The 57,671-nt window shown below is 64.9% G+C and carries 45 protein-coding genes and 1 pseudogene (2 of these 46 cut by a window edge); 40 read left to right on the top strand and 6 right to left on the bottom strand.

Annotated features, from left to right (window positions below):
- The 8 genes from rlmH to lipB all read left to right on the top strand — a co-directional run.
- A protein-coding gene (rlmH, locus tag ACZIYR_RS11540) for a 23S rRNA (pseudouridine(1915)-N(3))-methyltransferase RlmH (protein WP_483526799.1) crosses the window boundary here: on the top strand, nucleotides 1-156 show its final stretch. The gene continues 312 nt to the left of window position 1, outside the view; only the last 156 of its 468 coding nucleotides appear in the window; the start codon falls outside the window, past its left edge; its stop codon occupies nucleotides 154-156.
- Between the two features lie 41 nt (nucleotides 157-197).
- Nucleotides 198-2,105 (top strand): penicillin-binding protein 2, encoded by a 1,908-nt coding sequence (gene mrdA / locus ACZIYR_RS11535; protein ID WP_473033934.1) that lies wholly within the window; start codon nucleotides 198-200, stop codon nucleotides 2,103-2,105.
- A gap of 4 nt (nucleotides 2,106-2,109) precedes the next feature.
- Nucleotides 2,110-3,270 carry a rod shape-determining protein RodA gene (gene rodA, locus ACZIYR_RS11530; protein WP_483526798.1) on the top strand — a complete coding sequence of 387 codons (1,161 nt, stop codon included), beginning with the start codon at nucleotides 2,110-2,112 and terminating at the stop codon, nucleotides 3,268-3,270.
- Between the two features lie 262 nt (nucleotides 3,271-3,532).
- Nucleotides 3,533-4,597 carry a lytic murein transglycosylase B gene (mltB, locus tag ACZIYR_RS11525; RefSeq protein WP_483526797.1) on the top strand — a complete coding sequence of 355 codons (1,065 nt, stop codon included), beginning with the start codon at nucleotides 3,533-3,535 and terminating at the stop codon, nucleotides 4,595-4,597.
- Entirely contained in the window at nucleotides 4,594-5,589 is a 996-nt protein-coding gene (locus tag ACZIYR_RS11520) for a septal ring lytic transglycosylase RlpA family protein (RefSeq protein WP_483526796.1), read from the top strand. Before mltB ends, ACZIYR_RS11520 begins: the two co-directional genes overlap by 4 nt.
- Before the next feature lie 51 nt (nucleotides 5,590-5,640).
- Complete coding sequence (locus tag ACZIYR_RS11515) at nucleotides 5,641-6,843, top strand: D-alanyl-D-alanine carboxypeptidase family protein (RefSeq protein ID WP_473033931.1); 1,203 nt, start codon at nucleotides 5,641-5,643, stop codon at nucleotides 6,841-6,843.
- A 244-nt stretch (nucleotides 6,844-7,087) separates the two neighbouring features.
- Nucleotides 7,088-7,390, top strand: coding sequence for an HP0495 family protein (locus tag ACZIYR_RS11510; RefSeq protein WP_483526795.1), 303 nt, complete (start codon nucleotides 7,088-7,090; stop codon nucleotides 7,388-7,390).
- Nucleotides 7,390-8,034 carry a lipoyl(octanoyl) transferase LipB gene (lipB, locus tag ACZIYR_RS11505; RefSeq protein ID WP_483526794.1) on the top strand — a complete coding sequence of 215 codons (645 nt, stop codon included), beginning with the start codon at nucleotides 7,390-7,392 and terminating at the stop codon, nucleotides 8,032-8,034. Before ACZIYR_RS11510 ends, lipB begins: the two co-directional genes overlap by 1 nt.
- 38 nt (nucleotides 8,035-8,072) lie before the next feature.
- On the opposite strand, the gene lipA is transcribed toward lipB, so the two are convergent.
- A complete protein-coding gene (lipA, locus tag ACZIYR_RS11500; RefSeq protein WP_483526793.1) occupies nucleotides 8,073-9,125 on the bottom strand; it encodes a lipoyl synthase in 1,053 nt (350 codons plus the stop codon).
- Nucleotides 9,126-9,359: 234 nt separating this feature from the next.
- Nucleotides 9,360-10,349: a LysR family transcriptional regulator gene (locus ACZIYR_RS11495; protein WP_483526792.1), complete on the bottom strand. Its 990-nt coding sequence runs from the start codon at nucleotides 10,347-10,349 to the stop codon at nucleotides 9,360-9,362.
- A gap of 176 nt (nucleotides 10,350-10,525) precedes the next feature.
- On the opposite strand from ACZIYR_RS11495, the gene ACZIYR_RS11490 reads away from it, so the two are divergent.
- From ACZIYR_RS11490 to ACZIYR_RS11440, 11 genes are all read left to right on the top strand, one after another.
- A complete protein-coding gene (locus ACZIYR_RS11490) occupies nucleotides 10,526-11,407 on the top strand; it encodes an ATP-binding protein (RefSeq protein WP_483526791.1) in 882 nt (293 codons plus the stop codon).
- 142 nt (nucleotides 11,408-11,549) lie between these two features.
- On the top strand, nucleotides 11,550-14,129 hold the full coding sequence (locus tag ACZIYR_RS11485; RefSeq protein ID WP_483526790.1) for a DUF3141 domain-containing protein: 2,580 nt from the start codon (nucleotides 11,550-11,552) through the stop codon (nucleotides 14,127-14,129).
- Nucleotides 14,130-14,390: 261 nt separating this feature from the next.
- On the top strand, nucleotides 14,391-17,036 hold the full coding sequence (gene topA, locus ACZIYR_RS11480) for a type I DNA topoisomerase (protein WP_483526789.1): 2,646 nt from the start codon (nucleotides 14,391-14,393) through the stop codon (nucleotides 17,034-17,036).
- A complete protein-coding gene (locus ACZIYR_RS11475) occupies nucleotides 17,033-17,497 on the top strand; it encodes a DUF6586 family protein (protein WP_473033924.1) in 465 nt (154 codons plus the stop codon). Before topA ends, ACZIYR_RS11475 begins: the two co-directional genes overlap by 4 nt.
- Before the next feature lie 204 nt (nucleotides 17,498-17,701).
- Entirely contained in the window at nucleotides 17,702-19,921 is a 2,220-nt protein-coding gene (locus ACZIYR_RS11470; protein ID WP_483526788.1) for a TolC family protein, read from the top strand.
- Nucleotides 19,918-21,066 carry an efflux RND transporter periplasmic adaptor subunit gene (locus tag ACZIYR_RS11465; protein WP_483526787.1) on the top strand — a complete coding sequence of 383 codons (1,149 nt, stop codon included), beginning with the start codon at nucleotides 19,918-19,920 and terminating at the stop codon, nucleotides 21,064-21,066. Before ACZIYR_RS11470 ends, ACZIYR_RS11465 begins: the two co-directional genes overlap by 4 nt.
- Nucleotides 21,063-24,269 carry an efflux RND transporter permease subunit gene (locus tag ACZIYR_RS11460; protein ID WP_483526786.1) on the top strand — a complete coding sequence of 1,069 codons (3,207 nt, stop codon included), beginning with the start codon at nucleotides 21,063-21,065 and terminating at the stop codon, nucleotides 24,267-24,269. Before ACZIYR_RS11465 ends, ACZIYR_RS11460 begins: the two co-directional genes overlap by 4 nt.
- A 29-nt stretch (nucleotides 24,270-24,298) precedes the next feature.
- On the top strand, nucleotides 24,299-24,772 hold the full coding sequence (locus ACZIYR_RS11455; RefSeq protein WP_473033917.1) for a LabA-like NYN domain-containing protein: 474 nt from the start codon (nucleotides 24,299-24,301) through the stop codon (nucleotides 24,770-24,772).
- 149 nt (nucleotides 24,773-24,921) lie between these two features.
- Complete coding sequence (locus tag ACZIYR_RS11450; RefSeq protein WP_473033916.1) at nucleotides 24,922-25,386, top strand: 2-hydroxyacyl-CoA dehydratase; 465 nt, start codon at nucleotides 24,922-24,924, stop codon at nucleotides 25,384-25,386.
- 60 nt (nucleotides 25,387-25,446) lie between these two features.
- Entirely contained in the window at nucleotides 25,447-25,878 is a 432-nt protein-coding gene (locus ACZIYR_RS11445) for a hypothetical protein (protein ID WP_473033915.1), read from the top strand.
- 198 nt (nucleotides 25,879-26,076) lie between these two features.
- Nucleotides 26,077-27,333 carry a GspE/PulE family protein gene (locus ACZIYR_RS11440; RefSeq protein ID WP_483526785.1) on the top strand — a complete coding sequence of 419 codons (1,257 nt, stop codon included), beginning with the start codon at nucleotides 26,077-26,079 and terminating at the stop codon, nucleotides 27,331-27,333.
- 96 nt (nucleotides 27,334-27,429) lie between these two features.
- Here the strand turns inward: ACZIYR_RS11440 and ACZIYR_RS11435 are convergent, their stop codons facing one another.
- A complete protein-coding gene (locus tag ACZIYR_RS11435; RefSeq protein ID WP_483526784.1) occupies nucleotides 27,430-29,841 on the bottom strand; it encodes a phosphoketolase family protein in 2,412 nt (803 codons plus the stop codon).
- Nucleotides 29,842-30,092: 251 nt separating this feature from the next.
- Here ACZIYR_RS11435 and ACZIYR_RS11430 point away from each other — a divergent pair, with 251 nt between their 5' ends.
- Together ACZIYR_RS11430 and ACZIYR_RS11425 are read left to right on the top strand one after the other, a co-directional pair.
- Nucleotides 30,093-30,710: a L,D-transpeptidase family protein gene (locus ACZIYR_RS11430; protein WP_473033911.1), complete on the top strand. Its 618-nt coding sequence runs from the start codon at nucleotides 30,093-30,095 to the stop codon at nucleotides 30,708-30,710.
- 209 nt (nucleotides 30,711-30,919) lie between these two features.
- The gene (locus ACZIYR_RS11425; protein WP_238975064.1) at nucleotides 30,920-31,183 is read left to right on the top strand and encodes an Lpp/OprI family alanine-zipper lipoprotein; all 264 of its coding nucleotides are present in this window, start codon (nucleotides 30,920-30,922) and stop codon (nucleotides 31,181-31,183) included.
- Nucleotides 31,184-31,312: 129 nt separating this feature from the next.
- Here ACZIYR_RS11425 and ACZIYR_RS11420 read toward each other — a convergent pair whose 3' ends face one another.
- The gene (locus ACZIYR_RS11420) at nucleotides 31,313-32,386 is read right to left on the bottom strand and encodes a L,D-transpeptidase family protein (RefSeq protein ID WP_483526783.1); all 1,074 of its coding nucleotides are present in this window, start codon (nucleotides 32,384-32,386) and stop codon (nucleotides 31,313-31,315) included.
- 301 nt (nucleotides 32,387-32,687) lie between these two features.
- Nucleotides 32,688-36,137 (bottom strand): transcription-repair coupling factor, encoded by a 3,450-nt coding sequence (gene mfd, locus ACZIYR_RS11415; protein WP_483526782.1) that lies wholly within the window; start codon nucleotides 36,135-36,137, stop codon nucleotides 32,688-32,690.
- Between the two features lie 389 nt (nucleotides 36,138-36,526).
- On the opposite strand from mfd, the gene ACZIYR_RS11410 reads away from it, so the two are divergent.
- The 18 genes and pseudogenes from ACZIYR_RS11410 to ACZIYR_RS11325 form a co-directional block, all read left to right on the top strand.
- Nucleotides 36,527-37,990 (top strand): glyceraldehyde-3-phosphate dehydrogenase, encoded by a 1,464-nt coding sequence (locus tag ACZIYR_RS11410; RefSeq protein ID WP_483526781.1) that lies wholly within the window; start codon nucleotides 36,527-36,529, stop codon nucleotides 37,988-37,990.
- Nucleotides 37,991-38,359: 369 nt separating this feature from the next.
- The gene (locus tag ACZIYR_RS11405; protein WP_473033910.1) at nucleotides 38,360-39,709 is read left to right on the top strand and encodes a Na(+)-translocating NADH-quinone reductase subunit A; all 1,350 of its coding nucleotides are present in this window, start codon (nucleotides 38,360-38,362) and stop codon (nucleotides 39,707-39,709) included.
- 4 nt (nucleotides 39,710-39,713) lie between these two features.
- Nucleotides 39,714-40,937, top strand: coding sequence for an NADH:ubiquinone reductase (Na(+)-transporting) subunit B (locus tag ACZIYR_RS11400; protein ID WP_483526780.1), 1,224 nt, complete (start codon nucleotides 39,714-39,716; stop codon nucleotides 40,935-40,937).
- Nucleotides 40,937-41,752: a Na(+)-translocating NADH-quinone reductase subunit C gene (locus ACZIYR_RS11395; RefSeq protein WP_473033909.1), complete on the top strand. Its 816-nt coding sequence runs from the start codon at nucleotides 40,937-40,939 to the stop codon at nucleotides 41,750-41,752. Before ACZIYR_RS11400 ends, ACZIYR_RS11395 begins: the two co-directional genes overlap by 1 nt.
- Before the next feature lie 2 nt (nucleotides 41,753-41,754).
- On the top strand, nucleotides 41,755-42,423 hold the full coding sequence (locus ACZIYR_RS11390; RefSeq protein WP_473033908.1) for an NADH:ubiquinone reductase (Na(+)-transporting) subunit D: 669 nt from the start codon (nucleotides 41,755-41,757) through the stop codon (nucleotides 42,421-42,423).
- Nucleotide 42,424: 1 nt separating this feature from the next.
- Nucleotides 42,425-43,042 carry an NADH:ubiquinone reductase (Na(+)-transporting) subunit E gene (gene nqrE / locus ACZIYR_RS11385; protein WP_473033907.1) on the top strand — a complete coding sequence of 206 codons (618 nt, stop codon included), beginning with the start codon at nucleotides 42,425-42,427 and terminating at the stop codon, nucleotides 43,040-43,042.
- Nucleotides 43,043-43,113: 71 nt separating this feature from the next.
- The gene (gene nqrF, locus ACZIYR_RS11380; RefSeq protein ID WP_483526779.1) at nucleotides 43,114-44,346 is read left to right on the top strand and encodes an NADH:ubiquinone reductase (Na(+)-transporting) subunit F; all 1,233 of its coding nucleotides are present in this window, start codon (nucleotides 43,114-43,116) and stop codon (nucleotides 44,344-44,346) included.
- Nucleotides 44,343-45,143 (top strand): FAD:protein FMN transferase, encoded by an 801-nt coding sequence (locus ACZIYR_RS11375; protein WP_483526778.1) that lies wholly within the window; start codon nucleotides 44,343-44,345, stop codon nucleotides 45,141-45,143. The genes nqrF and ACZIYR_RS11375 overlap by 4 nt, the downstream gene beginning before the upstream one ends.
- A 16-nt stretch (nucleotides 45,144-45,159) precedes the next feature.
- Nucleotides 45,160-45,417: a (Na+)-NQR maturation NqrM gene (nqrM, locus tag ACZIYR_RS11370; protein WP_473033905.1), complete on the top strand. Its 258-nt coding sequence runs from the start codon at nucleotides 45,160-45,162 to the stop codon at nucleotides 45,415-45,417.
- 170 nt (nucleotides 45,418-45,587) lie between these two features.
- Nucleotides 45,588-46,979 carry a Si-specific NAD(P)(+) transhydrogenase gene (sthA, locus tag ACZIYR_RS11365; protein ID WP_483526777.1) on the top strand — a complete coding sequence of 464 codons (1,392 nt, stop codon included), beginning with the start codon at nucleotides 45,588-45,590 and terminating at the stop codon, nucleotides 46,977-46,979.
- A gap of 464 nt (nucleotides 46,980-47,443) precedes the next feature.
- Entirely contained in the window at nucleotides 47,444-48,562 is a 1,119-nt protein-coding gene (locus ACZIYR_RS11360; protein WP_483526776.1) for a polysaccharide export protein, read from the top strand.
- 37 nt (nucleotides 48,563-48,599) lie between these two features.
- Entirely contained in the window at nucleotides 48,600-50,867 is a 2,268-nt protein-coding gene (locus ACZIYR_RS11355; RefSeq protein ID WP_483526775.1) for a polysaccharide biosynthesis tyrosine autokinase, read from the top strand.
- A 112-nt stretch (nucleotides 50,868-50,979) separates the two neighbouring features.
- The gene (locus tag ACZIYR_RS11350) at nucleotides 50,980-52,122 is read left to right on the top strand and encodes a dTDP-glucose 4,6-dehydratase (RefSeq protein ID WP_483526774.1); all 1,143 of its coding nucleotides are present in this window, start codon (nucleotides 50,980-50,982) and stop codon (nucleotides 52,120-52,122) included.
- 8 nt (nucleotides 52,123-52,130) lie between these two features.
- A complete protein-coding gene (locus ACZIYR_RS11345; RefSeq protein ID WP_483526773.1) occupies nucleotides 52,131-52,949 on the top strand; it encodes a hypothetical protein in 819 nt (272 codons plus the stop codon).
- A gap of 7 nt (nucleotides 52,950-52,956) precedes the next feature.
- Nucleotides 52,957-53,826: a glucose-1-phosphate thymidylyltransferase RfbA gene (rfbA, locus tag ACZIYR_RS11340; RefSeq protein WP_483526772.1), complete on the top strand. Its 870-nt coding sequence runs from the start codon at nucleotides 52,957-52,959 to the stop codon at nucleotides 53,824-53,826.
- A gap of 37 nt (nucleotides 53,827-53,863) precedes the next feature.
- A complete protein-coding gene (locus ACZIYR_RS11335) occupies nucleotides 53,864-54,976 on the top strand; it encodes a DegT/DnrJ/EryC1/StrS family aminotransferase (RefSeq protein WP_483526771.1) in 1,113 nt (370 codons plus the stop codon).
- 174 nt (nucleotides 54,977-55,150) lie between these two features.
- Nucleotides 55,151-56,221, top strand: a complete 1,071-nt coding sequence (locus ACZIYR_RS11330) for a hypothetical protein (protein ID WP_483526770.1) — start codon at nucleotides 55,151-55,153, stop codon at nucleotides 56,219-56,221.
- A 49-nt stretch (nucleotides 56,222-56,270) separates the two neighbouring features.
- Nucleotides 56,271-56,803: pseudogene (locus ACZIYR_RS11325) on the top strand (ISAs1 family transposase); the annotation flags it as partial.
- Between the two features lie 48 nt (nucleotides 56,804-56,851).
- On the opposite strand, the gene ACZIYR_RS11320 reads toward ACZIYR_RS11325, so the two are convergent.
- On the bottom strand, nucleotides 56,852-57,178 hold the full coding sequence (locus ACZIYR_RS11320; protein WP_483526769.1) for a hypothetical protein: 327 nt from the start codon (nucleotides 57,176-57,178) through the stop codon (nucleotides 56,852-56,854).
- 253 nt (nucleotides 57,179-57,431) lie between these two features.
- Between ACZIYR_RS11320 and ACZIYR_RS11315 the strand changes: the two genes are divergently transcribed.
- Nucleotides 57,432-57,671: the 5' portion of a hypothetical protein gene (locus ACZIYR_RS11315; RefSeq protein ID WP_483526768.1), read on the top strand. 558 nt of this gene lie beyond the right edge of the window; the window shows 240 of its 798 coding nt (coding positions 1-240); its start codon is at nucleotides 57,432-57,434; its stop codon lies beyond the right edge, outside the window.

Raw genomic sequence — 57,671 nt, 5'->3', positions numbered from 1 at the left:
GGCCCGGATGGGCTGCTGCCGGCGCTGTCCGCCAGCGCCGATCAGCGCTGGTCGCTGTCGCCGCTGACGCTGCCGCATCCGCTGGTCAGGGTGATGCTGGCCGAGCAGCTCTATCGTGCCTGGACCCTGCTGGTGGGGCATCCCTATCACCGCTGACCGACGCCTGAACGCGTCCCTTTTGCGAGGTCCTTGCCGGCATGCGCGAGCGCCGTGACCCCCTCAAGAACCCCCAGCAGGAGCTGCGCATCTTTCGCATTCGCTCGCTGGTGGCGGTGCTGCTGATCGTGACCCTGACCGGGCTGCTGATGGGGCGGCTGGTCTATCTGCAGGTCGTCCAGCACGAGGTCTACAGCACCCGGTCGGAAAAGAACCGGGTGCGCGTCGAGCCGCTGCCGCCGACCCGGGGGCTGATCCACGACCGCAACGGCGTCCTGCTGGCCGAGAATCGGCCCACCTACAATCTCACCCTGATTCGCGAGCGGGTGGTCGACCTGGATTCCACCCTGGCGCTGCTGGTGGAGCTGCTCGAGCTCAACGAGGAGGCGGCGGCAGCCTTTCGCGTTCGCGCGCGGCAGCGTCAGCGCCCCTTCCAGCCGGCGCTGCTGATGAGCGACCTCGACGAGGCGCAGATCGCTCGGCTGGCGGTCAACCGCCACCGCCTGCCCGGCGTCGAGGTCGAGGCCCAGCTGCTACGCTACTACCCCGACGCCGAGATCATGGCCCATGCCCTGGGTTACGTGGGACGGATCAATGCCGAGGAGCTGCAGCGCCTGGACAGCGGTCGCTATGCGGGCACCCACTTCATCGGCAAGACCGGGGTAGAACGCTTCTACGAGGATGTGCTGCACGGCCAGGCCGGGCTGCGCAAGGTCGAGACCAACGCCCGCGGCCGGGTGCTGCGTGAGCTCGGGCGCACCGATCCGGTGCCGGGACAGGACCTGACCCTGACCCTGGACAAGGAGCTGCAGACCCTGGCCTACGAGCTGCTCGACGGTCGTCGCGGCTCCATCGTGGCGATCGCCCCCAAGACCGGTGAGATACTGGCCATGGTTTCGGCCCCGGGATTCGACAGCAACCAGTTCGTCACCGGCATCGACGTCGCCTCCTACCGGGCGCTGCAGAACGACATCGACCTGCCGCTGTTCAACCGGGCGATTCGGGGGCAGTATCCGCCGGGGTCCACGATCAAGCCGTTCTTGGCCATGGCGGGACTGGTCGAAGGGGCCATTACGCCAGATCGTACCATCAACGACCCCGGCTACTATCAGCTTCCCAACGATTCACGGCGCTACCGCAACTGGCTGCGCTGGGGGCATGGACGGGTGGATATGGAGCGCTCCATCGCCGTCTCCAACAACACCTACTACTATGCCCTGGCCCACGACCTGGGGATTGATCGGGTGCATGCCCGCATGAGCGCCTACGGCTTCGGTCAGCGGGTGGCCCACGATGTCTTCGGCGAGAGCGCGGCCCTGATGCCCTCGCGGGAGTGGAAGCGAGGGCGTTTCGGTCAGCCCTGGTATCCCGGCGAGACCCTCTCGGTAGGCATCGGCCAGGGCTACTGGCAGGTCACCCCGCTGCAGCTGGCCACCGCCACCGCGGTGCTGGCCAACCGGGGCGAGTGGGTCAAGCCGCGCCTGGCCAGCCGGATCGGCGATGCGCCGGTGCAGGGGGCGCTGCCGGACACTCCGCCCAATATCGAGGTGACGAATGACGGCTGGTGGGACCGCGTCTTCTCCGGCATGGAGAAGGTGCTCAGCGGCCATGAGGGGACGGCGCGGCGCACCGGCGCGGGGCTCGAGTATCGCATGGCCGGCAAGTCTGGCACGGCGCAGGTCTTCTCGCTGGGCCAGGATCAGCGCTATGACGCCGACGAGCTGGCCGAGCGCCTGCGCGATCATGCCCTGTTCATGGCGTTCGCTCCCCTCGAGGACCCGCAGATCGCCGTGGCGGTGATCGTCGAGAATGCCGGGGGGGGGAGCACCCATGCCGCCCATCTGGCCCGCGCCATGACCGATCGCTGGCTCCTGGAAGACGAGGCGGCGGACGTCGAGGAGCTGCGCGAGGCGATGGAAAACGACACTGGCAGCGTGGCGGGAAACTGACGGCATGGCACTGATGGATCTGACAAGAAGCCTGCGCGGCTATCCGGTACGCCCCCCCGAGAGCGGGATGTCCCGGCGCAAGAGCCTGTGGGAGCGTACCCACCTCGATCCCTGGCTGCTGGCCATGCTGCTGGTGCTGATGGTGGCCGGACTGGCGGTGCTCTACAGCGCCAGCGGCCAGCGCATCGAGGCGGTCATCGCCCAGGGTTCGCGCTTTCTGGTGGCGCTGGTGGTCATGCTGGCCCTCGCCCAGGTCACCCCCGCAGGCCTGCTGCGCTGGGCCCCGCTGGTCTACGGCGGGGGGCTGCTGATGCTGGTGGCCGTGGAACTGATTGGGGATGTGGGCATGGGCGCCAAGCGCTGGCTGACCATTCCCGGGGTGGTGCGTTTTCAGCCCTCGGAGATGATGAAGCTGGCCATGCCGCTGATGGTGGCGGCCTACCTGAGTCGACGCGAGCTCCCGCCGCGCTGGCGAGACCTGGCGGTATGCGCGCTGCTCATCGGCGTCCCGGTGCTGCTGATCGCCCGCCAGCCGGACCTCGGTACCTCGCTGCTGGTGGCCTGCGCGGCGATCTTCGTGGTGCTCCTGGCGGGGCTCTCCTGGCGCTTCATCGCCTTTTTCGCTGCGCTGGCGGCGGCGGCGCTACCGCTGGTGTGGATGAACCTGCACGGCTACCAGCGCCAGCGGGTGCTGACCTTCCTCAATCCCGAGAGCGACCCGCTGGGGGCGGGCTGGAACATCATCCAGTCGACCACCGCCATCGGCAGCGGCGGGCTGTGGGGCAAGGGCTGGCTGCAGGGCACCCAGTCGCAGCTGGAGTTCCTGCCCGAGCGCCATACCGACTTCATCGTCGCGGTGCTGGGGGAGGAGTTCGGCCTGGTAGGGATGCTGGCGGTGCTGACGCTGTTCTTGCTGATCGTGATTCGCGGCCTGTGGCTGGCGGCGGCCGCCCACGACTCCTTTGGTCGGCTGCTGGGCGGCAGCATCATCCTGACGTTTTTCATCTATGTGTTCGTCAATGTGGGCATGGTCAGCGGTATCCTGCCGGTGGTCGGAGTGCCCCTGCCGCTGGTGAGCTACGGGGGCACCTCCAGCGTGACCTTGCTGGCCGGTTTCGGTATTCTCATGTCGATTCACGGCCATCGCCGGCTGCTGCCGCGCTAGCCGCCTGTCGGATTTGACCGATCATCGCGAGAAAGCCCGGTTTTCATAGCAGATCAACGTTAACTCCGACAGGCTGCTAGGCTTTGTCCGAAAAGTCGGCGAGCGAAGGCCAGACAAGGCAAAAATCGGCGAAATGACGGAGTTTACTGGGTGTAAATGAGTACTTTGAGCCGATTTTTAACGCCGTATGGTCGAGCGTAGCCAGTTTTCAGACGGTGCCTAGGCGAGTTCGATGACGGAAATATCAGGGAGTGGCACGCGGATGATGCCAGCAAGCAAGTGGAAGAAGCGGGCGCTGACGGCCCTGGCCGCGGCTGCACTAGGCGGGGGGGCGACAGCGCTCAGCGCCGCCGATTTCGACCCCGCCGCCCATGAGGAGACGCTGCAGCTGATCGAGGAGCTGGTTGAGCGCGGCATCGAGCGCGACTGGCTGGAAAGCGCCATGGGCGACGCGGTCTTCCAGCAGGAGGTGCTGGATGCCATGGCGGGCGCTGCCGAGCGCCACCTGCGCTGGGACGAGTATCGCGCGATCTTCCTGCAGCCCGAGCGGGTCGAGCGTGGCGCGGCCTTCATCGAGGCGCACGCCGAGGCCTTCGCTCGCGCCGAGGCGGAATACGGCGTGCCGCCGGCGGTCATCGCCGCCATCATCGGGGTCGAGACCAGCTACGGCCGCTTCACCGGTCGTCACCGGGTCCTGGACTCGCTGTCGACCCTGGCCTTTCACCACCCGGTGCGCGGCGGTTTCTTCCGCGGCGAGCTGGCGGCCTTCCTGGAGATCACCCGCGAGCAGGGCGTCGACCCCGGCACCCTCAAGGGCTCCTATGCCGGCGCCATGGGTTACCCGCAGTTCATTCCCACCAGCTATCGGGCCTATGCGGTGGACTTCGACGGCGATGGCCGGCGCGATCTCTGGACCAACCCGGTGGATGCCATCGGCAGCGTTGGCAACTACTTCGCCGAGCACGGCTGGCGTAAAGCCGAGCCGATCTACCATGAGGCCACGGGACCCGAGACACCGCCCGAGGGGATCGATTTCAACCGTGCGGCCCAGCCGCCGGCAGTGCCGCTCGAGGCTGTGTCGCAAGCCGGTATCAGCGTGCCGGAGGGCCTTGCCGACGACTACCCCCTGCTGCCGGTCTCCCTGGAGGACGGTGAGGGCAACTGGCGCTACGTGTTGGGCGACCACAACTTCTATGTCGTCACCCGCTACAATCACAGCCACCTCTACGCCATGGCGGTGACCGAGCTGGCCGAGGCCATCGAGGCGACCCTGGCCCTGGCCCACACGCCGCTCGAGGCGGACGACGCTGCAGGAGGCGACGCATGAGGCGCTTTGGAGCGGTCCTGGTCGTGGCGGCGCTGCTGGTGGGCTGTGCCGGCGGCGGTGGCACACCCAGGGAGACCCCGCGGGAGAGCGCCACGACGCCGACCCCGCCCGCCAGCGGCCAGCGCTACGCCATGGCCGGGGACGCCTATCCGGAAGATCCTCCCGACGTCAGCCGGGTGCCCGACGCGGTCCCCCGAGTGGAGCCGCTCTCGCGTGGCGGCAACCGCCCCACCTATGAGGTGTGGGGCAAGACCTATCGGGTGCTGCCGGATGCGCAGGGCTATGCCCGTGAGGGCACCGCCTCCTGGTACGGGGAGAAGTTCCACGGCTACGCTACCTCCAACGGCGAGATCTACGACATGTACAAGATGACCGCCGCCCATCGGTCGCTGCCGCTGCCCACCTATGCGCGGGTGACCAGCCTCGATAACGGTCGGTCGGTGATCGTGCGGGTCAACGACCGCGGGCCCTTCCATAACGACCGCGAGATCGATCTCTCCTATGCCGCCGCGGCGCGCCTGGACATCCTCGACCACGGGACCGGGCGGGTGAAGGTGGAGGCGATCGATGCCGAGCGCTGGCTGGCCGAACGCGGCCAGGACTCGGGAGGCGGGGCCCAGCGCCCTGCGCCCGCCACAAGCGTCGCCGATGTCGCCGAGGCCTCGGCCCGCGAGCTGGCCGCGGCCCCGGCGAGTGGCCAGCCCGCCGCCAACGGGGCCTCCCCCGACGTCATCCGTCCCGCGGAGAGCCGCCCCGCGGAAGGCCGCCCCATTTACCTACAGATCGCCGCGCTTGGCTCGGCCGACAGCGCCCAGGCGCTCAAGGCGCGGCTCAAGAGCGAGCTGTCGCATCCGGTGCGGGTGGCCAGCGCCACCGGTATGCACCGGGTGCAGGTCGGCCCTCTGGCCGATGCCGGCCAGGTCGGTCCGCTGCGCGACGAGCTGCGCCGCGCCGGCTTCGGCCAGGCCTTTGTCGTCAACGGTGCCGAATGACCGGCGCCATTTCCCCCTGACTATCTGATGTTTCCGGTGAAATCCATGCCCATGAGAGTGCTGTTCCGTTTCCTTCGCCCACGCCTGCTGCCGGTGATGCTGCTGAGCCTGGTGCTGGCGGTTCCCCAGGCGCTGGCCCAGGGCGTGCCCGCGCCGCAGACCATGATTCCGGCACCGCCGCAGATCGCCGCCAACTCCTGGATCCTCATGGATGCCGACAGCGGTCGCGTGCTGGTCGAGCACAGCGCCGATGAGCGCCTGCCCCCGGCCAGCTTGACCAAGCTGATGACCGCCTACCTGGTGGAGCGTGAGCTCGACCGCGGCAATATCGGCATGGACGACATGGTGCGGGTCAGCGAGAACGCCTGGCGGACCGGCGGCTCCAAGATGTTCATCGAGGTCGATACCGAGGTGTCGATCCGCGACCTGCTCTACGGCATTATCATTTCCTCGGGCAACGACGCCAGCGTGGCGGTGGCCGAGCACCTGGCCGGCGGCGAGGTGCCCTTCGCCGACATGATGAACCAGCACGCCACCCGGCTGGGGCTGCACAACACCAACTTCACCAACGCCACCGGCCTGCCGCATCCCGAGCAGTACTCTTCGGCCCGGGACATGGCGCTGCTGTCGCGCTACATCATCAACGACTATCCCGAGCACTACGCCGTCTATGCCGAGAGGTACTTCACCTACAGCGATATCCGCCAGCCCAACCGCAACCGCCTGCTGTGGCGCGACCCTACCGTCGACGGCCTGAAGACCGGCTGGACCACCGAGGCGGGCTACGGTCTGGTGGCCTCGGCCAAGCGCGACGACATGCGCCTGATCTCGGTGGTGATGGGGACCAGCTCCGAAGAGGCGAGGGCCCAGGAGACCCAGAAGCTGCTGAGCTATGGCTTTCGCTACTACGAGACGCTCAAGCTCTACGACCAGGGATCGGTGTTGAGCACCCCCCGGGTATGGGGCGGCGAGAAGAACGAGCTGCGCCTCGGCGTCGATGAGGACGTCCACATGACAGTGCCGCGGGCCCGTAATCAGGAGCTCAGTGCCCGGCTCGACATCCGTGCCGATCTGGCGGCGCCGATCGCCTCGGGTGACCGGCTGGGCACCCTGGAGGTGCTGCTTGGCGACGAGGTGGTAGGCGAGCAGCCGCTGATCGCGCTGGAAGCGATCGAGGAGGGCGGCATGTTCAAGCGCCTGTTCGACGAGGTGCGGCGCTTCTTCAGCAACCTGGTCGGTGGCTGGTTCGGCTAGGCTTTCGGCCAGGTTCGAGGTTCGAGGTTCGAGGTTCGAGGTTCGAGGTTCGAGGTTCGAGGTTCAAGGTTCAAGGTTCAAGGTTCGAGGTTCAAGGTTCGAGGTTCAAGGTTCGAGGTTCAAGGAACAAGCGACAAGGAAACCCCTTGTCGCTTGTGGCTGAAGGCGAATGCTCCCTCGCCCCTCGCCCCTCGCCCTCGGCTTGCGTAAAATGGCGTCACATCCGCGACTCATGAGTTCCGCAATGAGCGACAAGTCCCTGCGCGACCTGCGCCGTCCGACCGGCGGCAAGCCGCCGAAGATCAGCTTTCCCTGCGACTACCCGATCAAGGTGGTGGGTGATGCGGCTGAGGATTTCACCGCCGTCGTCTGCCAGGTGGTCAGCCGCCACGATCCCGACTTCGATGCGACGCGCCTGCAGGTGGTGGAGAGCCGTAACGCCCGCTTTCTGTCGGTGCGCCTGACCCTGAGAGCCACCGGCGAGGCGCAGCTCAAGGCGTTGTTCGAGGAGCTCAAGGCCACCGGCCGCGTGCATATGGTGGTGTGATGCCGCCCACCGAGACGCTCCCCCCTATCGCCCTGCATCGGCTGGGGCGCCGCCCCTATCGGCCGGTCTGGCAGGCGATGCGCGACCTCACCGACTCCCGCGATGCCGAAACCCCCGACCAGATCTGGCTGGTGGAGCACGACCCGGTGTTCACCCAAGGCCAGGCCGGCAAGCCCGAGCACCTGCTAATGCCGGGCGATATTCCGGTGGTGCAGACCGATCGCGGCGGCCAGGTGACCTATCACGGCCCCGGGCAGTTGGTGCTCTATCCGCTGCTGGACGTGCGACGTAGCCGCCTCGGCGTGCGTGACCTGGTGAGCGCCATCGAGAACGCCGTGATCGCGCTGCTGGCACAACACGGCGTCGCTGCTCGGGCGCGTCCCGAGGCGCCAGGTGTCTATGTGGGGGAGAACAAGATCGCCTCGCTGGGATTGCGGATTCGTCGGGGGGCGAGCTTTCACGGCGTGGCGCTCAACGTCGACGGGGATCTCGCGCCGTTCGACCGCATCAATCCCTGCGGCTATGCCGGCATGGCGATGACCCGGCTGGCGGATCACGTCGCCGACTGTCCCTCCGTCGAGGCGGTGGGCGAGCGCCTGGCGGCCTGCCTGGCGGGTGAGCTGGGGCGCAAGGTAGGGGGCTAGGCGCCCCTCGGACCTCGCCCCTCGAACCTCGCCCCTGTTTAGCCCACGTTGATGGCGTCGATGCGGTTGGGGTCGCTGGGCTGGCCCGGCACCTCGGCGGGGGCGGCCAGGCCCAGGTTGTTCTTCTCGAAGACCCGATCGGCGCGATAGCTGGAGCGGACCAGCGGCCCCGACGCCACCTCCATGAAGCCCTTCTCCAGGCCGATCTGGCGATAGTGCTCGAACTCTGCGGGCGTCACCCAGCGCTCCACCGGCAGGTGGTTGCGGGTGGGGCGCAGGTACTGGCCGAGGGTGACGATGTCCACGCCGATCTCGCGCAGGTCGTCGAAGGTGGCCAGGATCTCCTCCTCGGTTTCGCCCAGCCCCAGCATCAGGCTGGTCTTGGTCAGTACCTGGGGCCGGTGGCGCTTGGCGTGCGCCAGCACGTCCAGGGTCTTGCGGTAGCCGGCGCGGGGGTCGCGCACTCGCTGGGTCAGCCGCTCCACGGTTTCGACGTTCTGGGCGAAGACCTCGAGGCCGGCGTCGACCACGCGTTCCACGGCGGCCGGCTCGGCGTCGAAGTCCGGGGTCAGGGCCTCGACCACCACCTCGGGGGTGTTGGCCTTGATGGCGCCAATGCACGCGGCATAGTGGCCGGCGCCGCCGTCGGGCAGGTCGTCGCGGTCAACAGAGGTCAACACCACGTAGCGCAGCCCCATCAGCTCCACCGACTTGGCGGTGTTGGCCGGCTCTTCGGTATCGAGCCAGCCCTTGGGATTACCGGTATCCACCGCGCAGAAGCGACAGGCGCGGGTGCACACCGAGCCCATCAGCATGATGGTGGCGGTGCCGTTGCTCCAGCACTCGCCCATGTTGGGGCAGTGGGACTCGGCGCAAACCGTGCTCAGGCGATGGGTGCTGACGTTCTTCTTGACCGCCTCGAAGCGCTCACCCCCGGGAATCTGGGCCCGCAGCCACTGGGGCTTTCGCCCCGGCTCGGGGCGTTCCTCAGCCTGATGGCGCTGCTTCATGCCATCCTTGATCACGGCCATGCCGTGCTCGTTGCGGAATTTCTCACCGCTGGGGATGCGTTTTGAGGTGCTGTCGCTCATAGGGTGTGAGCCCCTCCACTCGGCGGCTGCCCGGGCCCTGCGCGATAGGCGTCGGGAGCGGTGAGCACGCTCCGGGGGCGCAGGGCAGGCAAATTGATACGTTGGTCGCAGGCCCGTAATCTACCACAGTCGCATCGTCAGGTGACAGGCGGGGCGTGGTTCGCGGGGCTATCGCAGATAGTTTCCTTTGTAAAACTGCGATAGCCCTCGCCAGAGCCGCCAGCCGTCGACGGGTCAGGGTGGTGAGATTGGCAGGCACACCACGCCGTGGTCGGGCATGGGACGCGCCGGGGCCTGGAAGTGGGCGCTGAACTCCCCGAGTCGCTCGCGCACGAAGCGCAGGAAGAGCTCGGTCACCGGGGTCGGGAAGCGGTCGCGAGGGTAGACGGTGCACCAGGAGCGGCGCAGCGGGAAGCCTGGCAGCGGCAGCTCGTCCAGCAGGCCGGAGGCCAGCTCCAGCTTCACCGCCAGCCGCGGTAGAATGGCCACGCCAAGATGGGCCATCACGCCCTGCTTGATCGCTTCGTTGGTGCCAAGCTCCATGGTGTGGTCCAGGCTCACGTCCTGTTCGGCGGCCAGCTGCTCGAAGGCCGTGCGCACCCCCGAGCCCGGTTCGCGCATCAACAGGTAGTGCTGAGCCAGGTCCTCCAGGGTCGGCGCCCGCTGGGCCAGCAGCGGATGGCCCGGCCAGACCACCGGGATCAGCTCGTTCTCCAGGATCGGCATGAACACCAGGTTGTCGTCGTCTTCCGGTACCATGGCCATGATCACCAGGTCGTCGCGCCGTGCCGCCAGCCGCTCCAGCGCCTGGCTGCGGTTACATACCTGCAGGCGTACCTGGATGTTGGGGTAGTGGGCGCGGAAGCGGGCGATGAGGTGGGGCACCACGTACTGGGCGGTGGAGACCGCCGCCAGGTTGAGCTCCCCCGAGATGGTGCCGGCCATGTCGGAAAGCGCCATCTGCAGCCGCGACACCTGACCGAAGATCGCCTGGGTGGATGCCGCCAGCGCGTCGGCCGCCGGCAGCACGTGTAGCGTCTTGCCGGCGTACTTGAACAGCGGCTGCCCCAGGACCTGCTCCAGCTGGCGTATCTGGGCGCTCACCGCCGGCTGGGTCAGGCCCAGCTGTTCGGCCGCCCGCGAGTAGGACTGCTGGCCGTGCACGGCCTGAAAGACCTGCAGCTGGCGAAAGGTCAGACGATTGAGCAGCCTTGGCGTGGTCATCGGTGAATCCGCTGGGTAGAGTCGCAGGCGGGCGGCACGCGCGGCCGCCGCTCCCTTTTCATGCTAACACCGGCCGCTGGCGGCGGCCATGTCCGCCACCCTGGCCATCGAGGAGCGCGCTCATGCAAGATCCCCTTTCTTTCCCGCTCCGGGGGGCGCCGTGGCGGGGAGTCTTGATGGCATCCACGGGGCTGGCGTCGCTGCGTGGGGTGCAGGCCTGCCGCGAGCTGGAGCTCGCCTGGCACCCCGGCGGCGGCGAATCCGAACAGTCCCTGACCGCCAGGGCCCTGCGACTCGGCTGCCAGGCGCTGCACCCGGGGGAGGCGGATTCCCCCACCCAGCTCGCCCTGGCACGCGCCTGTCGCGAGGCCGGGCTCACCTTCATCGGCCCCCGCGAGCCGCTGGTCGCGGCGATGTGCGATGCCCAGGCGATTCGCCAGCTGATGCGCGAGGCACAGCTGCCGCTCGCCGATGCCGCCGATGCTTCGCCCCGGCTTCACCTGCCGGTGCTGGTCGACCGGGAGCAGCGTGCCCTGGCGCTGGTCGAGCATGAGATCGTGGCCAATGGCCAGGGGATTGCGCCCAGCGAGCGCCTGACGCCCGAGCAGCGTGCCTATCTCGGCCAGCTGGCGGTGCAGGGCGCCCGGGCGGTGGGGCTGGTGGGGCTGGCGACCCTCAGCTTTACCCTCGACGGTAACCGGCTGGGCTTTGCTGGCATGCGCCCCGGGCTGAGCGGCCGGGAAGGCCTCGCCGAGGTGCTGACCGGCCTCGACCTGGCCGTCGAGCAGCTGCGTCTGGTGGCCGGCGAGCGGCTGCGGCGCCCCCGGATCGGTCCCATGGGACACGGGCCGGGGCGGCCCGGTCAGGCGCGGCTGGTGGTGCTGCTGGGCGCCGGCCGCATCAGCGGCGGCCCTGGGGTGCGGCTGGACCAGCCTTCCCAGAGCGACGAGGCGCGGCTGCTGGTATGGGGGCGCGACCCGGCGGAGGCGCGGCGCCGTGAGCGCCGGGCCCTGGCGGAGTGGAATGACGCCGGTATCGGTCATGCCAAAGTGCGATGAGCTTAAGAAAAATGAACTAAAAAAATCGCCGGCAGCGGCTGCGCATTGGTGGCATTAGGCGTATCCTTGCTATATTGCAATGCAGCATAGTTTCTCCCTCCTGGCGCCGGCAGCTCCGGCCCAGCGAACCTAGGAGCCATACATGAACCCCCTGATGCCGACACCGCCCGCAGAGGCGATGAGCTTTCTGGACCCCTTCGGTTTCGGCCGCGCCGCCTTCGGCTACTGGCGAGACGCCGTCGAGCGCAGCGTGCTCTACATGGATGTGATGCGCCAGCGCGGCAACCAGTACCTCGAGCATATCGAGAAGACCAAGCCCAATGTGCTCGGCTTCGACGCCGAGGTCGTCATGGACGGTCGCGAGCTGCCGCGACCGGTGAACTACGAGCTGATGCGTATCCTGCCTCCGGAGGGTACCGAGATCGACCTCCAGGCTCGCCCCTTCGTGGTAGTGGACCCGCGGGCCGGTCACGGGCCGGGAATCGGCGGCTTCAAGCCCGACAGCGAGGTCGGTGTGGCGCTGCGCGCCGGGCACCCCTGCTACTTCATCGGCTTTCTGCCCTATCCCCAGCCGGGGCAGACGGTGGAGGATGTGGTCGAGGCCGAGATCGCCTTCCTGCGCTGCGTCGTGGAGCGCCATCCGGACTCCTCGGAGAAGCCCATGGTGGTGGGCAACTGTCAGGCCGGCTGGCAGATCATGATGGCGGCCTCGCTGGAACCCGACCTGTTCGGGCCGATCCTGATCGCCGGCGCACCGCTCTCCTACTGGGCCGGTGAGCGGGGTGGCGCGCCGATGCGCTATTCCGGCGGCATGAGCGGCGGCAGCTGGATGACCTCGCTGCTCAGCGACATCGGCGACGGCGAGTTCGACGGCGCCTGGCTGGTGCAGAACTTCGAGCGCCTGAATCCGGCCAACACCTACTGGACCAAGCAGTATCGGCTGTTCGCCAATGTGGACAGCGAAGCCGAGCGCTACCTGGAGTTCGAGCGCTGGTGGGGCGGTCACGTGGTGCTGGGCGGCGAGGAGATCCAGTACATCGTTGACAACCTCTTCGTCGGCAATCGTCTCTCCACCGCGCAGCTGGTCACCTCCGACGGGCGGCGCATCGACCTGCGCAACGTGCGTTCGCCGGTGGTGGTGTTCTGCTCCCAGGGTGACGACATCACGCCGCCGCCTCAGGCGCTGGGCTGGGTGCGCGACCTCTACGAAGGGGTCGATGACATCATCGCCAGCGACCAGACCATCGTCTATTGCGTCCATGACAGTACTGGCCACCTGGGCATCTTCGTGTCGGGGAGCGTGTCGCGCAAGGAGCACGCCGAGTTCACCGCCAACATCGACTATATCGACGTGCTGCCACCCGGCCTCTACGAGACCACCGTGACCTCGGCGGCGGAGCGCAGCGACGCCGAGCTGCTCGAGCGCGACTACCTGCTGGAGTTCAAGCCGCGCACCATCGAGGGGCTCAATCGAGACGTCATCGCCCACCGGCCCGAGGACGATACCCGCTTCGCCGCCGTGGCGCGGATCTCCGAGATCAACCTGGGGCTTTATCGACTCTTCGTGCAGCCTTGGGTGCGCGCCGCCATCACCCCCGAGGCGGCGAAGTGGATTCGTCGCACCCATCCGATTCGCCTGGGCTACAAGCTGCTCTCCGATCGCAACCCGCTGTCGGTGCCGCTGCCGGTGCTGGCCGACTGGGTGCGCAGCGACCGTCACCCCGTCGACGATGACAACGTCTTTCGGCTGATGGAGGGCATCGTTTCCGAGCAGATCACGCGCGGGCTGAACGCCTGGCGGGATCTGCGCGATCAGGCCACCGAGCGGCTGTTTCTCGATCTCTACGGCCAGCCGCTGCTGCAGGCCATGGTGGGGCTAGGCGGCGACGCCCATGCGCATCGCCGTCGCCCCGGAAGCGAGCCGGAGCATCGCCGCTTCATCGAGCAGCGCCAGGCCCAGCTGCGCGAAGAGGTCGCTGAGGGCGGCAGCCACGAAGCGGTGATGCGGGCGGTCATCCATGTGCTGGGCGGCTCGCCGACCACCGACGAGCGCAACTTCAAGCGGCTGCGCGCCTCGCGGGCGGAGCTGGAGCCCGGCAGCACCCTCGCCGACTTCAAGCATCTGGTGCGCGAGCAGTTCTTCATCCTCAAGCTGGACCGCGAGGCGGCGCTGGCGGCGATTCCCGAGCTGCTCAAGGGCGAAAGCGCCGACGCCATCCGCGGTCACCTGGAGCACATCGACCACGTCCTGGCGGCCAGCGGCGACCTGCCCTCGCACGCTCAGGAGCGCTACCGGCACATTCGCGAGCTGTTCGGCGTGGCGCTAGAGCGCGTCGAGCCTGCCGACCAGCGCCAGGCCCTGGCCGAACTGCAGGCCGAGGTGGAGAGTGGCGCCAAGGCCCAGTCGACGGCCCAGAGCGAGTTCGAGAAGCACTTCGCCGACAACCCCGCCCCGGCCAGAGGCAAGACCGCCGCGCCTGAGCCCAAATCGGAGCCCGAGCCCGATAAGGCGGAAGTCGAGGCGCCGGCCGCCGCGCCTAGCCCCGAGCCCGAGACTGAGCCCGAGCCCGGTAAGGGGGAGGCCAAGGCGCCGCCCGCTGCAGCCAGCGCCAAGTCCGGTGACGCGGCCGCCAGCGCTCCGGACGCCGAGCCCGCCGTCAACAAGCCGAAGCGTCGCGGTACCGGCAAGAGCGGGCAGCCCCGTAAGCCGCGCAAACGCTAAGCCGCTGACCGCTTACGCCTCCGTCGATTCGTCGTCGGAGGCGTCTGCTTTGCGGGCTCGGGGTTTGCCGGATACGGGGTCGGCCGTCTAGGTTCTAGAGGACCGGCGACGTGTCGGCCGTCCCGGCGCGACTGGCGCGACAGCAACGGCTGGGGTAGGGTAAGCGGATTTTTCACCCGGCAAATCGCCCCGCGGCGAGCGCCGGGACAGAACCGTCAGGCGCCGGCCACCGGGCCGGTACCGTGCAGAAAGTGGAGCACTATGGGCAAGTCACTGGTCATCGTCGAGTCGCCGGCCAAGGCCAAGACGATCAACAAATACCTCGGCAACGAATTCATCGTGAAGTCGAGCGTGGGTCATATCCGTGACCTGCCGACCAGCGGCTCGGGCAAGGCAGCCTCCGACCCCAAGGAGCGCGCGCGCCAGGCCGCGGCGACACGCAAGATGTCCCCCGAAGCGAAGGCCGAGTACCGCAAGCGCAAGTCCCGCGAGCAGCTGATTCGGCGCATGGGCATCGACCCCGAGCACGGCTGGGAGGCCCACTACGAGATACTGCCCGGCAAGGAGAAGGTGGTCGCCGAGCTCAAGAAGCTCGCCGAGAAGGCCGATGCCGTCTATCTCGCGACCGACCTCGACCGCGAGGGGGAGGCGATCGCTTGGCACCTCAAGGAGACCATCGGCGGCGACGCCGAGCGCTACAAGCGGGTGGTGTTCAACGAGATCACCAAGAACGCTATCCAGGAGGCCTTCCAGGAGCCCGGCAGCCTCAATGTCCCGCGGGTCGAGGCGCAGCAGGCGCGGCGCTTCCTCGACCGGGTGGTGGGCTTCATGCTCTCGCCGCTGCTGTGGGCCAAGATCGCCCGGGGGCTGTCCGCCGGGCGCGTCCAGTCGGTGGCGGTGCGGCTGATCGTCGAGCGCGAGCGGGAGATCCGCGCCTTCGTGCCGGAGGAGTTCTGGGACGTGCACGCCGACCTGCTGCCGGTGCCGGCCGCGGGTGGCGACGCGGCGGAGCCGATCCGCTTCGAGCTGGTCCGCCAGGACGGCAAGCCCTTCCGGCCCACCTCCGAGGCACAGACCCTGGAGCGCATCGCCGCGCTGCGCGAGGCCAGCCTGGCGATCACCTCTCGGGAGGACAAGCCGACCCGCTCGAAGCCCGGTGCCCCCTTCATCACCTCGACGCTGCAGCAGGCCGCCAGCGGCCGGCTGGGGTTCTCGGTGAAGAAGACCATGACGCTTGCTCAGCGCCTCTACGAGGCGGGCTACATCACCTATATGCGGACCGACTCCACCAATCTCTCCCAGGATGCGGTGGGCATGGCGCGGGAGCATATCGATCAGGCGTACGGCAAGCGCTACCTGCCCGAGTCGCCCAACCGCTACTCCAGCAAGGAGGGCGCCCAGGAGGCCCACGAGGCGATCCGTCCCACCGACGTGCAGCGCAAGGCCAGCGACCTGTCCGGCATGGAGCGCGACACCGAACGCCTCTACGAGCTGATCTGGCGTCAGTTCGTGGCCTGCCAGATGACCCCGGCGGAGTACCTCTCCAGCACCCTGACGGTGGCGGCGGACGGCTACGAGCTCAAGGCCAAGGGGCGGGTACTCAAGTTCGACGGTTACACCCGCGTCATGAAGCCCGCCGGCAAGAACGAGGACCAGGCGCTGCCGGATCTCGCCGAGGGCACGCCCATGCACCTCGAGCGGCTCGACCCGCGGCAGCACTTCACCAAGCCGCCGGCGCGCTACACCGAGGCAAGCCTGGTCAAGGAGCTGGAGAAGCGCGGCATCGGCCGCCCCTCCACCTATGCCTCGATCATCTCCACCATCCAGGACCGCGGCTACGTCAAGCTGGAGAACCGGCGCTTCTACGCCGAGAAGCTCGGCGACATCGTCACCGAACGGCTCAAGGAGTCGTTCCCCGACCTGATGGATTTCTCCTTCACCGCGCGCATGGAGGACAGCCTCGACGAGGTGGCCGAGGGCGAGCGCAACTGGCGCGCGCTGCTCGACGCCTTCTACGCCGAATTCAAGAAGGAGCTCGAGGCGGCCGAGAGCGAGGAGGGCATGCGGCCCAACCAGCCGGTGCCCACCGATATCGACTGTCCGACCTGCGGGCGCAAGATGCAGATCCGCACCGCCTCCACCGGGGTCTTCCTGGGCTGCTCGGGCTACAACCTGCCGCCCAAGGAGCGCTGCAAGACCACCATCGACCTGCTGCCCGGGGAGGAGGCGGTGGCCGCCGATGCCGACGAGGAGGCGGAAACCGAGGCGCTGCGTGCCAAGCACCGCTGTCCCAAGTGCGGGACCGCCATGGACAGCTACCTGATCGACGAGACCCGCAAGCTGCACATCTGCGGCAATAGCCCCGACTGCGACGGCTATGAGGTGGAGCAGGGCCGGTTTCGCATCAAGGGCTATGACGGCCCCACCATCGAGTGCGACAAGTGCGGCAGCGAGATGCAGCTCAAGTCGGGCCGCTTCGGCAAGTACTTCGGCTGCACCAACAGCGAGTGCAAGAACACCCGCAAGCTGCTCAAGAGCGGCGAGGTGGCGCCGCCCAAGATGGATCCCATCCCCATGCCTGAGCTCGAGTGCCAGAAGGTCGACGATCACTATGTGCTGCGCGACGGCGCCAGCGGCCTGTTCCTGGCCGCCAGCAAGTTCCCCAAGAACCGCGAAACCCGCCCGCCGCTGGTGCGCGAGCTGAAGGCCCACGCCGATGAGCTGCCGGAGAAGTACCACTTCCTGCTCAAGGCGCCAAGCGAAGACCCGGACGGCCGCCCGGCGCAAATTCGCTTCTCGCGCAAGACCAAGTCCCAGTACGTGATGACCGACGAGGGCGGCAAGGCCACCGGCTGGAAGGCGACCTTCGATAACGGCAAGTGGCAGGTGGAGGACAAGCGCAAGTGACCCCGCGATCCCGTACCAACCAGCTGCTCTATCAGGCCGAGCTGCTGCTGCAGGTGGCCCCGGGCAGCGACGAGCACGCCGAGGCGCGGCGCATGGCGGCGGAGGAGGGCGCGCTCGCGCTCTTCGAGCTGGCGCTGCAGTCGCTTTTGCGCGAGGTGACCGAGCATGCCGCCCTCGAGCGTCACGACTGGCGCGAGCTGCTGGGCCCCGAGGGCGAGTCGGTGGCCGAGCTGCAGCGCCTGCGTGAGCTGGCCGCCCGGGAGGGCAGCTGGCTTAACTGGCTGCTCGCCAAGCTCGAGGCGCTGCACTCAAGCGACGGCGTCGCCCGGCGCGCGAGCGGTGCCGCGGCGGGCCTGATCGCCGTGGGCAGCGCCGCCGCCCTGGGCGACGAACTGCTTGGCTGCCTGCGCGAGGCCAAGGCCGAGATCGCCGCGCTGCGCGAAACCAGCCAGGAGTGGTGATGCCCGCGAGTTAGGCGCCTTCGCCCGGCAAACCGGCCTCCCACAAAGAAGTCGGCCACCGTTGGCAACTTGGCTGTGGGAGGGCGCTTCAGCGCGCGAAGCAGCGCGCAGCGCTGCCAATGGGGTGCCTGCGGCCCCTTGACCTAGTATCTTTCAAACAGTCGTTTATACTCGGGGCCATCCGCCACCCACCGGGCACTCGATATGAACGCCAACGCATGGACGCGCCTGTTCATTTCCCCTCTGCTGGTCCTGCTGCTGGCCTCGCCCCTCGCCGGTGCGGCCGAGCTGGGGCTGGACCCCCGCCTGCTGCCCGGCGGTGAGGCCGACCTGCCCGCCCTGCAGCAGGAACTGACGCGCCTCGCCGCCGGGCGCACCGCGCCGTCACTGGTGCCGGCGCCGCCCGGCGGCGGGGCCCGGCTACCGGGCTTGGCGCGGCTGGAAACGTCCGCCTTCCTCATCGCCACCAATCCCTTCGCCCTGGAGCCCCTCAAGGGTGCCTCCCGGGTGCTGCTGATCGGCCCGCCCGGTGCGGTCGAGCCTGCCAGCGAGGCCCTGGCCGCCGAGGCCGACGCCCGCGGCATCGCCCTGGTGTCCCTGGCCGTGGACCCCTCGCGACTGCCCGCCGGCGCCGAGCTGGAGGGGGCCGACGCCGCCCTGCTGCTGGCCCTGCCCGAACACGATGCGCCCGCCCAGCGTCGGCTGCTAGACAAGCTGGCCGCCGCCGGCGTACCCGGGGTGGCGCTGACCGATGCCCGACACGTCGAGCGTGGCGCGCTGCTCTCCTCGCCCGGGGCGCTGGACCTCGATGCCTGGCGGCGCCGCCTGGCACTGCGGCTGGACGACCTGGCCGCCGGGCGCCCGCCCGAACCCCTCGATGACCGTCCCCCGCTGGACCGCGTCTGGCTCAACCTCGAGGCCGCCGCGCGCCTCGACTGGGCGCCCAGCTTCACGCTGCTCAGCCAGGCGCGTCTGCTGGGCGAGACCGCTGCCCTGAGTGGGGAGCGGCTTGCGCTCGGCGAGGCGGTGGCCCTGGCGCTCGCCGACAACCTGGGCCTGGCCGCTTCCCGCCAGGCGGTGGAGGTGGACGCCCATGAGCGCGATCTGGCGGCGTCGCGCTATCGCCCCAGCCTCTACCTGGAAGCCACCGGGCGGATGATCGACGAGACCCGTGCCCGTGCCGCCCTGGGCCAGGAGCCGGAGCGTCGGGTCGCCGGTGGCCTGGTGCTCGAACAGCTGCTCTTCTCCGAGCCGGCGCTGGCCGCCATCGCCATTGCCGACAGCCGCGATCGCGCCCGGCGCGCCGAGCTCGAGGTGGAGAGCCTCGACCTGGCGCTGGAGGTGGCGCGGGAGTTTCTCGACCTGCTGCGCCTGGAGGCGAGCCGTCAGGTCCTCGAAGCTGACCTCGACCTGGCCCGGGCCCAGCGCGACCAGGCGGTGCGCGGTGAGCGTGCCGGCGCCGTGGGACGTGGCGAGGTGGCGCGCTTCGAGGCGGAGCTGACCCAGGCCCGGGAGCGTCTGGAGCAGGCGGTGGCCGACCGTGAGCGGCTGGCCATTGCCCTGAACCGACGCCTCGGCCGTGACCCCGATGCCTCGCTCCTGCCGGTCGAGCCGGACCTGGACAGTCAGGAATGGCTAGGCGGCGACGCCCGCTTCGATGCGGCCCTGGCCACCCCGACGAGTCTCGCCGCCTGGCAGCAGCGGCTGGTGGAGCGCGCCCTGCGTGACTCGGCGGAGCTCGCGGCGCTGGGCGATCTGCGCCGCGCCGCCGAGCGGGAGCTCACCTCCCGCCGCCGCGCCTTCTGGCTGCCCCAGGTGGGCCTCGAGGCCCGCTACACCAGCGAGTTCTCCCGCGGTGGCCAGGGCGAGCGGGCGCCCTGGGAGTCGCCCCATCCCTCCGTTCAGGCCGGTGTCGCGGCCCTGGAGGGGGCCGGGGTGGCGCTGCCCGAGACCGGCCGCGACCAGTGGAGCCTCGGCGTTTCGGCGCGGCTGCCGCTCTACGCCGGCGGCCGGCGCAGCATCGAGCGCGATCGCAGCGCGGCACGTCTGGAGCAGCTGGCGCTCGAGGACGCCGAGGCGCGCCTGGGCCTGGAGGCCCGGCTGCGCGCGGCCAGCGTCGAGCTCGCCGCCGCCTGGCGGCGCATCGCGTTGCGCGACGAGGCGCTGGGCCACGCCGAGGAGGCCCTGGCCCTGGCCGAGGCTGGCTGGCGCGAGGGTGCGCTGCCCCAGGTGGCGCTGCTCAATGCCCGCACCAGTGCCCGCCAGGCGGGGCTGGCCGCCGCCGAGGCGCGCTGGCAGGCATTGCAGGCGCTGGTGCACCTGCAGCGGGCGCTAGGCGTGACCCCGGGCCCCATGACGGCCGAGGCCCGGGAGCGGTTCCTGGCCGTGCCCCATCGCACCCAGACTGAAGGAGAGTGGCCATGATCATTCGAGCGGCCCTGCTCGCGGGGCTGGTGCTGCTGGCCGGCTGCGCCGACGAGCCGGTGGAGGAGGCGCCGCTGCGCCCGGTGCGTACCTTGACCGTGGAGGCTAGCGGGGCGGCCGGTGAGCGCGAGCTGCCGGGGCGCCTGGAGGCAGCCGCCAATCGGCGCCTGAGTTTCCGGGTGGCGGGTCAGCTCGAGGCCTTCGAGGTGGCGGTGGGAGAGCGGGTGGAAGCCGGCCAGCCCCTGGCCCGCCTCGAAGCCACCGACCTGCGCCTGCAGCGCGACCGCGCCCGTTCGGCCCTGGCCGGTAGCCAGGCGGCGGCGGCCAACGCCGAGGCTGAATGGCAGCGCGCCCGGCGTCTCTATGAGGCGGGTAGCGCCACCGCCCGGGATCTCGATGCCGCCCGGGCCCAGGTGGAGGCGGCGCGTGCCCAGCGCGACGGCGCCCGGGACGCCCTGGCCCTGGCCGAGCGCCAGCTCGGCTTTGCACGCCTGGCCGCCCCCGGCGATTGCCGGGTGGCCAGCCGAGTGGCCGAGGCCGGCGAGAACCTGGCCGCGGGCCAGCCGGTGCTGGTGCTGGCCTGCGGCGATGAGCTGGAGGTACGGGCGGCGCTCTCCGAGGACCTGTTGGATGAGCTGGTCGTCGGGGCGCCGGTGCAGGTACGCCTGCCCCTGGCCGATCTGATTCTGGCTGGGGAGGTCGCCGAGATCGGCCTGCCGGTGGATCCCCGCCAGGCCACCTGGCCGCTGCGGGTTCGGCTGGTCGATCTTGCCGAGTCGCAACGCGAGCGGCTGCGCCCCGGCATGGCGGCGGAGCTGACGCTGCCCCTGGGCGGGCCCGGCAGCGGTGTCTGGGTGCCCATGGCGGCGGTTCAGCAGGATATCGACGGCCACTTCGTCTATGTGGCGGAAGAGAGGGTGGCCGAGCCCGATGAATCGGTGGGCCAAGCTGTCAACAACGGCCGCGAGGCGAGGGTGGCGCGCCGCGCCGTGACCCTGGGCGGGCGCCATGACGAGCGCCTGGAGGTGGTGGCGGGGCTAGACCCAGGCGAGGCGCTGATCGTGGCGGGGATGAGCCGGCTCCATGACGGCATGCGGGTGCGCCTGCTCGATCACCATCGCGTCGATGGGGAGGCCTCACCGTGACCCTGACCGAGGCCGCACTGCGCTACAACCGGGTGACCATCGCCGGGCTGCTGGTGGTGCTGCTGGGGGCGGTGATCAGCTACCTCTCCATCTCTCGGGCCGAGGATCCGGCCGTGACGGTGCGGGTGGCCCAGGTGGTCACCTACCTGCCCGGTGCGACCCCGGAACGGGTCGAGCAGCTGGTCAGCGATCCGCTCGAGACCGCCATCATGGAGATGCCCGAGCTCGACTACGTGGAGAGCACCTCCCGGGCCGGGGTCTCCATCATCCGCGTGGAGCTGCGCCCGGACGTCAAGGACGTCCAGGCCGGCTGGGACAAGCTGCGCCGCAAGGTGGGCGATGCCCGGGGGAGACTCCCCGACGAGGCCCTGGCGCTCATCATCAACGACGAGTTCGGCGACGTCTTCGGCATCATGCTCTCGCTGACCGGCGAGGGCTATGAGCAGGCGGAACTCAAGGCGGTGGCCGACGATGTGCGCGACCGGCTCTTGATGCTCGACGACGTGGCCAAGGTCAATCTTCACGGCTACGCCGAAGAGCGCATCTTCCTGGAGTACCGCGAGGCGCGTCTGGCCGAGCTCGGGGTCTCGCCCCAGGGGCTCGCCCAGCTGCTGGCCGCGCGCAATATCGTGCTGCCGGGCGGGGCGATCCGTACCGGCGACGAGCGCCTGGTGCTGGAGCCCACCGGGAACTTCACCCATATCGACGAGATCCGTCGGGCGCTGCTGCCGCTGCCCGACGGTACCCTGGTGCCCCTGGGCTCGCTGATGGAGGTGCGCCACGGCTACGCCGAGCCGCCGATGACCCGCTACCATGCCAATGGCATCCAGGGGCTCGCCATCGCCATCGCCATGCGCGAGGGGGGTAATATCCTCGACCTGGGCGAGCAGGTCGAGGGCGCCATCGAACGCCTCGAACGGGAGCTGCCCGTGGGCCTCGCGTTCGAGGTGCTGGCCAACCAGCCCGACCGGGTCGAGGAGCGCATCAACGAGTTCCTGGTCAATTTGTTGCAGGCGGTGGCCCTGGTCTGCCTGGTGATGCTGCTCTTCCTGGGGCTGCGCACCGGGCTGATCGTGGCGAGCCTGGTGCCCTCGGCGATACTCGCCTGCCTCGCCTTCATGGGGCTCTTCGATATCGGGCTGGACCAGGTGTCGCTGGGAGCGCTGATCATCGCCCTGGGCATGCTGGTGGACAACGCCATCGTCATGGTGGAGTCGATCCAGGTGTCGGCCCGGGAGAGCAAGAGCGTGCGCCAGGCGGCCCTGGACTCGGCGCGGCAGCTGCGCTTCCCGCTGCTTACCGCCTCGCTCACCACGGCGGCGGCCTTCCTGCCCCAGTTCCTGGCCGTCTCCGACGTGGGGGAGTACACCCGCTCGCTCTTCCAGGTCGTCACCATTACGCTGCTCTCCTCCTGGCTGCTCTCGCTGACCATGATTCCGCTGCTCTGCGTGGCCTTTATCAAGATCAGGCCGCAGGAGAAGCGCGAGCAGGATGGCGAGACCCTGGAAGAGGGGGAGGAGAGAGCCGAGCCGCGGCCCGCGCTCTCGGCGCGTCTGGCCGAGCGGATCTACGCCGGCTACCGCCGGCTGCTGCTGGCCCTGCTGCGCCAGCGCGCCCTGACCCTGGCCGCGGTGGCCGGCCTGCTGGCGCTGGCCTGGCTCGGCTTCGGACCCCTGCCCAAGATCTTCTTCCCCCAGGCGGAGCGCACCATCGTCACCGCCGAGCTGCGCCTGCCCTTCTCGGCGCCCATCGAGCGCACCCGGGCCGTGGTGGAGGAGGTCGAGGCCTTTCTGGCCGATGAGCTTGCCGCAGAGCGAGACGAGCAGGGCGACTGGGTCCGCGACGGGGTCGAGCGCTGGGGCAGCTTCATCGGCTTCGGCGGGGAGCGCTATATCATCAACCACGCCCCGGAGCCGCCGAGCCCCGAGTACGCCTTCCTGCTGTTGCAGACCAACCGCTGGCAGGCGGTGGACGGGGTGATCGAGCGCCTCGACGGCTGGCTCTCCGAGCGCTTTCCGGATCTGCAGGCCACCGTGGCCGCCACCAGCTTCGGCCCGCCGGTGACGGTGCCGCTGGCGGTGCGGATCTCCGGCGACGACGAGGCGACCCTGAGGCGCATCGCCGAGGAGGTGCGGCAGCGGGTCACCGAGGCGCCCGGCACCCGCAACGTGCGCGACGACTGGGGGGAGTGGATCAAGCGGCTGCGCATCGACGTGGATCCAGCCCGGGCGCTGCGCGCCGGCGTCACTGAGCGCGACGTGGCGCTGAGTCTGCAGACGGCGCTCTCGGGGATGACGGTGGGCACCTTCCGCGACGGCGACACCCTGGTGCCCATCCAGCTGCGCAACGAGCGCGGCGAGGCGCGCACCCCCGACGACCTGGAGGGCGTCACCGTGCTGCCCGCTGGGGGCGGTTCAGGGGTGCCCCTGGCCCAGGTGGCCCAGGTCGAACTCGACTGGGGGCCGGCGCGCATCCTGCGCCGGGATCGCTTCCGTACCATCTCGGTGGAGGCGGAGCTGGCGCCGGGCGTCACCGCCGCCGGGGTCGCCGGTGAGCTGCGCCCCTGGCTGGAGGCGCAGCAGGCGAGCTGGCCGGAAGGCTATTTCTTCGAGTTCGGCGGCGAGGTCGAGTCGTCCCGGGTCGCCACCGACTCCATCGCCGAGAAGCTGCCCATCGGCGCCATGGCGATCCTGCTGCTGCTGGTGGTGCAGTTCAACTCCCTGCGCCGGCCGCTGATCATCCTGGCCACCATCCCGATGTCGCTGATCGGGGTGATCTTCGGGCTGACCATCACCGGCTCCCACTTCGGCATCATGACCTTCCTCGGGGTGGTGTCGCTGGCCGGTATCGTGATCAACAACGCCATCGTGCTGATCGACCGCATCGATCTGGAGCGTGAGCACCTCTCGCCCCAGGAGGCGATCCTCGAGGCAGGCCGACGGCGCCTGCGCCCGGTTCTGATGTCGACGCTGACCACCAGCGGCGGCCTGCTGCCGCTCTGGCTGGGCGGCGGGCTGCTCTGGGCGCCCATGGCGATCACCATCATCTTCGGTCTGCTCGCCGCCGCGCTGATCACCCTGTGCGTGGTGCCGGTGCTCTATTCGCTGCTGATGCGGGTGTCGTTTCGCGGCGATCGTGCCCGGCAGGCGGCGGCGGGGCATGAGCGCCGCCACGACAGCAGGGGCGGTTCTGTGTCAGGCTGAGGTCCTCATCAAGAGTCGAGGCCATCCGCATGGAGCGTGTCGCCATCTTCGTCGACGTGCAGAACGTCTACTACACCAGCCGCGAGGCCTTCGGCCGGCACTTCGACTATCGCGCCTTCTGGAGACGCTTTGCCGCCGGGCGCGAGGTGGTGGTCGCCAACGCCTATGCGGTAGAGCGCGGCGACCCTCGGCAGCGCCAGTTTCAGACGATCCTGCGCGACATCGGGTTTGACGTGAAGCTCAGGCCCTTCATCCAGCGTCGCGACGGCTCCGCCAAGGGCGACTGGGACGTGGGGATCGCGCTGGACGCCATGGAAGCGGCGCCGGAGGTGGATAGGGTGGTGCTGGTCTCCGGTGACGGTGACTTCGACCTGCTGGTGGAGCGGATGCGCCGTCGCTATGGGGTGGTCGTGGACGTCGTCGGCGTCGAGTCTCTCACCGCTGCCTCCCTGATCCGCGCCGCCAGCGCCTTCGTCGCCATAGACACATCCTTGCTGCTGTGAGCGCCGTTATGCCCGCGTTGTGGTGGTGGCGCCTTGTCGTTGATGTGCATCAATTCACGTCGTCAGGGTTCGGCTAAGCTCTCATTAGGGTATGAGACTTCAGAGCCATCGCGCTTCGAGCGCGGCCGCATCCATGGGGAGAAGAGACGATGCGCTTTCATCAAGTGAAGGAACTGGTGAGCTGGGCGGCCGATTTCCATCGCCGCATGGCCGACTACTTCGGCGAACGGGCCGCAGGCGGCGTCGATGATCGGGTGCGCATGGCGCTCGACTATCTCGCCGAGCGCGAGCGCAAGCTGCAGGCCGACCTGGAGGGCTATTTCGACGACGGCAGCGACCACAGCAGCGTACTGGAGACCTGGTTCGACGACCCGGCCGACTTTCCGCACCCGCCGGTGCTCGAGCGCTTGCCCGAGGGCGGCGACGCAGATAGCGTGCAGAGCGTGCTGGCCACGTCCCTGACCGCCCACCGCATGCTGCAGGACCTCTACGCCCACCGCAGCGAGCTTGCCGGCGGTAGCGACGAGAAGCAGTTCTTCGAGGCGCTGGCCGCCGGCCACGAGGCGGAGGTTCGGCGGGTCGCCCGTGACATTCAGCGTCTCGAGGATTACTGATCTTTGCGGTAATCTGGGGGTCAACGTTGTCGAAAGTCCAAGGAAACCAAGGAGCATGCCATGACGGATCTGATCCTCTCCCCCAAGATGCTGGGCTACTGGACCCGTGAACAGCTGCATGACGCCCCGGACGAATCCGGTATCTACTGCGTCTTTCGTGCCGCCAAGGACCCCGAGAGCGAGGAGATGGACGTTCAGGAGCTGCTCTACGTTGGCGAGCACCGCAGCGCTCGCTACGGCCTGGAGCACCATGGTGACCACGACAAGTGGCAGACCTTCCTGCAGCCGGAGGAGGAACTCTGGTACGCCGTGGGCCTGGCCGGCCATGCCAATCGCGAGCGGCTGGCGGCGGCGATGATCAACGCCCACAAGCCGCGCTTCAACAACGACAGCCAGTATCGTGACCACTTCCCTTTCGATGAGACCACGGTTCACATCTACGGCAAGAAGAACAAGCTGCAGAGCATCTTCACCGTGGAGCGTCAGGAGTAGCGGGGCCGTCTTCGAGCGGCATCCGTTCCCGCCAGAACACGCCAGAACACGAATAGCACAGTGTGACCCCTTCGCCCCGGCAGCTCCCCTGCCGGGGCGAAGGCGTTCTGGAGCCCCCGCGCCGGTTTTGCGGCGCTATGCCGCGATAGCGATTAGGCTGTAGGTTCGGGTATTGCTGAACCAGATCCGGAGGTGGCGATGACGGCCGATGAGCGAGTCGACAGGATGCACCCGCAACTATTGACGACCCTACAGCCGCTGCTCGAGGCGCCACCAGGGCCCGACGACGACATTCTGGAGGTCCATGCCCTGCTTGAGGATGCGCGGCGCGCCCGGGCCACGGACATCCACCTCGATCCCGACGAGGCCGGCTGGCGCATCCGCCTGCGCATCGACGGGCGGGTGATCACCGCGCAGCGGATCGATGCAGGGCAGGGGGCGCGCCTGGCCAATCAGTTCAAGGTGTTGGCGGGGCTCAATCCGGTGCGGGCGCTGACCGCCGACGAAGGCGGCTTCAGCTACGTCTCTTCCGAGGCGGGCGATGACGAGAGCCATCTGCGGGTCTCGGCGGTGAGCTGCATGGCCGGCGAAAAGCTGGCGATTCGCTTTCTCGAGCGGCCGCGGGCCTTTGCCGATCCGCTGGCGCTGGGCATCGGCCGCGAAGGCGCCCAGGGAATTCGCCGCTGGATGGACGCCACGGCCGGCATGCTGCTGGTGGCGGGGCCCACCGGTGCCGGCAAGACCACCACCCTCTACACCCTGCTCGACGAGCTGGCGCTGTCCGATAGCCACGTCATGACCCTGGAGGACCCGGTGGAGTATGAGCTGGCCGGCGTCAACCAGGTGCAGGTCGATACCGCCAACGGTCTCGATTTCGCCAGCGGCATCCGCGCCATGCTGCGCCTCGACCCGGACTATCTGCTGATCGGCGAGCTGCGCGATCCCGAGTCCGCCCAGGCGGCGGTGGGCGTGGCGAGCAGCGGCCGCTCGCTGATGAGCACCCTGCACAGCCGCGATGCGGTGGGCGTGGTGTCGGCGCTGCGCCACCTGGGGGTGGCCGATGCCCAGATCGGCGCCAACCTGGGGCTGGTGGTGGCCCAGCGGCTGGTGCGGCGGCTCTGCGAGGCGTGTCGCGAGCGGCGGCCCATCTCAGCCACCGATGCCGAGTGGCTGGCGGCGGTCGACCTGCCGGTGCCCGAGCGCGTCTGGTCGCCGGTGGGCTGCGCCCAGTGCGACGGCCTGGGGTACCGGGGACGCACCGGGGTGTTCGAGATCTGGCAGCCAACGCCCGAGGATCAGGTGCGTATCCTCAGCCACGCTGACGAGGCCACGCTGCGACGGGCCCTGATCGCCCGCGGCGAGCGCCTGATGTTCGCCGCGGGCATCGCCAAGGCCGAGGCGGGGGTCACCACCTTGCGCGAGGTGTTTCGCATGGGCGCCATCCTGTCGGCCTGAAGAACCAGGTACGAGGAGCGAGGAGCAAGGGGCAAGGAGTTCTGTGGGACAGGCCCTCATTGATGCCTTTCCCTCGTCCCTCGCCCCTCGCCCCTGTCACGGATGACGCAGCGCATCAGGTTCGCCCTCGCCGGCCAGGGCATCGCGCTCGGCCGGACTCAGCAGGGCATTCAGGTCCAGCCCCGCCGCCTCGCTGGCCGCTTCCAGGGCGTGGGCCCAGGTGGCGCGATTGGCGAAGAGCATACCGAAGGTGTCCAGGGTCCCCCCGCGGTTGCGATAGCCCAGGAAACGCGATCCCGCGCCGCTGTCCAGCGCTCTCAGCACGCCACACAGCGCCTCGGGCCGGCAGTGGCCGAGAAAGACCCGGGCGCGCACTTCGGGCACCAGAGTGCTCAGTCGGCACTGGCTTAGGGTGGCCTGGGCCTCCTGTTCGTCGCGGGCCTCGCGCAGCTTGCCGGGCTCCTGGATGACGAACAGGCTGGTCGCGACCCCCGCATCGGTCAGTCTGGCCAGCGCGCGGCGCAGCTCGACCAGCTGGTAGGCCCCGACGGCGAAGAGCTGGACCCGGGCGCCAGGGGCCTCGTGCAGGCAGAGGATGCCGTCCTCGCCCAGCCTGACGGCCTGGTCGGCGGTGAGCGCCACCGGCACTGGGTTTTTCGGCACCACCATCACCGCCACGCGGCCGCGAGTTTGGTAGAGGCCGCGCAGCGCCTGGACGGCGCTGGGGGCGTCGACCGGAAACAGCGTGGGGGCCACGTCGTCCATTTCGCCGAGCCACGCCTCGCAGAGGGTGGGATCCTGATGGGACTGCTCGTTCTTGCCGTTCTCCCAGGTGTGGGAGCTGGCCAGAACCGGCACCGTCAGCCAGCCAGGCTCGCGTTCGACCTCGCACTGATGCCTGGCGAAGAGGACTTCCTGTCGCATGGCCCCGAGCATCTTGACCGCGAAGGCCTCGTAGCTGGCCACCAGGTTGAGCCCCTGCTTGTTGGCCAGCGCCGCGCTCACCACCGCCTCCTCGTTGAGGGCGGTGATCACGCTGCCGTTCAGCGCCTCGGCGACGCCGGGCTCGGGGTCAGTGACGCGGTGCAGCAGCCGGTCGAGGGTGTGGTTGAGGCGATTGGAGCGCATCTCGTCGGGGTTGCCGACCCGCACCCGCAGCGCGGGGTTGGCCGCGACCAGGGCGCAGAAGGCGTCGTCGATGGCGGCCATGGGCGACACCGCCTCGCCGAGGGAATAGGCAGCGAGGGGCGGCAGCTGGGGCAGCGGCGGGCAGGGGGAAGCCAGCGGATGGTCGCGCTCCTTGACACGGCCGCTGTCGGCGTGATTGTTGAGCCGGTCGATCGCGGCCCGCAAGGTCTCCAGCGGCACATGCAGGGCGGCGGCGCCCTCATGGAAGCGGGCGCGTGCGGCGGCGTCCTGTGCCGGGTTGTCCACCAGCGGCAGGTTGTGGGCGGCATTGGTGCCGGCGCCGGGAAAGCCGAACCCCTTGACGGTGTCGGCGATCAGGTAGGGCAGGCGTAGCGGATAGCGCGCGCGACCGGCGGCCAGCGCTTCCACCTGCTCGTCCAGCTGCGCCTCGGCGGTGAGAATGCCCCATACGAAGGCCGCCGGGTCGCGGCCGTCAAGGGTCAGGGGGGTGAAGCCATTGAGGGCTAAGTGCTCCTCGAACCAGTCGGTGCCGCCGGACTGGCTCATGGTGGTGCGCTGGTCGATGCGCCGGCCATTGGCAATCATCACCGGGACCACCGGGCCGCTGTCCTCGGCGCGCCACCAGCGCGCCGCCCAGTCGCTGCCGCGCTGCTCCTCGAAGGCGCCGTCGCTGAGGAATGCCACCAGGGGCTGGCCGGGTAGCGGCATGTGCACGTATTGCAGGCCGGCAAAACCGAGGTAGCCTCCCTCGCCGGTGCCCCCCGCGGTATGGGCGTTGACATGGCTGCCGAGCGGAGATTGCGGACGGCCGCTGGCGTCCACGCCGCAGTGGTAGAAGTCGTTGACCAGTTGCGTCAGTCCCGTGTCGTCCAGGCTATAGCGTTCGGCATGGCCCGGTGTCATGTTGTCCACCAGCAGGTTGAGGGCATCAATGGCGGCCACGCAGTGTCCTTGGCCCATGCTCCAGCTGCGGGTGATGTCGGTCAGGCTGTTGGCGGCCAGGTAGCCCACGTAGGCGGGTACCATGTTGAGCGCGCCGCCGGTATGACCCTCGGGAGAGGGCTTGAAGTCCTCGGCGCCCAGGGCCGTGCCGTCCAGGCGCACACGGCGGACATAGGTCATGTGGGCCACCAGCCACATGCCCATGTTGGCCAACTGGTCGGCGGCGCGCAGGCGCTGCAGCCACACGCGACGCTGCTGGGGGTCTTGGGCGTGACGCTGCAGCAGCTCGGCGATGCGCTCCTGGGTCGTCGGGTCATGCTGGATCACGCCGTGGCCCTTGGCCCAGGCGAGAAAGTCGGGATCCTTGGCGAGTCGGTCGAAACGCGGAGATGATGGCTTGCCGTCGGTCGGTGACATGCAGATAGCTCCTTGATCAGCATCGGGTCCGACAATCGAACCGGGCATGGGTCAAGCCTAGGGCGGAAGGGCCGTGCTTCGCAATGGCGAAGGCCCGAGGCCCAGGGGAGGCGCCTCGAGAGCGCCTCTGAGGACAAGAGGGAGGATGTTGATACTGCGTTGCGGTTTTCGCCTGACAGAGGTGGGGTAGATGCGCTATAACAGCCCAGATTTCCGATGACCCCTATTCACTCTTTTCGAGCTACCGTCCGATGCCATCCCTTTCACGCCGTCGTTTTGGCCTGTTGGCCCTGTCGTCGCCGCTAGCGCTGCTGGCGGCAGGCGAGGGCGCCCGGGCCGACCTGATTCAAACCATGTTGACCCGGGCGCATCTGCCGCGCCACGACGATGAGCTCTGGGTGCTGGTCGACGATGCCGATGCCGCCCTCAGCGTGTTTCGCGGCAACTATCTGGTCGAGCGTTTTGCGCCGGTCTCGCTGGGGCGCGGGGGGGCCCAGACCTCACGTCTGCGCGGCAGCAACGTGACGCCGCTGGGGGAGTTTCGGGTCAACCGGTTCAACTGGGAGAGCGACTGGAATATCTTCATCGGCATCGACTACCCGACGCCGGCCCATGCGCGGATGGCGCTGGAATCGGGGCTCTACACCCAGCAGGATTATGAAGACTATTTCACCTACTATCGACGCCGCGGCTACCCGCCCCAGACCACGGCGCTGGGTGGGGCGATCGGCATCCACGGCCTGGGTCGCGCCGACCCCGAGGTGCATGCCAGCTTCCACTGGACCCAGGGCTGCGTGGCAGTGACCAACGAGCAGATCGAGCGCCTGGCCGAGCTAATCAATGTTGGCACTCGTGTCGTGATCCGCTAGGCTCAAATTGCGCAAGGGACGTTTCGAGCTATGGACAAGCGCCGTTGGCTATTATAAAACAGCGTTTGACTCCTGTGCTTGGCAGCAGTCGCTGCAAGAACCTGCATGAGCAGGATGCCTGACCTCAGGTAACGATGCCTGAGTCGGGTGACATCAACGCCTCTGCACTCTAAGGTGTGCAGTACCAAGGAAGACTCAAGGAGAACATCATGACACTGAAGACCACCCTGAAGCTGACCGCCGCCGCTGCCTCCATGGCAATCCTGGCGGGTTGTGCTACCAACGCGGCGCTGGACGAAGTGCGTCAGACCGCGGAATCTGCTCAGGCCGACGCTGCTGAAGCACGCAGCATCGCCATGCAGGCGCAGAACACCGCCAACCAGGCTCAGCGTGACGCCCAGGCGGCTCTGCAGATGTCCGAGCAGAACCGTGAGGAAATGAACCGCATGTTCCAGCGCACCATGCAGAAGTAATTCTGCTGGCGCCATGTCCTCGCCCTCGGGCGAAGGCATAGGACTGCAAGAGAAAACCCCGCCTCGGCGGGGTTTTCTCGTTGTGTATCCGTGGTCTGTCTTTCAAGGCTGGGTAGCCGGCCGGGTGGCCTACTGCAGCCGTGCGGCGGCCAGCTCCTGATAGAGTCCGTCCAGGTCGAGCAGTTCGTCATAGAGGCCGTCGGCTTCCGGCGTCGGCTCGGGGGCGGGCTCAGGCTCCGGCTCCGCGGTGCGCAGCAGCGACACCACCTGGCCGTCGGGGCCTTCCACTACGGCGCGCAGCCGCTTGTAGTCCACCGGCGGGTTCTCTTCCCCGAACGCCTTGGAGACCACCTCGATGGCATTGAGGATCGGTTCGAAGGCACCCTGGTTCTCTTCGAGCTGGGGGAACGACTGAGCGTAGAGCACGCCGTCCTCCGACCAGCCCGCCTTGAACGGCTGGTCGAGGATGTTGACCTTGGTGCCGCTGGGCACGCGCTCGTAGAGCGACTCGATATCCTCGGGGAACATGCGGATGCAGCCGCGGCTGACCCGCATGCCGACGCCCTCGGGCATGTTGGTGCCGTGGATCAGGTAGCTCGGCAGCCCCAGCAGGATGGCGTGACGGCCCAGGGGGTTGTCGGGGCCCGGCGGCACCACCGCGGGGGGCGGCTCGCCCCGGGCGGCGGCTTCCTCGCGCATGGAGCGCGGCGGCGACCAGGCGGGATCCTTGACCTTGACCGTGGTCTTGGTGATGCCCACCGGGGTGGCGAAGCCGTCGCGGCCGACGCTGATCGGATAGGTCTCGACGACCCCGGGCTCGGAGTAGTAGTAGAGGCGCAGCTCCGACAGGTTGACCACGATGCCCTCACGCGGGGCATCGGGCAGGATATGCTGCGCGGGGATTGTCACCTCGGTGCCCTCGAAGGGGGCCCATAGGCTGACGTCCGGGTTGGCCATGCGGATCTCTTCGTAGCCGACATTGTGGCGGCGTGCGATGTCGATCAGGGTCTGGCCCTCTTCCACGGTGACGGTATAGACCTCGCCGATCACGTTGCCCTGTTCGGGCAGGGGGTAGTGGCCGCGCGGCCACTCCCGCTCGGTCTCGTCGGCCACTGCGGCGGTGGAGAGCAGGGTGGCCAGCCCGAGGAGGATGGCGCAGCGCGCGGTGCGTCTGATCAAAGGTGCGGTGTTCATCAACGTCATGTCGTCTCGTGCAGGTGGTCGACGCAGGGTCGACGCAGCCAGGGTTATGTGCGCTTGGCGGTCCTTGCCCAGCGCCTTGGGGTCAGTGGCGATGAAACGCGATAGTGACAGTATAGATTGCCCGACGCCTCAGCGGTTCGCCAGTAGGAAACAGCATCGTCCCTCGCACCTCGCACCTCGCACCTCGCACCTCGTACCTCATACCTCGCACCTCGCACCTCGTACCTCGTACCTCGCACCTCGCACCTCGTAACTCGCACCTCGCACCTCGTACCTCATACCTCGTACCTCATACCCTCAGTCAGGCCGCTTCGACCTTGCGGTTGAGCGCTTCGAGCAGCTGTTCGACGGCCTGGAAGCGCGACTCTTCAGTGGCCATCTCGGCCTCGAAGCGCAGGGTGTCGGCGCCGTCGAGGCGATAGCGCTCCGGGCCTCGTTGAATCAGCTCGACCAGGGTCATGGGGTCGACGCGGGTCTGGGCGGCGAAGATCACCCGGCCGCGGTCGGGGCCCGCCTCCAGGCGTACGATGCCCAGCCGCTCGGCGCGCTGGCGCAGCCGGGTCTGGCGCAGCAGGGTCTTGACCGGCGCCGGCAGCAGGCCGAAGCGGTCGATCAGTTCTACCTGCAGCTCCTTGAGCTCGGCTTCGTCTTGGGCGCTGGCGATGCGCTTGTACATCACCAGGCGCTGCTGGACGTCGTGCAGGTAGTCGTCGGGAATCAGCGCCGGCAGGTTGAGGCTGACTTCCACGCCCTGGTCCAGCGGCGCCTCGATGTTGGGCGTCTTGCCCTGGCGGATCGCCGCCACCGCGCGGTCGAGCATCTGCATGTAGAGGCCGTAGCCGATCGCCTCCATCTGCCCGCTCTGCTCGTCGCCGAGCAGCTCGCCGGCGCCGCGGATCTCCATGTCGTGGCTGGCCAGCGTGAAGCCTGCCCCCAGGTCTTCGGCGCCGGCGATGGCCTCCAGCCGCTTGACGGCATCCTTGGTCATGGCCCGCGGAGGGGGGGCCAGCAGGTAGGCGTAGGCCTGGTGGTGGCTGCGGCCCACCCGGCCGCGCAGCTGGTGCAGCTGAGCCAGGCCGAACTTGTCGGCGCGCTCGATGACGATGGTATTGGCGCTGGGTACGTCGATGCCGGTCTCGATGATCGTCGAGCAGACCAGGACGTTGAAGCGCTTGTGGTAGAAGTCGGACATGACGCGCTCCAGGGAGCGCTCCGGCAGCTGGCCGTGGGCTACCGCCACCCGGGCCTCGGGCACCAGCTCGCGCACCGTCTCGGCGGCAGTCTCGATGGTCTTGACCTCGTTGTGCAGGAAGTAGACCTGGCCGCCACGCAGGATCTCGCGCAGCAGCGCCTCCTTGATCACCGACTCGTCGCGCTGCTGGACGAAGGTCTTCACCGACAGGCGTCTGGCCGGCGGAGTGGCGATAATGGAGAGATCGCGAATGCCGCTCATGGCCATGTTCAGAGTGCGGGGAATCGGCGTGGCGGTCATGGTCAGGATATCGACCTCGGCGCGCAGGCTCTTGAGGCGCTCCTTCTGGGCCACCCCGAAGCGGTGCTCCTCGTCGATGATCAGCAGGCCCATCTTGGGCAGCTTCATGGACTTCGATAGCAGCTTGTGGGTGCCGATGACGATATCGGCTTGGCCCGCCTCGATGCGCTCGAGCGCGGCGGCCTGGCCGCTGCCGGCGGTGAAGCGCGAGATCAACTCCACCTGCACCGCGGTGTCGGCGAAGCGGTCGCGGAAATTCTCGAAGTGCTGCCGGGCCAGCAGGGTGGTGGGCACCAGTACCACCACCTGGCGGCCCGAGTGCACCGCCAGGAAGGCGGCGCGCATGGCCACCTCGGTCTTGCCGAAGCCGACGTCCCCGCATACCACCCGGTCCATCGGGCGCGGGGCGGTCATGTCGCCGATCACCGCCTCGATGGCGCTGCGCTGGTCGGGGGTCTCCTCGAAGGGGAAGGCGGCGGCGAAGCGGGCGTATTCAGCGTCCGGCGGGGCGCAGGCGAAGCCCTCCCGGGCCTCCCGGCGGGCGTAGATGTCGAGCAGCTCGGCGGCGGTGTCGCGGATCTTCTCGGCGGCCTTCTTGCGCGCCTTGTCCCACTGCTCGGAGCCGAGCCGATGCAGCGGCGCCAGCTCGTCGTCGGCGCCGGCATAGCGCGAGATCAGGTGCAGGCTGTCCACCGGCACGTAGAGGCGGGCGCCGTCGGCGTACTCCAGGGTCACGAATTCGGCGGCCTGGCCGCCGGCCTCGAGGGTCTCCAGCCCTCGGTAGCGGCCCACCCCGTGGGTCTGGTGAACCACCGGTGCGCCGGGGCGAAGCTCAGAGAGGTGGCGGATCGCCATTTCGCCCGCGTCGGTGGCCTTCTCGCGGCGCCGGCTCTGGCGAACCACCTCGCCGTAGAGCTCGGTCTCGCTGATCACCGCGAGATCGGGGCGCTCCAGCCAGAGCCCGGCGTCGATCTCCCCCTCGGTGATCGCCAGACGGGTGTCGGCGGCCAGGAAATCGTGGAAGCCGTCGACGTGGGGCGGGCTTAGCTGCAGCGGCGCCAGGGTCTCCTCCAGGGCCTCGCGCCGTCCCCGGGACTCGGCGACGAACAGCACCCGGGTGTCGGTCTGCTCGGCGAGAAAAGACCCAAGCGCCGCCAGTGGCTGCTTGGCTCTGGCATTGATGGCGACCTGGGGCGGCGCCTTGGCGGCGGGCATCAGGGCATGGCGATGCGCAGCATCGTCGGTGAGCTCGACCCGCGGGTGACGCTTGATGGCGCCGAACACCTCGGCCACCGGCACGAAGCCGCGGCTGGGCGGTAGCAGCGGGCGGGTGGGGTCGACGCCGAGGTTCTCGAAGCGGCTCTCGATGGCTGCCCAGTGGTGCTCGGCGGCGGCGAAGACCCCGGGCAGCAAAGCCACCCGGGTGCCCTCGGCCAGGTGGTCGAACAGCGTCGCCGTCTGTTCGAAGAACAGCGGAAGATACTGCTCCAGGCCGGGGGAGGGGATGCCCTTCAAGGCGTCCACATAGAGCGGGCACTGACGCGGGTCGACGTCGAACAGGGTCTCGAACCCCTCCCGGAAGCAGGCGATGGCGCTGCGCGACAGCGAGTACTCGTGGGCCGGCAGCAGTTCCACCCGCTCGACCTTGTCGCGGCTGCGCTGGGTGTCGGGGTCGAAGTGGCGCAGGGTGTCGATCTCGTCGTCGAACAGATCGATGCGCAGCGGCGCCTCGGACCCCATGGGGAAGAGGTCGATCAGCGCGCCGCGCAGCGCGTACTCGCCGGGCTCATAGACCGTCTCCACGGCACGGTAGCCGGCCCGCGACAGGCTATCGCGAAAGCCCTCGCGATCGAGGCGCTGGCCCACCGCCAGGGTCATCACCCGCCCGGCGATATAGTCCGCCGGGGGCAGGCGCTGCATCAGGGTGTTGATCGGCACCAGCACGATACCGCGCTCGCCGAGCTGCAGCCGGCGCAGGGTGCGCAGCCGCTCGGAGACGATGTCCTGATGGGGGGAGAAACTGTCGTAGGGTAGCGTCTCCCAATCGGGGAAGGGCAGCACCGGCACGCTGGCAAAGAAGCGCAGGTCGTTCTCGAGGCGCTGGGCCCCGGCGGTATCGGCGGTGATCACCAGCAGCGGGGCGTCGGTGGCCAGCTGGGCCAGCGCCAGCGCCGCGGCGCTGCCGGGCGGGGTGTACCAGTAGCGGGTGTCGCGCAGCCCTTCGGGGCGTGGCGGGTCGAGCGGCGAGAAATTGGGCATGATGTCGTCTGGGCTGTCGTCGGCTTGGGCGGCGCTCAGAGCGGCCGCCTCCCGGGGTCGGGCAAGGCTATCGCAGTCAGTGTGGGAGGGAGCTTCAGCTCGCGAAGCAGCGCGCAGCGCTGCCCAAGATGTAGGGCGCCTTTCGGCGCCTTTCGGCGCCTTCGCCCGATAAATCGGCCTCCCACTTAAGCTGTCGCCACTCACGGCAGAATAACACTTGCGATTGCTCTGCGAGGTCAGGGCATCATACCAGCCTGCCGAGAGGCTTGTAGTCAAGTCCGAGTTCCTGTAATCCCCCTACAGCCACTGCGACCATCCTGCGATTGCCCTGCCGTAAGGCTGACGGGATAATGTGTCCTGAACTCCGACCACCACCAGAGAGGCTTCTCGTGAGTCAGCAACCCCTCGATACCGTCTTCCAGGAATGGCACGACAACCAGGCGATCGCCGAACAGCTGATCCCTCTGATCGGGCTGCTCTACCGTCGCAACAACGTGGTCACCACGCTCTACGGTCGCTCGCTGTTCAATCGCAGCGTGATCCGCATCCTGAAGGACCACCGTTTCGTCAGGAAGGTCGAGGGGACCGAGCTCTCCGTGCAGGATACCTATCCGCTGGTCAAGGCCATGACCGAGCTCGACCTGGGGCCCGCCCACGTCGACGTGGGCAAGCTGGGGGTGGCGTTCAAGAAGCAGGGGGGCGGCGATGCTCGCGCCTTCCTCGAGAAGGAGCTTGCCGAGATCGTCGGTCGGCATGACCCTGAGGGCAGCAATGGCGAGCCTCAGGACGTGGTGCTCTACGGCTTCGGGCGTATCGGGCGTATCCTCGCTCGGGTGCTGGTGGAGAAGGCCGGTGGCGGCAACCTGCTGCGTCTGCGCGCCATCGTCGTGCGCGGCCGCGGCGATATCGCCAAGGACCTCGAAAAGCGGGCGAGCCTGCTGCGTCGCGACTCGGTGCACGGGCCCTTCAACGGCACCATCCAGGTGGACGTGGAGGCGCGCACCCTGACCGCCAACGGCAACGTCATCCAGGTGATCTACGCCGACTCCCCGGCCGAGGTGGACTACACCGCCTACGGCATCGACAACGCCGTCGTCGTCGACAATACCGGCATCTGGCGCGACGAGGCGGGCCTGGGCCAGCACTTGCAGTGCAAGGGCGCCGCCAAGGCGATCCTCACGGCGCCGGGCAAGGGCGACATCAAGAACATCGTTTTCGGCATCAACGACGGCGATATCAGCGCCGAGGACCGCATCCTCTCGGCCGCCTCGTGCACCACCAATGCCATCGTGCCGGTGCTCAAGGTGCTCAACGACGAGTACGGCATCAGCAACGGCCATGTCGAGACGGTGCACGCCTACACCAACGACCAGAACCTGATCGACAACTACCACAAGGGCGACCGTCGCGGCCGCAGCGCGCCGCTCAACATGGTCCTGACCGAAACCGGTGCCGCCAAGGCGGTGGCCAAGGCGCTGCCCGAGCTCGGTGGCAAGCTGACCGGCAACGCCATTCGCGTGCCGACCCCCAACGTCTCCATGGCGATCCTCAACCTGACCCTGGAGAAGGAGACCGACGCCGGCTCCCTCAACGACTACCTGCGTCGCATGTCCATCGATTCGGCCTACCAGAAGCAGATCGACTACGTGGACTCGCCTGAGGTGGTGTCGTCCGACTTCGTCGGCAATCGCCATGCCGGGATCGTCGACGCCAAGGCCACCATCGCCAACGGCAAGCATGCGGTGCTCTACGTCTGGTATGACAACGAGTTCGGCTACAGCTGCCAGGTGGTGCGTATCCTGCAGCACATCTCCAACGTGCGCTTCCTCAAGCTGCCGCGGGCCCAGGCCTGAGTCGCCGTGGCCTGTCGTCATTCCCGACCGTGGCGGTCGGGAATTTTCTGATCTAGATCATGTCGCGCGATAGCGTCCCGCCTCCGGACCGAGGTGGGGCGCCGCGGCGATGACCTCGCCGGCTCGCCCAGGGAGCCGCTTTCAACGCCTCTTCGACCCTCGCGGCCGTGCGCCGCCTCGCCCGCCCTAGACGTTTTGCGACCATCGGTCGTGTGGCCATTGGTCGCGCTTGTCTTTATAATACGGTGGATTTTTCGGGGTGGTCCGAGCTGACTCGGGCCTGACTGGTAACGTACTGACGCTAATAAGAATTCGAATCCATTCGAACCCCTTTCCTTCATCTATCCGATCCATCAACTGGGCGAGACTATGATCGAAGTCAAGAAAGGCCTGGATCTCCCCATCACGGGGACGCCCGAGCAGCGCATCGAAGATGCGCGGCCGGTGCGTCACGTGGCTATCCTGGGTACCGACTACGTTGGCATGAAGCCGACCATGGAGGTTCAGGAGGGGGACAAGGTAAAACTAGGCCAGCTGCTCTTCACTGACAAGAAGATCGACGGCGTACGCTTCACGGCACCGGCCGCCGGGGAAGTGGTCGCCATCAACCGCGGCGAGAAGCGCAAGCTGCTGTCGGTGGTGATCAAGGTCGATGAACAAGAGGAGGCCGTCGAGTTCAAGGCGCACGGGCGTGACAAGCTCGAGGGCCTCGAGCGCCAGGCGGTGGTCGACCAGCTGGTCGAGTCCGGCATGTGGACGGCGCTGCGTACGCGGCCCTACTCCCGCACGCCTGCTATCGACAGCGAACCTGCCGATATCTTCGTCACCGCTATCGACACTCATCCGCTGGCCGTCGACCCGGCCACCATCATCAATGAGCAGCCGGAGGCCTTCGAGGATGGGCTCAAGGTGCTGGCGCGGCTGACCCAGGGCAAGGTGTTCCTGTGTACCGCACCGGACGCCAAGATCCCTGGCGGCGACGTCAAGGGCGTGCAGACCGAGACCTTCTCCGGCCCGCATCCGGCCGGCCTGGTGGGTACCCATATTCACTACCTGTCGCCGGTCGCCCTGCACAAGCGGGTCTGGCACATCGGCTATCAGGACGTGATCGCCTTCGGCAAGCTGTTCGCGGAAGGCAAGATCGAGACCCAGCGTGTGGTGGCCCTGGGCGGCCCGCGCGCCGAGCAGCCGCGTCTGCTGCGCACCCGCATCGGGGCCAGCACCCAGGAGCTGCTCGACGGCGAGGTGATCCAGCCCGACGAGACCCGGGTGATCTCCGGCTCGGTGTTCTCCGGCTTCACCTGTGAAGGCGCCCTGCGCTACCTGGGCCGTTTCGGCAATCAGGTCACCCTGCTCGAAGAGGGCAACAAGCGCCAGTGGATGGCTTGGCTCTCGCCCGGCGCCAACCGCCACTCGGTGATGGGCATCTACCTGTCGAAGCTCACCGGGCTGAAGGACTATGCGCCGACGACCTCGACCAACGGCTCTGAGCGGGCCATGGTGCCGGTGGGCATGTACGAGGAAGTCATGCCGCTGGATATCCTGCCCACGCAGCTGCTGCGCTCGCTGATCGTCGGCGACATCGAGGTGGCCATGCAGCTCGGGTGCCTGGAGCTGGATGAAGAGGACCTGGCGCTGTGCACCTATGTGTGCCCGGGCAAGTACGAATACGGTCCCATCCTGCGCGACAACCTCACCCTTATCGAGAAAGAGGCCTGATGTGATGGGTATCCGACAGACACTCGACAATCTCGAGCCGCATTTCCACAAGGGCGGCAAGTACGAGAAGATGTACCCGCTCTACGAGGCGGTCGACACTATCTTCTACTCGCCGCCCAGCGTGGCCAAGACCACCGCTCACGTGCGCGACGGCGTCGACCTCAAGCGCATCATGATCACCGTCTGGCTGTGCACCTTCCCGGCGATGTTCTTCGGCATGTGGAACGCCGGCTGGCAGGCCAACATGGCCATCGCCGACGGCTACGCCTCCATGGCCGGCTGGCGCGAAGCCATCATGATGACCCTGGCCAGCGGCCACGATCCGGGCAGCCTGTGGGCCAACTTCGTGCTCGGTGCCACCTACTTCCTGCCGATCTACCTGGTGACCTTCGTGGTCGGGGGCTTCTGGGAGGTGCTGTTTGCCGTCAAGCGCGGCCACGAGGTCAACGAAGGCTTCTTCGTCTCCTCGGTGCTCTACGCCCTGATCCTGCCGGTGGACATTCCGCTGTGGCAGGTGGCGCTGGGTATCACCTTCGGTATCGTGATCGGCAAGGAGATCTTCGGCGGTACCGGCAAGAACTTCCTCAATCCGGCGCTGACCGGCCGTGCCTTCCTCTACTTCGCCTACCCGGCGCAGATTTCCGGTGACGAAGTGTGGGTGGCCGCCGATGGCTTCTCCGGCGCTACCGCCCTGTCCGTGGCGTTCCAGGAGGGGATGGGCGCACTGACCGACCAGCTCAGCTGGTGGCATGCCTTCCTCGGCTTCATGCCGGGCTCCATCGGGGAGACGTCGACGCTGGCGATCCTGATCGGTGCGGCGGTGCTGCTGTGGACCAAGATCGCCTCCTGGCGAATCATGCTCGGGGTCTTCCTTGGCATGGTGGCGACCAGCGCGCTATTTAACCTGATTGGCTCCGACTCCAACCCGATGTTTGCCATGCCCTGGTACTGGCATCTGGTGATCGGCGGCTTCGCCTTCGGTATGGTGTTCATGGCCACCGACCCGGTGTCGGCTTCCATGACCAACCAGGGCCGGCTGATCTTCGGTGCCCTGATCGGCGTCATGACCGTCCTGATCCGCGTGGTCAACCCGGCCTTCCCGGAAGGCATCATGCTGGCGATCCTGTTCGCCAACCTGTTCGCCCCGCTGATCGATCACTTCTTTGTTCAGGCCAACATCAAGCGCCGCATGCAGCGCACCGGTGTACCGGCCGAGGAGACTGCCTGATGGCACAGAGCAATAACTCCATCAAGAAGATCCTGACGGTGGCGTTCGCACTCTGCATCGTGTGTTCGGTCATCGTCTCCACCGCCGCCGTGGCGCTGCGGCCTATGCAGATGCTCAACGAGGAGCTCGACCGCAAGACCAACATCCTGCGTGTCGCCAACCTCTACGAGCGCGGCATCGACGTGGAAGCCGCGTTCGCCGAGATCACCCCGCGGGTGGTCGACATGCGTACCGGCGAGTACACCGACGAGTTCGATCCGGCCACCTTCGATCACTTCCAGGCGGCTCGCGATCCGGCTACCGGCCGCACCCTGTCCGGGGATCGCGACATTGCCGGCCTGTCTCGGGTGGAAAACTTCGCCACCGTCTACCTGGTCGGTGACCCTGATAATCCGGAACAGATCATCGTGCCGATCCGTGGCCAGGGGCTGTGGGGCCTGATGCGCGGCTACATGTCCATCGAAGGCGACGGCAACACCATCGTCGGCATCACCTACTATGAGCACAGCGAGACGCCGGGCCTTGGCGCCGAGGTCAACAACCCGCGCTGGCAGGCTCAGTGGGAAGGCAAGCAGATCTTCGCCGATGAAGAGAGCCTGACCCCGGCCATTCGCGTGGCCCGTGGCACCGGCAGCGGCGAGCATGAGGTCGACGGCCTCTCCGGCGCGACGCTGACCGCCAACGGCGTCACCAACATGCTGCAGTTCTGGCTGAGCCCGGAAGGTTTCGGTGAGTACCTGGCGACATTCCGTGCAGGAATCGACCAGGAAGAGGCTCAAGAAGCCGACGTCGAACTCGAATCGGAAGGAGCCTGATCATGGCGGATGCAACTCCTAAGAGCGTACTCACGACGCCGCTGACGAAGAACAACCCCATCGCCCTGCAGGTGCTCGGCATCTGCTCGGCGCTGGCGGTGACCACCAGCATGAGCGTATCGCTGGTCATGACCCTGGCGGTCATCTTCGTCTGTGCCTTCTCGAACCTGTTCGTGTCGCTGATTCGGCACCATATCCCGTCTTCCATCCGTATCATCGTTCAGATGACCATCATCGCCTCGCTGGTGATCGTGGTCGATCAGGTGCTCAAGGCGTTTGCCTACGAGATGTCCAAGCAGCTCTCGGTATTCGTCGGCCTGATCATCACCAACTGCATCATCATGGGCCGTGCCGAAGGCTTCGCCATGCAGAACGGCCCCAAGATGTCGTTCATCGATGGCGTCGGCAACGGCCTGGGCTACGGCCTGGTGCTGATGATCGTCGGCTTCGTTCGCGAGCTGTTCGGCTCCGGCAGCGTCTTCGGCTTCACCGTCCTCGCGCCGGTGCAGGACGGCGGCTGGTACGTGCCCAACGGCCTGCTGCTGCTGCCGCCCTCAGCCTTCTTCATCATCGGGCTGCTGATCTGGGTGATTCGCGAGATGCACCCCGAGCAGGTGGAAGAGAACGAGTTCAAGATGAAGCACAACACCGAACCCAAGGAGGCCGTGTAACATGGAACACTATATCAGTCTGTTCGTTGCCTCGGTCTTCGTCGAGAACCTGGCCCTGGCGTTCTTCCTGGGCATGTGTACCTTCCTGGCGGTTTCCAAGAAGGTCTCGGCGGCCTTTGGCCTGGGCATCGCGGTGATCGTGGTGTTGACCATCGCTGTTCCGGTCAACAACGTCATCTACAACGTCCTGCTGGCGGAAGGGGCACTGACCTGGACCGGCATCAGCGGTGCCGAGAACGTCGATCTCTCCTTCCTGGGCCTGCTGAGCTACATCGGCGTCATCGCCGCCCTGGTACAGATCCTCGAGATGTTCCTCGATAAATATGTGCCGGTGCTCTACAACGCCCTGGGCGTGTTCCTGCCGCTGATCACCGTGAACTGCGCCATCCTCGGTGGCGTGCTGTTCATGGTCGAGCGTAACTACAACTTCGGCGAGTCGGTGGTCTACGGCTTCGGCTCCGGGGTTGGCTGGGCGCTGGCGATCACCGCACTGGCGGGGCTGCGCGAGAAGCTCAAGTACAGCGACGTGCCTGGCGGTCTTCAGGGCCTGGGCATCACCTTCATCACCGTGGGTCTGATGTCGCTGGGCTTCATGTCCTTCTCCGGCATTCAGCTCTGAGCCAGGGCGCGTTTCCGGCGGCGCGGCGCGCCGCCGGGAATCAGGTTACTCACAGCAAATAGGAAACCGACATGGTTGCAACATCTGTCATCTTGCTCGGTGTGTTCATGTTCACCCTGATCGTCATCGGTCTGACCGGGGTGATCCTGGCCGCTCGCAGCAAGCTCGTGAGCACCGGGGACGTGACCATCGAGGTCAACGGCGACCCCGAGCACACCCTGACCACCCAGGCCGGGGGCAAACTGCTCGACACTCTGGCCGCCAACGGCATCTTCCTGTCGTCGGCCTGCGGCGGCGGCGGCTCCTGCGCCCAGTGCAAGTGCCGCGTGGAGGAGGGCGGTGGCGCCATCCTGCCCACCGAAGAGTCCCACTTCACCATGCGCGAGAAGAAGGAGGGCTGGCGGCTCTCCTGCCAGGTGCCGGTGAAGCAGGACATGAAGGTCGAGGTGCCCGAAGAGGTCTTCGGCGTCAAGAAGTGGGAGTGCGAGGTCATCTCCAATCCCAACGTTGCCACCTTCATCAAGGAACTCAACCTCAAGCTGCCCGAAGGCGAGAACGTCGAGTTCCGCGCCGGCGGCTACGTGCAGCTGGTGGCCCCGCCCTACGATATCTCCTTCTCCGACTTCGATATCGAAGAGGAGTACCGGGGGGATTGGGAGAAGTTCGATCTCTTCAAGATTCGCCATAAGAACAACGAGGAGGTCATCCGCGCCTACTCCATGGCGAACTATCCGGAAGAGAAGGGCATCCTCAAGTTCAACATTCGTATCGCCACCCCGCCGCCCAACACCAGCCACCCGCCGGGGCTGATGTCCACCTACGTCTTCAACCTGAAGCCGGGTGACAAGGTCACGGTGATGGGGCCCTTCGGCGAGTTCTTCGCCAAGGACACCGATGCCGAGATGGTCTTCGTCGGCGGGGGTGCGGGCATGGCGCCGATGCGCAGCCACATCTTCGACCAGCTCAAGCGCCTGGACTCCAAGCGCAAGATCACGTTCTGGTACGGTGCACGCTCCTGGCGTGAGACCTTCTACAACGATGAGTACGACAAGCTGGCCGAGGAGCACGAGAACTTCGAGTGGCACCTGGCCCTGTCCGACCCGCTGCCCGAGGACAACTGGGAAGGACCCACCGGGTTCATTCACAACGTGCTGTACGAAAACTACCTCAAGGACCATCCGGCCCCCGAGGACTGCGAGTACTACATGTGCGGGCCGCCCATGATGAACGCCTCGGTGATCAAGCTGCTGCTCGATCTGGGCGTGGAACCGGAGAACATCATGCTGGACGACTTCGGCGGATGATTCCCCTCGCCTCACGGCGGTTTCCAGGGCTGGCCCATCGCGGGCCGGCCCTGTTCCTGTTCATACTGCTGTTGTTACCCGTGATGACGCTGCTCAGCGCCTGCCGCAGCCAACAGCAGGAGCACCAGCTCCAGGGTAGCGTACTGGGCACGGGCTACCATCTCACCCTGTATGCCGACCTCGATGAGCCTCAGCGCGAGGCGCTAAAGGCCGGCATACAAGGTGAATTGGCCGACATCGAACAGCACGGCGAGCGGCTGCTGACCGCGCTGGGGTTGGCCTTCGCGCCCTATCCGGCGTGGCTGGCTAATGCGCCGCAGTCGCTCATGGACGAGCTTGCCCGGCTGCTGCATGCCGCGGCGGTCGACCGCCTGACGCACCACCTGAAAGCGCAGGGAATGCAAAGCGCTCTGGTCGAGGTCGGCGGCATGGTACGCACGCTTGGTGCGCCGCCGGGCCGGGACTGGACGCTGTCGCTAGCCCATGTCGGCCTGCCAGGAAGCGGCGAGGCGCCGCGCGTGACGCTACGCGACGCCGCCCTGGTCCAGCGACCGGCCTCCCGCAACGGGAGCGACGCGCTCGACGATCGCCGGGTCCTCGGCGTCAGCGTGGTAGCCGCCACCGCCAGCGAAGCCCAGCGCCAGGCGCTGTGGCTGACGACGGGCAACGGCAGTGCGGTCGACTCGTCTCACGGGGGCCAAGCGGTCGAGGATCGTGCCGCCAGACTCGTTGTCGAAACCCCACAAGGTATTGAAATTCATAACACGACGGCCCTCGAGCCCTGGCTCGTGCGCTAGCCGGAAGGAGAAGCTGATGACCACCTTTTTTATCGTGCTTGGCTTTATGCTGCTGATCATGGCCGCCATGGCCGTCGGTGTGATCATGGGGCGCAAGCCCATCGCCGGCTCCTGCGGCGGGCTCAACAATCTTGGCCTCAAGGACGGCTGCGAGGTGTGCGGCGGCAAGGATGAGATCTGCGAGGAAGAGAACCGCAAGAACCGCGCAAGCGCCCGTCGTCGCAGCGACGAGAGCCGTGGCGCCGACCTCGGCTACGACGCCACCAAGCGCTGAGGCCCTTCGGGCAGTGACAAGGGACGAGGAGCGAGGGACAAGGGCCGCCAGCATAACGGTGAGCGCAGATCCTGCGCGGTGGCTAGTGATCCAGGGGCAAGGCCGAGTGGTTCCTCGCCCCTCGAACCTCGCCCCTCGTACCGATATCGAACAAGGAGACGCAAGAGCCCATGGCAGTTCACAACTATGACGTGGTGGTGATCGGTACCGGCCCTGCCGGCGAAAGTGCCGCCATTAATGCCGCCAAGCATGGCAAGCGGGTTGCGGTAGTGGAAAAGCAGCCGATGGTGGGCGGTAACTGTACCCACTGGGGGACCATCCCCTCCAAGGCGCTGCGCCACCAGGTCAAGCAGATCATGGCGTTCAATACCAACCGGATGTTTCGCGATATCGGCGAGCCGCGCTGGTTCTCGTTTCCCAAGGTGATGGAGCGTTCGCGCATTACCATCGACCAGCAGGTGGAGATGCGCACCCGCTTCTACGCGCGCAACCGCATCGATATGTTCAGCGGCGTGGCGCGCTTCAAGGACGAGCACACCCTGCTGATTCGCGACCGCCAGGAGGGCCTCGAGGAGCTCGTCGCCCAGAAGGTTATCGTGGCCACCGGCTCACGGCCCTATCGTCCGGCGGATATCAACTTTCGCCACCCGCGCATCTACTGCTCCGACACCATCCTCAGCCTGAACCACACCCCGCGCACCCTGATCATCTTCGGCGCCGGCGTCATCGGCTGCGAGTACGCCTCGATCTTTTCCGGGCTTGGCGTCAAGGTCGACCTGATCAACAACCGCGACAGCCTGCTCTCCTTCCTGGACGACGAGATCTCCGACGCGCTCTCATACCACCTGCGCAAGCACGGCGTGCTGATCCGCCACAATGAGGAGTATGAGCGTGTCGAGGGCGATGAGTCCGGCGTCACCGTCTACCTTAAATCGGGTAAGAAGCTGCGCGCCGACGCCTTCCTGTGGGCCAACGGGCGCACCGGCAATACCGACCAGCTGGGCCTCGAGAACATCGGCCTGGAGGCCAACGGCCGGGGACAGCTCGCCGTCGACGAGCACTACCGCACCGCCATCCCGCATATCTATGCCGCCGGCGACGTGATCGGCTGGCCGAGCCTCGCCAGTGCCGCCTACGACCAGGGGCTCAACGCCTGCGACGAGCTCCTCGACCGCGACTACCGTTACGTCAGCGAGGTGCCCACCGGCATCTACACTATCCCCGAGATCAGCTCCTTCGGGCGTAACGAGCGTGAGCTCACCGAAGCCAAGGTGCCCTACGAGGTGGCCCAGGCCTTCTTCAAGGACACCGCCCGGGCCCAGATCACCGGCGACACCGTGGGCATGCTCAAGATCCTCTTCCACCAGGACACCCTGGAGATCTACGGCATCCACTGCTTCGGCGACCAGGCCTCGGAGATCGTCCATATCGGCCAGGCGATCATGCAGCAGAAGGGCGAGGCCAACAGCCTCAAGTACTTCGTCAACACCACCTTCAACTACCCCACCATGGCCGAGGCCTACCGCGTGGCGGCCCAGAACGGGCTGAACCGGGTGTTCTGACCACCTGCCGGGATTGCCCCTTTCAGTACTAGTTATTTCACCTTGCGCCGGTCGACCAGACCGGCTTTTTTGTGCGTCTGTAACCTCACCCCTTCACCTAATCAGCCTTTTTTCCCTTTCATCGGTCTGAATAATTCCAAAAAAGCAGATAAAAACACCGATTTCACCGCACTTGACAAGATAACGAGTGCCAGGCTGGCAAAGCATGAGAAAAATAGTGAACGCAAGATACTGCTATGCAATGTAATCTTATGTAGTCAGATGCGAAACCTAATGTTCATTAACTATGCTCACGCTCGCTCGAAGCGTGGGCAGTGGAAGCGCATATCGGCCCGGAGAACGCCATATTACAACTCCCGGGCGGTAGCGTGCCTGAAAGCAATCCATCGCATTACGATTTGCCTGGCGCATTCGGGGAACAACATAACAAGTCTCGTGCAATGACACGAGATAAGGATGGCAAAATGTCATATCTACGCAGGCGAAATGGGCTGGCGGCCATGCTGCTGGCACTGAGTCTCTCTGGCTGTGTGATGGCCCCGGGGGGGCATATCGACTACAGTGCGGAGACACCGGAGATCGACCACCTGGTGGATGTCCAGGCGGTTACGCCCGAACTGGTGGCGCGCTATCGCCAGGCGATCAATGGCGATGTAGCGAGCCTGATGCCGGCCCATCTGCAGGAAGCGCTGGAGCGCTACGAATATCTCGTCGGCCCGGGGGATGTGCTGACCATCATCGTCTACGACCACCCTGAGTTGACCATCCCGGCCGGCGCCGAGCGTCGGGCCGAAGAGGCCGGTAATACCGTCCGCCGCGACGGCACCATCTTCTATCCCTTTCTTGGCCGAGTGCACGTCGCGGGAAGAACCATCGACGAGATCCGCACCATCCTGACTCGCCGTCTGGCCAGCTTCATTACCGAACCGCAGCTCGATGTTAGTGTTGCGGCTTACCGCTCCCAGAAAGTGTATGTAAGCGGTGCCGTTGGCGCGCCCAGGACCTTGCCGATCACCAACGTACCCTTGACCATGCTGGATGCCATCAGCGAGGTAGGCGGGGCGGCCGACAATGGCGACTGGCACAGCGTGATTCTTAACCGCAATGGCCAAAAGGAAACGCTGTCGCTATATGCTCTGCTGCGCCAGGGGGATCAGACCCAGAATCGCCTGCTGCGCGACGGCGATGTGCTGCACATCCCAACGCGGGAGACCCAGAACGTGGCAGTACTGGGGCAGGTACGCAACCCAGGCAACCTGAACCTCGGCAACGAGCGCATCACCCTGACCGATGCCTTGGCCAGGGCCGGCGGGGTAATAGAGACACGTGCACGACCCTCGGGCATCTTCGTCATTCGCGTCAGGCCGGAAGAGAGCGACAAGCTTGCGACCGTCTATCAGCTGGATATCAACAATGCCACGGCCCTGACCATGGGGACTCACTTTCCCCTGCAGCCTCAGGACGTGATCTATGTGACCGACGCACCTCTGGCCCGTTGGAACAACGTCATCAGCCTGCTGCTGCCGTCGATCGTACTGCCGGGCGCCGTCACCGGTACGGCCGCCGACATCGGGGAGCTGTAGGCGGCGTGCATCCCACCCTCTCCAGTGTGTTAACCCTATGCCTTATACCAACTCTCAGCCTCCCGCAGAGGAAGTGATCGATCTCGGCCGCTTCTTCGGCACGCTGCTCGATCATAAGTGGTTTATCGCCATCGTTACCGCGGTCTTTATGATCGGCGGCATCGTCCATGGCAAGCTGGCGACCCCGATCTACCAAGGCGATGCCCTGGTTCAGGTCGAGCGCCGCTCCACCGTCAGCCCGCTGGGCGATCTAAGCAGTGCACTGGGCGCGGCTGGCGAGCTGAATCATACCTCGGCAGAGATCCAGATCCTTCAGTCGCGCATGGTTCTGGGCCAAGCCGTTGATCGGCTGGGCCAGGATACGATCGTGCGCCCGGTCACTCTGCCCATCATCGGTGACTATGTACTGCGTCATGGCATTTCGCGTCCGGACTTTCCCATCAGGCTGCCCTATGTCAGCGACTATGTGCTCAGCAGTGGCATACCCCAACCCGCCTTTATGGAGCGTCAGCCCTTTGTGTGGGGCGGTGATAGGCTGGAGGTGGCGCGTTTCATGCTGGCGGAGCATCGGCGAGGCGATGTGGTGGTGGTGCAACGCGATAGTGAGGAGCGCTACCGGGTGATGATCGGTGGACAAGAAATCGGTACCGGGTATATCGGGCGACTCGGCATTTTCCTGGATGGCGAACTCGAACTGCTGATCGACGAGTTCCATGCGCCGCCGGGTGTCCAGTTCCACTTGGCCAAGCGCAATCGCAATGGGGCGATCCGCTCGCTGGGCAGCAGGTTGCAGATCAGCGAAGCCGGGGGAGGGCGAGATGCCTCGACTGGGGTGCTACGGCTCTCCATGACAGGCCCCGATCCCCAGGAGATCGTGCGCTCTCTGGATGCTGTGGCCGATACCTTCCTGACCCAGAACGTAGAGCGCCAGTCGGCCCAGGCCGAGCAGAGCCTGGCTTTCCTGGAGGAGAAAATTCCGGAACTGCGCACTCAGCTGACCGCCGCCGAGGAGCGGCTAAATACCTACCGGGCGGAGCTGGATAGCGTCGACCTCTCAAGCGAGGCCCAGGCGGCCGTGCAGCGCTATATCGATATCGAACGTAGCCTGAACGAACTAGAGTTCCAGGAAGCCGAGCTGGCGCAGCGCTATACGGCCAGCCACCCCAGCTATCGCGCCCTACTGCGCCAAAAGCGACACCTGCAGGAGGAAAAAGCCCAGTTGAATGCGCGGGTCAATGAACTACCATCCGCCCAGCAGGAAGTGTTGCGTCTGACGCGAGATGTCGAAGTCACCCAAGCGATCTACGTCAATGTGCTCAATAATGTACAGGAACTCCAGGTGGCTAAGGCTGGCACCATCGGCAATATCCGGATCATCGACCGGGCCGAAATCCAGGGATTAGTTGCTCCCGAGCGATCCCGCATCACGATACTGGCCACGCTCCTGGGAGCGACCTTGGCCGTCGGGCTGGTTCTGCTGCGGGCCTTGCTCAAACGGGGGGTAGAAACACCCGACCAGATCGAAGCCGCGGGCATGCCGGTGTATGCCACTATTCCGCTCTCCAGCCAGCAGCGAATCCTGGCACGTAGAGGAAAGCTGAAGCGCAGCCTCGCGAAGAAAGACATTATCGTAGGTGTGCTGGCCGATCGCGATCCAGCCGACGGTGCCGTTGAGGCCATTCGAGGCCTGCGCACCAGTTTACATTTCGCTATGCTCGAGGGCTGCAACAATCGATTGATGATTACCGGACCGAGCCCCGGCGTTGGCAAAAGCTTCGTTTCCATTAACCTGGGTGCCGTGGCTGCACAGGCCGGCATGCGAGTGCTGATCATCGATGCCGACCTACGCAAGGGGCGCATTCATCATGCCTTCCGCCAGCGCAGTGATAAAGGGTTGGCCGACTATCTCGCCAATAGAGTGGAACTGGACGACATCATTCAAGAAACGCCAATCGACAACCTGTCGCTGCTGGCCCGTGGCAGTGTACCACCCAACCCTTCCGAACTGCTGATGCAACCTCGTTTTATGGAGGCGATGGCCCAGTTGGGAAAACGCTATGATCTGATCATCATTGATACGCCACCGGTACTGGCGGTGACCGATGCTAGTGTGGTTGGTAAGCACTGCGGCACTTCTCTGATCGTGGCCCGCTTCGAACGCAATCCGGTGCGTGAACTCATTGCTGCAAAGCGGCGCCTGGAAAGCAATGGGCTGGAAGTGCAGGGGGTTATTCTCAATGCGATCGAGCGTAAGGCATCCACAGCGTCCAGCCATTATGGCTACTACTCGTATAATTATCGATGAGATCTAATATTAATAATAATGGCTGAAAAGGTCGGTAGTTAAATAAAAATATTTCAAATATCCATTTGATGGACTGCTTAAGCATCAGCAATCTTTCCTCGAAAGGATGTATATGAAACTTCTTGTGACTGGCGGGGCAGGGTTTATTGGTTCTGCATTGATTCGATATGTCATAGCCAATACCAGTACTTCCGTAGTCAATGTCGACAAACTCACCTATGCCGGCAACTTGGAGTCACTGGCCGGCGTTGGCCCTAGTGATCGCTACGCCTTTGAACGGGTCGACATCTGTGACCGCAACGAGCTGGAGCGAGTGTTTGCGGAACACCAGCCGGATGCCGTGATGCACCTGGCTGCCGAGAGCCATGTAGACCGCTCCATCGATGGACCAGCGGCCTTTATCCAGACTAATATAGTAGGCACCTATACGCTTCTGGAGGTGGCTCGTGCTTACTGGCAGGGCCTGAATGGCAAGCGAAAGGCAGCCTTTCGTTTTCACCATATTTCCACCGATGAAGTGTATGGTGACTTAGGCGAGGAGAGAGGAGTGAATAGTGAGGAGAATCCCTTACCCCTCACTCCTAACTCCTTACAAGCAAGCGAAGCGCAGCGATCACTCTTCACTGAGCAGAGCCCCTATGCGCCCAGCTCACCATACTCCGCCAGCAAGGCCAGTTCTGACCACTTGGTGCGGGCCTGGCACCGAACCTACGGCCTGCCAGTGCTGCTCACCAACTGCTCCAACAACTACGGTCCCTATCACTTTCCCGAGAAGCTGATTCCGTTGATGATTCTCAATGCCTTGGAGGGAAAAGCGCTGCCGGTGTATGGCAAGGGTGAACAGATTCGCGACTGGCTCTACGTGGAAGATCACGCTCGGGCGCTCTATAAGGTGGTTACCGAAGGCAGGGTAGGGGAGACGTACAATATCGGTGGCCACAACGAGATGCAGAATATTGAGGTGGTGCGTAGCATCTGTGAATTATTAGATGAGCTCGTACCCTCACACCTCACGCCCCATGCCTCACTCATTACGCACGTACCCGATCGGCCCGGGCACGATCTGCGCTATGCCATCGATGCCAGCAAGATTGAGCGCGAACTGGGTTGCTGGCCACGGGAAACGTTCAAGTCGGGTATCCGCAAGACCGTCCAGTGGTATCTCGACAACTTGGAATGGTGCCGGCGGGTACAGGATGGCACCTATCAGCGCGAGCGGCTGGGGACAGGTCGCTCAGTACTCGTTGTGGAGTAGTATTCGACATGGCTCTTTCAGCGCGAATCAATCAGTTGCTAGCCCCAATGGGGCTGAAACTTCAGCGTATGCCGGATACATTTCCGCTGAACCAGGCGCCATCGCGAAATGCGGGCCATCAGGTGGAGCTTATTGGGGCCTCTGGGGTTGGAAAGTCCTACATCTATGGACAGTTGAACTCACAGCTAACAGGCGACTGGTTGTCTAGAAGGCAGATAAATAAGTACTGCATTCACCGAAGAAATTTATTTAAGGTAGTAGAAGGTAGAGATACAGCTCTGTTGGAATACTTGCTCTGCAAGAAGCATGAGTTTATCTGGAGCCAAGACATACCTCTATGGCGTAAGCAAAGGCTCTATAAATATTGCGGAGACTTGTTGTCCAAAGATGCCTTTATCCGGGATCTATGCTTCAAGACCCAAGGTTTGTTTATAGATGAAGGAGTGCAGCATAATTTTAGCAGTGAGTTGCTTGCCTGGCATACCCAATATTCCAGCCAAAACGCCAAGGATATGCAGCGTCTAAAAGATTTTATGAAAGGGCGAAGCGTAATACTGGTGGATGCTTCTGTTGAACACATCATGAGCAACCTGAAAAAACGCCATACGCAACTGCAGGGGAAAGCGATGAACGACTGGGTGGCGTGGATGACAGAAGAGGATATTTTTTCGAAAATAAGCAAAGCAAAAGAAAGTAAGCGGCGTTGGTTAAATGTTGCCAAAACGCTGGGTACGGCCACACTCGAGCTGGATGCCAGCGGGAAAATGAGCGTTAATGAACGCAAGCTGGCGGATTTCCTTAAGTCGATACTGCAGGAAAAGGAGTGAGCCTCATATGAAAGGGATCATTTTGGCCGGCGGCTCCGGCACCCGCCTCTATCCCATCACCATGGGCGTTTCCAAACAGCTGCTTCCGATCTACGACAAACCGATGGTCTACTACCCCCTCTCGGTACTGATGCTGGCGGGCATTCGCGACGTGCTGATTATCACCACGCCTGAAGATCGGGCCAACTTCGAGCGCCTGCTGGGCGACGGCAGCCAGTTCGGCATCCACCTGAGTCATGTCGAGCAGCCCAGCCCTGACGGCTTGGCCCAGGCGTTTATCATCGGCGAGGCATTTATTGGTGAGGACAGCGTCTGTCTCGTGTTGGGTGACAACATCTTCTATGGACAAAGCTTTTCGCCCAAGCTCAAACAGGCTGCTGCCCGCTCCAGCGGGGCTACCGTATTCGGCTATCAAGTCAAGGATCCTGAGCGCTTTGGGGTAGTGGAGTTCGACGCCAATAAGCGTGCCATCTCCATAGAAGAAAAACCCACGATACCCAAGTCGCACTATGCCGTGACCGGGCTCTACTTCTACGACAATGACGTGATCGAAATTGCCAAGCAGGTGCAGCCCTCTCACCGTGGTGAGCTGGAGATCACCAGTATCAACCAAGCCTATCTCGAGCGCGGTGACCTCAAGGTGGAACAGCTCGGACGCGGTTTCGCCTGGTTGGATACCGGCACCCACGAAAGCCTGCTGGAAGCCGCCCAGTTCGTGGAAACCATCGAGAAGCGCCAGGGCTTCAAGATCGCCTGCCTGGAAGAGATCGCCTGGCGCAACGGCTGGATGAGCACCGCCGAGCTGCTGGCCGCCGGTGATTCCCTGGCCAAGAACGGCTACGGGAAATATCTCCTATCCCTGGTGGAAAATAAATAAGCCCTCCTGATCACCATTACCGAACGTTTGGCCCGCTATGATTCCAGTGACCAAGCCTTATCTGCCCAGCCGTGAAAAGCTCGATCGCTATATTGATGGCATCTACGAGCGTGGTTGGCTGACCAACAACGGCCCGCTGGTGCAGGAGCTGACCCGGCGCCTGGAGGAGTATCTAGGTGTCGAAAACCTGCTGCTGGTCAGCAACGGCACCCTGGCACTACAGATTGCCTATCGGGCACTCGGCATCAGCGGCCAGGACTCGCCGGTTGAAGCCATCACCACACCCTTTACCTTTGTGGCCACCGCCAGCTCGTTGAAGTGGGAAGGGGTGAAGCCGGTGTTTGTGGATATCGACGCCGAAACCTGGTGCCTGGACCCGGCCCTGATCGATGCCGCGATTACTCCCCGAACCCGAGCCATCGTGCCAGTGCATGTTTTCGGCAACGCCTGCGAGATGGAGGTGATTGATGAGATTGGCCGCCGGCACGGCCTGAAGGTGGTCTACGATGCCTCCCACGCCTTCGGGGTGACCTACAAGGGTGACAGCCTGCTCAAGTATGGCGATGCCGCGACGCTTAGCTTCCACTCCACCAAGCTGTTTCACACTATCGAGGGCGGTGCCATTGTCTTCAAGCGCAAGGAAGACTTAGTGCGTGCCAAGAAGATGATCAACTTTGGTATCACTGGGTCTGATAGCATCGAGGATCTGGGTATCAACGCCAAGATGAATGAATTTCAGGCGGGGATGGGGCTGTGCGTGCTGGACGAGATCGAAGAGAATCTGCAGGGCAGAGCAAAGGTATGGCAAGCCTACGAAATGGCTCTGAAAGGAAAAGTGCAGCTTCAGTATCGCCACGCGGAGGCAAGTAATAACTACTCTTATTTTCCTTTGGCAGTTAAATGTAAAGACTCAGTCAATGAGTTGATGACTAGGCTCAAAGAAAATGGAGTGATGGCCAGAAGGTATTTTTATCCATCATTACACGAAGTAGGGGTCTTTCCAGACAGCGATCAAGTGAAGGCTGCGGAGGATATATCCCGAAGAGTGGTTTGCTTACCCATATATACGAAATTTCCTGACAGGGGAAAAACTGCAGTCATCAGCGCCTGTCAGAGATTGGTTGACAAAGGAGTGAAAGGAAGTCAATAGAAGTACCTTTAGTGAAAGCTAGCGTTTCGATAGGTTGTCATTAATCCAATGAAACATGAGATATCGTCAATAATATATAATACTGCTGCATATTTGTTCATGTGATTTCAGGGTTAAAGTGGCCTAATGGAAGTGAGGTGTTATCCAGTTTGACTTTCTGCGAATGTCGTTGGAATGGATCCTATGATTATTAAAAAGTTTGCTCATATTGGTATGCCGAAAACCATGACATCAGCTTTTCAAGATTCTTTTTTTGGCTGCCATGAAGACATTTACTTTCTAGGCGTTGGCGTAGAAAGTTTGATTGATTATGTTAGTGATGATGTTAACATAATATTTGACACCCTCATACCATATTCATCAGAAAGTTTTTATGAAGCTAATAAATGTAGTTACAAAGATAAGTTGAGTAGCCAGTTTGAATATGCTGAAAATAATAAAAAGATATGGGTGGGAGTGTCAAGCGAGTGGCTTGGATTTAATTTTACGCCGGAAATGGCGGATCCGGAACTAAAAATAAGGCGCCTATCTGAGTTTATGGGAAGGGATTGCAAAATAATTTTTGTTATAAGAAATCAGTGGTCTTTTTTAAAATCGCTATACGCAGAGCTTGTGAAAATTGGGTATTCAGGCAGTTATTTAGAATACTGTTCTTACCTTTGGAATTTTAGAGATAGAAGCTCATTGCCAGATTTTCTTTACGACGTACAATACGAAAGGCTTTGTAAATATTTTGAAGAAACAAATATCAATGTATTACCACTTGAGAATTATCGCAATGCAAGTGGGAAGCTGTTCGAGATTAATGGGAAAATTCATATAATTGAGGAGTTATGCAGGATTTTGGAAATCGACTATCCTGGGAATTTAACAATTCCTTGCGTTAACCCGTCACTTAATGGAGCTGAAGTGGTTAAAAAATTGAAATTAAACAAGAAGTATCGACACGACTTTGGTAATTTTATTTTTGAACCGTCGAATATACATCGAAGCCGTAAGCAGTTAGAAAAAAATCAGCAAATTGGAATTGCTGATTATTTTGCTGACGTCAAGATAAAAAGGATGTTGATTGGCTTAGCTAGAGAGCAAGCTAAGCTAAGTTGTGAGATGCATGATTTTAATCTTCCGGAGTTCTTGAGTGAAAAGCTCAATGGTATCTTTTACGCCTCAAATCAAAAATTTCAAGATTTGTCGGGAATCAAGCTGCCCGCTGAATATTTCCAATTAAAATGTACTGAAAACTGAAAGATAACGCACTCCATAACAAAAGCCCAATATGGGTTGTTGTGGCCCCATGCTGACACCGTCTCTCATGCACCATTTAGCGATCATTCCCGACTTCCGCCAGAAGTGGAAAGTGAAGCATCAGCTGTCGGCTATCCTGTTTTTGATGGTATGTGCGGTGATCTGTGGTGCTGAGGGTTGGGAGAAAATCAAGGATTTTGGTCACGTGAAGCTGGATTTTCTGCGTCAGTACGGCGATTTTGAGCAAGGCGTGCCGAGTCATGACACCCTGGAGCGTGTCATGGCGCTGATCAATGCCAAGCAGCGGCAGAAGGCGTTTGCTGACTGGATGAAGGTGTGCCATGACGTGACGGAAGGCGCCATTGTCACGATTGATGACAAATCTCGCTGCGTGGCTCATATTGCTGAGGAAAAGACAAGGCCGCCATCCATATGGTCAGCGCCTTCAGTACGGCCAATGGTGTGGTGATGGGGCAAATTAAAACAGACAGAAAGTCAAATGAGATCACCGCGATACCTGAGCTGCTTACGCTGTTGGACCTTAATGGCTGTCTGGTAACCATCGATGCGATGGGCTGCCAGTAAAAGATCGCCCATGAGATCTGTTAGCAGGGTGCCGACTACCTGCTCTCATTTTGCTAGGAAGGCGAGGGTGCCCCAAATGAAGCCGCCGTGGTGCGTCACTATATTATTTCCGCGAAGCTGACAGCCCAGTAGCTGGGTAAAGCTATCCGCCAGCACTGGAAAATTGAGAATAGGTTGCATTGGTGCCTGGACGTAGCCATGTGCGAAGACGGTTGATGAATCCACTGCGGTCAAACCGGTCAAACTGCAGAGAATCTGGGGAAGGATGCTCCATATATTGCGTTGGATTACCAGAAAGGTAATACTAAATTCAAGAGTGGCATTCGGGTAAAACAGCAGAAAGCAGCGCTGAGCGAGGTGTATCTGGCGCATGTTCTCGTCGCTGTGAGTGTTTTCATGCGTTCTCCATGCCTAAACCGTGACATCGCTAAACCGGCACTTTTGTCACGAGTTTCGTGAAACGCGATTTTCGACAAAAATGCCGACTTGAGTCCTCTAGAGGCCTGCGGGGAAAGGTGGCAAAAATGCCGGCCCAGCGGCAAGATTTCCGGTGATTCCATGAAGCAACGAATAACCAATTTTTGAGTCTGACTAAATTATCTGGGGGCGCGTACAAGGAGTGACTGTGTATAATTCTTATGGAGAAAAATTACCCTGGCCCGTCGTGATGCGGGTACCTGAGAAAACCGTTGTTGCGATTGTCTCCTTGGCCGTCGCGAGCGCATGGTTTGTTTTTTTCCTGGTAGATGTTGCCCGGGTGCTTGAGCTTCCCGGCGGATATCCGGCTTGGCTGATGCTGTTTAACGACAGGCCTGTTGAATGGATGCAGTGGCTCCTTCAAGGGGCTGCGATCATGGTAGCGGGA

The sequence above is a fragment of the Billgrantia sp. NRB1 genome (genome assembly GCF_056921725.1).
Note: the sequence above shows the minus strand (reverse complement) of the source record. Positions and strands in the feature narration are given on the sequence as shown.

Excerpts from the sequence above, each read along its gene's own strand:
- mrdA (WP_473033934.1), top strand. The coding sequence starts at position 198 with ATGCGCGAGCGCCGTGACCCCCTCAAGAACCCCCAGCAGGAGCTGCGC.
- rodA (WP_483526798.1), top strand. The coding sequence starts at position 2,110 with ATGGCACTGATGGATCTGACAAGAAGCCTGCGCGGCTATCCGGTACGC.
- mltB (WP_483526797.1), top strand. The coding sequence starts at position 3,533 with ATGATGCCAGCAAGCAAGTGGAAGAAGCGGGCGCTGACGGCCCTGGCC.
- ACZIYR_RS11520 (WP_483526796.1), top strand. The coding sequence starts at position 4,594 with ATGAGGCGCTTTGGAGCGGTCCTGGTCGTGGCGGCGCTGCTGGTGGGC.
- ACZIYR_RS11515 (WP_473033931.1), top strand. The coding sequence starts at position 5,641 with ATGAGAGTGCTGTTCCGTTTCCTTCGCCCACGCCTGCTGCCGGTGATG.
- ACZIYR_RS11510 (WP_483526795.1), top strand. The coding sequence starts at position 7,088 with ATGAGCGACAAGTCCCTGCGCGACCTGCGCCGTCCGACCGGCGGCAAG.
- lipB (WP_483526794.1), top strand. The coding sequence starts at position 7,390 with ATGCCGCCCACCGAGACGCTCCCCCCTATCGCCCTGCATCGGCTGGGG.
- lipA (WP_483526793.1), bottom strand. The coding sequence starts at position 9,125 with ATGAGCGACAGCACCTCAAAACGCATCCCCAGCGGTGAGAAATTCCGC.
- ACZIYR_RS11495 (WP_483526792.1), bottom strand. The coding sequence starts at position 10,349 with ATGACCACGCCAAGGCTGCTCAATCGTCTGACCTTTCGCCAGCTGCAG.
- ACZIYR_RS11490 (WP_483526791.1), top strand. The coding sequence starts at position 10,526 with ATGGCATCCACGGGGCTGGCGTCGCTGCGTGGGGTGCAGGCCTGCCGC.
- ACZIYR_RS11485 (WP_483526790.1), top strand. The coding sequence starts at position 11,550 with ATGAACCCCCTGATGCCGACACCGCCCGCAGAGGCGATGAGCTTTCTG.
- topA (WP_483526789.1), top strand. The coding sequence starts at position 14,391 with ATGGGCAAGTCACTGGTCATCGTCGAGTCGCCGGCCAAGGCCAAGACG.
- ACZIYR_RS11470 (WP_483526788.1), top strand. The coding sequence starts at position 17,702 with ATGAACGCCAACGCATGGACGCGCCTGTTCATTTCCCCTCTGCTGGTC.
- ACZIYR_RS11465 (WP_483526787.1), top strand. The coding sequence starts at position 19,918 with ATGATCATTCGAGCGGCCCTGCTCGCGGGGCTGGTGCTGCTGGCCGGC.
- ACZIYR_RS11455 (WP_473033917.1), top strand. The coding sequence starts at position 24,299 with ATGGAGCGTGTCGCCATCTTCGTCGACGTGCAGAACGTCTACTACACC.
- ACZIYR_RS11450 (WP_473033916.1), top strand. The coding sequence starts at position 24,922 with ATGCGCTTTCATCAAGTGAAGGAACTGGTGAGCTGGGCGGCCGATTTC.
- ACZIYR_RS11445 (WP_473033915.1), top strand. The coding sequence starts at position 25,447 with ATGACGGATCTGATCCTCTCCCCCAAGATGCTGGGCTACTGGACCCGT.
- ACZIYR_RS11440 (WP_483526785.1), top strand. The coding sequence starts at position 26,077 with ATGACGGCCGATGAGCGAGTCGACAGGATGCACCCGCAACTATTGACG.
- ACZIYR_RS11435 (WP_483526784.1), bottom strand. The coding sequence starts at position 29,841 with ATGTCACCGACCGACGGCAAGCCATCATCTCCGCGTTTCGACCGACTC.
- ACZIYR_RS11430 (WP_473033911.1), top strand. The coding sequence starts at position 30,093 with ATGCCATCCCTTTCACGCCGTCGTTTTGGCCTGTTGGCCCTGTCGTCG.
- ACZIYR_RS11425 (WP_238975064.1), top strand. The coding sequence starts at position 30,920 with ATGACACTGAAGACCACCCTGAAGCTGACCGCCGCCGCTGCCTCCATG.
- ACZIYR_RS11420 (WP_483526783.1), bottom strand. The coding sequence starts at position 32,386 with ATGACGTTGATGAACACCGCACCTTTGATCAGACGCACCGCGCGCTGC.
- mfd (WP_483526782.1), bottom strand. The coding sequence starts at position 36,137 with ATGCCCAATTTCTCGCCGCTCGACCCGCCACGCCCCGAAGGGCTGCGC.
- ACZIYR_RS11405 (WP_473033910.1), top strand. The coding sequence starts at position 38,360 with ATGATCGAAGTCAAGAAAGGCCTGGATCTCCCCATCACGGGGACGCCC.
- ACZIYR_RS11400 (WP_483526780.1), top strand. The coding sequence starts at position 39,714 with ATGGGTATCCGACAGACACTCGACAATCTCGAGCCGCATTTCCACAAG.
- ACZIYR_RS11395 (WP_473033909.1), top strand. The coding sequence starts at position 40,937 with ATGGCACAGAGCAATAACTCCATCAAGAAGATCCTGACGGTGGCGTTC.
- ACZIYR_RS11390 (WP_473033908.1), top strand. The coding sequence starts at position 41,755 with ATGGCGGATGCAACTCCTAAGAGCGTACTCACGACGCCGCTGACGAAG.
- nqrE (WP_473033907.1), top strand. The coding sequence starts at position 42,425 with ATGGAACACTATATCAGTCTGTTCGTTGCCTCGGTCTTCGTCGAGAAC.
- nqrF (WP_483526779.1), top strand. The coding sequence starts at position 43,114 with ATGGTTGCAACATCTGTCATCTTGCTCGGTGTGTTCATGTTCACCCTG.
- ACZIYR_RS11375 (WP_483526778.1), top strand. The coding sequence starts at position 44,343 with ATGATTCCCCTCGCCTCACGGCGGTTTCCAGGGCTGGCCCATCGCGGG.
- nqrM (WP_473033905.1), top strand. The coding sequence starts at position 45,160 with ATGACCACCTTTTTTATCGTGCTTGGCTTTATGCTGCTGATCATGGCC.
- sthA (WP_483526777.1), top strand. The coding sequence starts at position 45,588 with ATGGCAGTTCACAACTATGACGTGGTGGTGATCGGTACCGGCCCTGCC.
- ACZIYR_RS11360 (WP_483526776.1), top strand. The coding sequence starts at position 47,444 with ATGTCATATCTACGCAGGCGAAATGGGCTGGCGGCCATGCTGCTGGCA.
- ACZIYR_RS11355 (WP_483526775.1), top strand. The coding sequence starts at position 48,600 with ATGCCTTATACCAACTCTCAGCCTCCCGCAGAGGAAGTGATCGATCTC.
- ACZIYR_RS11350 (WP_483526774.1), top strand. The coding sequence starts at position 50,980 with ATGAAACTTCTTGTGACTGGCGGGGCAGGGTTTATTGGTTCTGCATTG.
- ACZIYR_RS11345 (WP_483526773.1), top strand. The coding sequence starts at position 52,131 with ATGGCTCTTTCAGCGCGAATCAATCAGTTGCTAGCCCCAATGGGGCTG.
- rfbA (WP_483526772.1), top strand. The coding sequence starts at position 52,957 with ATGAAAGGGATCATTTTGGCCGGCGGCTCCGGCACCCGCCTCTATCCC.
- ACZIYR_RS11335 (WP_483526771.1), top strand. The coding sequence starts at position 53,864 with ATGATTCCAGTGACCAAGCCTTATCTGCCCAGCCGTGAAAAGCTCGAT.
- ACZIYR_RS11330 (WP_483526770.1), top strand. The coding sequence starts at position 55,151 with ATGGATCCTATGATTATTAAAAAGTTTGCTCATATTGGTATGCCGAAA.
- ACZIYR_RS11320 (WP_483526769.1), bottom strand. The coding sequence starts at position 57,178 with ATGCGCCAGATACACCTCGCTCAGCGCTGCTTTCTGCTGTTTTACCCG.